This is a genomic window from Bradyrhizobium sp. CCBAU 11357, from assembly GCF_028128865.1.
Lineage (GTDB): Bacteria > Pseudomonadota > Alphaproteobacteria > Rhizobiales > Xanthobacteraceae > Bradyrhizobium.
In genome coordinates, this window is the sequence record NZ_LBJW01000100.1 from 56,468 (window position 1) to 114,138 (window position 57,671).

The 57,671-nt window shown below is 63.5% G+C and carries 52 protein-coding genes and 2 tRNA genes (2 of these 54 running past the window's edge); 22 read left to right on the forward strand and 32 right to left on the reverse strand.

Annotated features, from left to right (window positions below; genetic code table 11):
* From XI05_RS18145 to XI05_RS18195, 11 genes are all read right to left on the reverse strand, one after another.
* Window positions 1-214, reverse strand: partial view of a CaiB/BaiF CoA transferase family protein gene (locus XI05_RS18145; protein WP_271504078.1) — the 5' end (the start) only. 1,028 nt of this gene lie to the left of the window's left edge; the window shows 214 of its 1,242 coding nt (coding positions 1-214); its start codon is at window positions 212-214; its stop codon lies off the left edge, out of view.
* A 41-nt stretch (window positions 215-255) separates the two neighbouring features.
* Window positions 256-1,062 carry an enoyl-CoA hydratase-related protein gene (locus tag XI05_RS18150; protein ID WP_271504080.1) on the reverse strand — a complete coding sequence of 269 codons (807 nt, stop codon included), beginning with the start codon at window positions 1,060-1,062 and terminating at the stop codon, window positions 256-258.
* 58 nt (window positions 1,063-1,120) lie between these two features.
* Complete coding sequence (locus XI05_RS18155) at window positions 1,121-2,341, reverse strand: acyl-CoA dehydrogenase family protein (protein ID WP_271504081.1); 1,221 nt, start codon at window positions 2,339-2,341, stop codon at window positions 1,121-1,123.
* A gap of 437 nt (window positions 2,342-2,778) precedes the next feature.
* The gene (locus XI05_RS18160; RefSeq protein WP_442869287.1) at window positions 2,779-3,765 is read right to left on the reverse strand and encodes a hypothetical protein; all 987 of its coding nucleotides are present in this window, start codon (window positions 3,763-3,765) and stop codon (window positions 2,779-2,781) included.
* Between the two features lie 20 nt (window positions 3,766-3,785).
* The gene (locus tag XI05_RS18165; protein WP_271504083.1) at window positions 3,786-4,058 is read right to left on the reverse strand and encodes a hypothetical protein; all 273 of its coding nucleotides are present in this window, start codon (window positions 4,056-4,058) and stop codon (window positions 3,786-3,788) included.
* Between the two features lie 223 nt (window positions 4,059-4,281).
* Window positions 4,282-5,283 (reverse strand): helix-turn-helix domain-containing protein, encoded by a 1,002-nt coding sequence (locus XI05_RS18170; RefSeq protein ID WP_271504085.1) that lies wholly within the window; start codon window positions 5,281-5,283, stop codon window positions 4,282-4,284.
* Between the two features lie 101 nt (window positions 5,284-5,384).
* The gene (locus XI05_RS18175; RefSeq protein WP_271504087.1) at window positions 5,385-8,189 is read right to left on the reverse strand and encodes a helix-turn-helix transcriptional regulator; all 2,805 of its coding nucleotides are present in this window, start codon (window positions 8,187-8,189) and stop codon (window positions 5,385-5,387) included.
* A gap of 103 nt (window positions 8,190-8,292) precedes the next feature.
* Entirely contained in the window at window positions 8,293-8,778 is a 486-nt protein-coding gene (locus XI05_RS18180) for a hypothetical protein (protein ID WP_271504089.1), read from the reverse strand.
* Between the two features lie 52 nt (window positions 8,779-8,830).
* Entirely contained in the window at window positions 8,831-9,208 is a 378-nt protein-coding gene (locus XI05_RS18185) for a hypothetical protein (RefSeq protein ID WP_271504091.1), read from the reverse strand.
* The gene (locus tag XI05_RS18190) at window positions 9,205-9,387 is read right to left on the reverse strand and encodes a hypothetical protein (RefSeq protein WP_271504113.1); all 183 of its coding nucleotides are present in this window, start codon (window positions 9,385-9,387) and stop codon (window positions 9,205-9,207) included. The genes XI05_RS18185 and XI05_RS18190 overlap by 4 nt, the downstream gene beginning before the upstream one ends.
* Before the next feature lie 142 nt (window positions 9,388-9,529).
* Window positions 9,530-10,426 carry a LysR family transcriptional regulator gene (locus XI05_RS18195; protein ID WP_271504115.1) on the reverse strand — a complete coding sequence of 299 codons (897 nt, stop codon included), beginning with the start codon at window positions 10,424-10,426 and terminating at the stop codon, window positions 9,530-9,532.
* Window positions 10,427-10,646: 220 nt separating this feature from the next.
* Here XI05_RS18195 and XI05_RS18200 point away from each other — a divergent pair, with 220 nt between their 5' ends.
* The 8 genes from XI05_RS18200 (at window position 10,647) to XI05_RS18235 (ending at window position 17,677) form a co-directional block, all read left to right on the forward strand.
* A complete protein-coding gene (locus XI05_RS18200) occupies window positions 10,647-10,787 on the forward strand; it encodes a hypothetical protein (RefSeq protein WP_271504117.1) in 141 nt (46 codons plus the stop codon).
* Between the two features lie 243 nt (window positions 10,788-11,030).
* Window positions 11,031-11,342: a hypothetical protein gene (locus XI05_RS18205; RefSeq protein WP_271504119.1), complete on the forward strand. Its 312-nt coding sequence runs from the start codon at window positions 11,031-11,033 to the stop codon at window positions 11,340-11,342.
* A complete protein-coding gene (locus XI05_RS18210) occupies window positions 11,333-12,091 on the forward strand; it encodes a sulfite exporter TauE/SafE family protein (RefSeq protein WP_271504121.1) in 759 nt (252 codons plus the stop codon). Before XI05_RS18205 ends, XI05_RS18210 begins: the two co-directional genes overlap by 10 nt.
* Window positions 12,092-12,856: 765 nt before the next feature.
* On the forward strand, window positions 12,857-13,213 hold the full coding sequence (locus XI05_RS18215) for a helix-turn-helix domain-containing protein (RefSeq protein WP_271504123.1): 357 nt from the start codon (window positions 12,857-12,859) through the stop codon (window positions 13,211-13,213).
* Between the two features lie 687 nt (window positions 13,214-13,900).
* Window positions 13,901-16,066, forward strand: a complete 2,166-nt coding sequence (locus XI05_RS18220) for an FUSC family protein (RefSeq protein WP_271504127.1) — start codon at window positions 13,901-13,903, stop codon at window positions 16,064-16,066.
* Complete coding sequence (locus XI05_RS18225; protein ID WP_271504129.1) at window positions 16,063-16,272, forward strand: DUF1656 domain-containing protein; 210 nt, start codon at window positions 16,063-16,065, stop codon at window positions 16,270-16,272. Before XI05_RS18220 ends, XI05_RS18225 begins: the two co-directional genes overlap by 4 nt.
* On the forward strand, window positions 16,269-16,712 hold the full coding sequence (locus XI05_RS18230) for a DUF983 domain-containing protein (RefSeq protein WP_271504131.1): 444 nt from the start codon (window positions 16,269-16,271) through the stop codon (window positions 16,710-16,712). Before XI05_RS18225 ends, XI05_RS18230 begins: the two co-directional genes overlap by 4 nt.
* Window positions 16,709-17,677 carry an efflux RND transporter periplasmic adaptor subunit gene (locus tag XI05_RS18235; protein ID WP_271504132.1) on the forward strand — a complete coding sequence of 323 codons (969 nt, stop codon included), beginning with the start codon at window positions 16,709-16,711 and terminating at the stop codon, window positions 17,675-17,677. Before XI05_RS18230 ends, XI05_RS18235 begins: the two co-directional genes overlap by 4 nt.
* A 232-nt stretch (window positions 17,678-17,909) precedes the next feature.
* On the opposite strand, the gene XI05_RS18240 is transcribed toward XI05_RS18235, so the two are convergent.
* The 3 genes from XI05_RS18240 to XI05_RS18250 form a co-directional block, all read right to left on the reverse strand.
* A complete protein-coding gene (locus tag XI05_RS18240) occupies window positions 17,910-18,299 on the reverse strand; it encodes a cupin domain-containing protein (RefSeq protein ID WP_271504134.1) in 390 nt (129 codons plus the stop codon).
* A 64-nt stretch (window positions 18,300-18,363) separates the two neighbouring features.
* Window positions 18,364-19,116: an SDR family oxidoreductase gene (locus XI05_RS18245; RefSeq protein ID WP_271504136.1), complete on the reverse strand. Its 753-nt coding sequence runs from the start codon at window positions 19,114-19,116 to the stop codon at window positions 18,364-18,366.
* 207 nt (window positions 19,117-19,323) lie between these two features.
* Window positions 19,324-19,902 (reverse strand): hypothetical protein, encoded by a 579-nt coding sequence (locus XI05_RS18250; RefSeq protein WP_271504138.1) that lies wholly within the window; start codon window positions 19,900-19,902, stop codon window positions 19,324-19,326.
* Window positions 19,903-20,359: 457 nt separating this feature from the next.
* On the opposite strand from XI05_RS18250, the gene XI05_RS18255 reads away from it, so the two are divergent.
* Entirely contained in the window at window positions 20,360-21,214 is an 855-nt protein-coding gene (locus XI05_RS18255) for a catalase (RefSeq protein WP_271504140.1), read from the forward strand.
* A 2-nt stretch (window positions 21,215-21,216) separates the two neighbouring features.
* Here XI05_RS18255 and XI05_RS18260 read toward each other — a convergent pair whose 3' ends face one another.
* Window positions 21,217-22,158 carry a helix-turn-helix domain-containing protein gene (locus XI05_RS18260; protein ID WP_271504142.1) on the reverse strand — a complete coding sequence of 314 codons (942 nt, stop codon included), beginning with the start codon at window positions 22,156-22,158 and terminating at the stop codon, window positions 21,217-21,219.
* A 348-nt stretch (window positions 22,159-22,506) separates the two neighbouring features.
* Between XI05_RS18260 and XI05_RS18265 the strand changes: the two genes are divergently transcribed.
* From XI05_RS18265 to XI05_RS18315, 11 genes are all read left to right on the forward strand, one after another.
* Entirely contained in the window at window positions 22,507-23,460 is a 954-nt protein-coding gene (locus XI05_RS18265) for a helix-turn-helix transcriptional regulator (protein ID WP_442869288.1), read from the forward strand.
* A gap of 58 nt (window positions 23,461-23,518) precedes the next feature.
* Window positions 23,519-24,193: an SDR family NAD(P)-dependent oxidoreductase gene (locus XI05_RS18270; RefSeq protein WP_271504144.1), complete on the forward strand. Its 675-nt coding sequence runs from the start codon at window positions 23,519-23,521 to the stop codon at window positions 24,191-24,193.
* A gap of 208 nt (window positions 24,194-24,401) precedes the next feature.
* Window positions 24,402-24,662 (forward strand): hypothetical protein, encoded by a 261-nt coding sequence (locus tag XI05_RS18275; protein WP_271504145.1) that lies wholly within the window; start codon window positions 24,402-24,404, stop codon window positions 24,660-24,662.
* Between the two features lie 513 nt (window positions 24,663-25,175).
* A complete protein-coding gene (locus XI05_RS18280) occupies window positions 25,176-26,393 on the forward strand; it encodes an NAD(P)/FAD-dependent oxidoreductase (RefSeq protein ID WP_271504147.1) in 1,218 nt (405 codons plus the stop codon).
* 93 nt (window positions 26,394-26,486) lie between these two features.
* Window positions 26,487-27,407, forward strand: a complete 921-nt coding sequence (locus XI05_RS18285; protein ID WP_271504149.1) for an MBL fold metallo-hydrolase — start codon at window positions 26,487-26,489, stop codon at window positions 27,405-27,407.
* Window positions 27,408-27,485: 78 nt separating this feature from the next.
* Complete coding sequence (locus XI05_RS18290) at window positions 27,486-28,286, forward strand: acetoacetate decarboxylase (protein ID WP_271504151.1); 801 nt, start codon at window positions 27,486-27,488, stop codon at window positions 28,284-28,286.
* Window positions 28,287-28,318: 32 nt separating this feature from the next.
* Complete coding sequence (locus XI05_RS18295; RefSeq protein WP_442869289.1) at window positions 28,319-29,491, forward strand: DUF3734 domain-containing protein; 1,173 nt, start codon at window positions 28,319-28,321, stop codon at window positions 29,489-29,491.
* 33 nt (window positions 29,492-29,524) lie between these two features.
* Entirely contained in the window at window positions 29,525-29,929 is a 405-nt protein-coding gene (locus tag XI05_RS18300) for a hypothetical protein (RefSeq protein WP_333939938.1), read from the forward strand.
* 12 nt (window positions 29,930-29,941) lie between these two features.
* Window positions 29,942-30,724 carry a 3-hydroxybutyrate dehydrogenase gene (locus XI05_RS18305; protein WP_271504152.1) on the forward strand — a complete coding sequence of 261 codons (783 nt, stop codon included), beginning with the start codon at window positions 29,942-29,944 and terminating at the stop codon, window positions 30,722-30,724.
* Window positions 30,725-30,773: 49 nt separating this feature from the next.
* A complete protein-coding gene (locus XI05_RS18310; protein WP_271504154.1) occupies window positions 30,774-31,976 on the forward strand; it encodes an HlyD family secretion protein in 1,203 nt (400 codons plus the stop codon).
* Window positions 31,973-33,556 (forward strand): MFS transporter, encoded by a 1,584-nt coding sequence (locus XI05_RS18315; RefSeq protein WP_271504156.1) that lies wholly within the window; start codon window positions 31,973-31,975, stop codon window positions 33,554-33,556. The genes XI05_RS18310 and XI05_RS18315 overlap by 4 nt, the downstream gene beginning before the upstream one ends.
* 642 nt (window positions 33,557-34,198) lie before the next feature.
* Here XI05_RS18315 and XI05_RS18320 read toward each other — a convergent pair.
* From XI05_RS18320 to XI05_RS18350, 8 genes are all read right to left on the reverse strand, one after another.
* Window positions 34,199-34,366 carry a hypothetical protein gene (locus XI05_RS18320; RefSeq protein ID WP_271504158.1) on the reverse strand — a complete coding sequence of 56 codons (168 nt, stop codon included), beginning with the start codon at window positions 34,364-34,366 and terminating at the stop codon, window positions 34,199-34,201.
* 1,049 nt (window positions 34,367-35,415) lie between these two features.
* Window positions 35,416-35,577 (reverse strand): Arm DNA-binding domain-containing protein, encoded by a 162-nt coding sequence (locus XI05_RS39800; protein WP_442869290.1) that lies wholly within the window; start codon window positions 35,575-35,577, stop codon window positions 35,416-35,418.
* Window positions 35,578-35,795: 218 nt separating this feature from the next.
* Window positions 35,796-35,870, reverse strand: a tRNA-Asn gene (locus tag XI05_RS18325).
* Between the two features lie 136 nt (window positions 35,871-36,006).
* On the reverse strand, window positions 36,007-36,375 hold the full coding sequence (locus XI05_RS18330; protein WP_271504160.1) for a hypothetical protein: 369 nt from the start codon (window positions 36,373-36,375) through the stop codon (window positions 36,007-36,009).
* 206 nt (window positions 36,376-36,581) lie between these two features.
* Window positions 36,582-38,276 carry a flotillin family protein gene (locus XI05_RS18335; RefSeq protein ID WP_172789087.1) on the reverse strand — a complete coding sequence of 565 codons (1,695 nt, stop codon included), beginning with the start codon at window positions 38,274-38,276 and terminating at the stop codon, window positions 36,582-36,584.
* 24 nt (window positions 38,277-38,300) lie between these two features.
* Window positions 38,301-38,960, reverse strand: coding sequence for an OB-fold-containig protein (locus XI05_RS18340; RefSeq protein ID WP_271504162.1), 660 nt, complete (start codon window positions 38,958-38,960; stop codon window positions 38,301-38,303).
* Between the two features lie 10 nt (window positions 38,961-38,970).
* Window positions 38,971-40,134, reverse strand: coding sequence for a PspA/IM30 family protein (locus tag XI05_RS18345; protein WP_271504164.1), 1,164 nt, complete (start codon window positions 40,132-40,134; stop codon window positions 38,971-38,973).
* Window positions 40,135-40,583: 449 nt separating this feature from the next.
* Window positions 40,584-40,844 (reverse strand): hypothetical protein, encoded by a 261-nt coding sequence (locus XI05_RS18350; protein WP_212257044.1) that lies wholly within the window; start codon window positions 40,842-40,844, stop codon window positions 40,584-40,586.
* A 262-nt stretch (window positions 40,845-41,106) separates the two neighbouring features.
* Between XI05_RS18350 and XI05_RS18355 the strand changes: the two genes are divergently transcribed.
* Complete coding sequence (locus XI05_RS18355; RefSeq protein ID WP_172789091.1) at window positions 41,107-41,301, forward strand: hypothetical protein; 195 nt, start codon at window positions 41,107-41,109, stop codon at window positions 41,299-41,301.
* An 81-nt stretch (window positions 41,302-41,382) separates the two neighbouring features.
* Here XI05_RS18355 and XI05_RS18360 read toward each other — a convergent pair whose 3' ends face one another.
* The 7 genes from XI05_RS18360 to XI05_RS18390 form a co-directional block, all read right to left on the reverse strand.
* Window positions 41,383-41,529 carry a hypothetical protein gene (locus XI05_RS18360; protein ID WP_271504166.1) on the reverse strand — a complete coding sequence of 49 codons (147 nt, stop codon included), beginning with the start codon at window positions 41,527-41,529 and terminating at the stop codon, window positions 41,383-41,385.
* Between the two features lie 191 nt (window positions 41,530-41,720).
* A tRNA-Cys gene (locus tag XI05_RS18365) sits at window positions 41,721-41,794 on the reverse strand.
* 94 nt (window positions 41,795-41,888) lie between these two features.
* Window positions 41,889-42,629, reverse strand: coding sequence for a tRNA-uridine aminocarboxypropyltransferase (locus tag XI05_RS18370; protein WP_271504168.1), 741 nt, complete (start codon window positions 42,627-42,629; stop codon window positions 41,889-41,891).
* Between the two features lie 36 nt (window positions 42,630-42,665).
* Window positions 42,666-45,773, reverse strand: a complete 3,108-nt coding sequence (locus XI05_RS18375) for an efflux RND transporter permease subunit (RefSeq protein ID WP_271504170.1) — start codon at window positions 45,771-45,773, stop codon at window positions 42,666-42,668.
* The gene (locus tag XI05_RS18380; RefSeq protein WP_271504172.1) at window positions 45,773-48,922 is read right to left on the reverse strand and encodes an efflux RND transporter permease subunit; all 3,150 of its coding nucleotides are present in this window, start codon (window positions 48,920-48,922) and stop codon (window positions 45,773-45,775) included. Before XI05_RS18380 ends, XI05_RS18375 begins: the two co-directional genes overlap by 1 nt.
* A gap of 36 nt (window positions 48,923-48,958) precedes the next feature.
* Window positions 48,959-50,350: an efflux RND transporter periplasmic adaptor subunit gene (locus tag XI05_RS18385; protein ID WP_271504174.1), complete on the reverse strand. Its 1,392-nt coding sequence runs from the start codon at window positions 50,348-50,350 to the stop codon at window positions 48,959-48,961.
* Complete coding sequence (locus XI05_RS18390) at window positions 50,340-51,824, reverse strand: efflux transporter outer membrane subunit (RefSeq protein WP_271504176.1); 1,485 nt, start codon at window positions 51,822-51,824, stop codon at window positions 50,340-50,342. The genes XI05_RS18385 and XI05_RS18390 overlap by 11 nt, the downstream gene beginning before the upstream one ends.
* A 725-nt stretch (window positions 51,825-52,549) precedes the next feature.
* On the opposite strand from XI05_RS18390, the gene XI05_RS18395 reads away from it, so the two are divergent.
* Window positions 52,550-53,584 carry a cysteine synthase A gene (locus XI05_RS18395; RefSeq protein WP_271504178.1) on the forward strand — a complete coding sequence of 345 codons (1,035 nt, stop codon included), beginning with the start codon at window positions 52,550-52,552 and terminating at the stop codon, window positions 53,582-53,584.
* A 58-nt stretch (window positions 53,585-53,642) separates the two neighbouring features.
* On the opposite strand, the gene XI05_RS18400 is transcribed toward XI05_RS18395, so the two are convergent.
* Together XI05_RS18400 and XI05_RS18405 are read right to left on the reverse strand one after the other, a co-directional pair.
* The gene (locus tag XI05_RS18400) at window positions 53,643-55,880 is read right to left on the reverse strand and encodes a tetratricopeptide repeat protein (protein WP_271504180.1); all 2,238 of its coding nucleotides are present in this window, start codon (window positions 55,878-55,880) and stop codon (window positions 53,643-53,645) included.
* 118 nt (window positions 55,881-55,998) lie between these two features.
* Window positions 55,999-57,671: the 3' portion of an O-linked N-acetylglucosamine transferase, SPINDLY family protein gene (locus tag XI05_RS18405; protein WP_271504182.1), read on the reverse strand. The gene runs 601 nt beyond the window's last position; the window shows 1,673 of its 2,274 coding nt (coding positions 602-2,274); its start codon lies off the right edge, out of view; it ends in the stop codon at window positions 55,999-56,001.

The following is a 57,671-nucleotide window of genomic DNA, read 5'->3' on the forward strand; positions in this document are numbered from 1 at the left end:
GCTTGTTGCGGTTGGCGAGATGCCACTGATAAGGATCGTGGGCGTTCGGCTGGAATGGCACCTTGTGCCCATTGCGCCAGGGATCGCCGTGCGGCGGCTCGACCTTGATGACATCGGCGCCGAAGTCGGAGAGGATTACGGCAGCGCCCGGTGCGGCGACGAAGCTCGAGAAGTCAACGACCTTCAAGCCGGAAAAGATGTTGTCGTTTGCCATGGGAGGCTCCTGAGTTCGATTTGGTTTGTTGGTTTGCAATCTCAGCGGCCGTGAAATTGCGGCGCGCGTTTCTCGAGGAAAGCCGACGTGCCTTCCTTCTTGTCTTCCGTGCCCGCGCATAGCCCGAAATAGGAGGCTTCGAGGACCAGGCCTTCGCTCTGGCTCGTCTCCATTCCCTTGTTGGTCGCATCGAGCGCGAACTTGACGGCGAGCGGGGCATTGGCGGCGATCTCGCTCAGGAGCGCTTCGGCGCGCGGGATCAGCTCAGATGCGGGGACGATCTCGTTGACGAGCCCGATGCGGTGCGCCTCCTGCGCACTGATCAGTCCGCCTGTCAGAATGAGCTGGAGAGCCCGGCCCTTGCCAACGAGACGCGGCAGCCGCTGCGTGCCGCCACCACCCGGAAGCAATCCGAGCTTCACCTCCGGCTGGCCAAACTTCGCGTGCTCCACCGCGATGCGGATGGTGCAAGCCATCGCGGTCTCGCAGCCGCCGCCGAGTGCAAAGCCGTTAATCGCCGCGACTACTGGTTTGCCGAGATTCTCGATCAGATCGAGAACCTGCTGTCCGAAGCGGCTGGACCGCTCGGCCTCGATCGCGCTCGCTTGTGCCAAACCGCCGATATCAGCGCCGGCGATGAAGGCCTTGTCGCCCGCTCCCGTCAGGATGACGCCGCGCACGGTCGGGTCGCTTTTGGCATTCTCGAATGCGGTCGACAGGTCCTGCCAGGTTGCTACGTTAAGAGCGTTGAGCACCTTGGGCCGATTGACCGTTACATAGGCGATCGCACCTCGTGTCTCGTAAAGGACATTCGCGAGCGGCGGCGCGGCAACTGCTGATGTTGACATGTTGATCGATCCTGACTGAGGGATGGGCCGGCAGCCGAGTGCCGGCCCGTTCGTGACATCAGACGAAAGCACTGAACCCGGTGATCGCCTTGCCGACGATCAGGTTCTGCATCTGGTAGGTGCCTTCGTAGGAGTAGATCGCTTCGGTGTCGGCGAAGAAGCGCGCGACGTTGTAGTCGACCACGATCCCGTTGCCGCCCAGCACCTCGCGGGCCCAGGCGACGGTTTCCCGCGCCTTGCTCGTGCAGAACGCCTTGACGATCGCTGCCTGCGCGTCCGTAAGCTTGCCCTGGCTTTCCAACTGCACCGCGCGGGCCAGCATGGATTGACAGGCCACGATGTTGCCCAGCATCTTAGCCAGCAGTTCCTGGATGAGCTGGAACGAGGCGATCGGCTTGCCGAACTGCAGGCGTTCCTGGGCGTATTTGAGGGCGTTCTCGTAGGCGCCCATCTGCGCCCCGGTGATCTCCCAGCCGACGCCATGCCGGGTGCCGCGCAGCACCAGCGCGGGATCGCGGAACGTCCCCTTGCCGCCCTGCAGACGGTTCGCATCGGGCACCCGGCAGTCGGTGAGCGTGATCTGGCCGTTCTGCACGACCTTCAGCGCAATCTTGTTCTCGATCTTCTCGACGCTGAACCCGGGCGTCGTCTTGTTCTCGACGATGAACCCCTTGACCTGGTTGTCGGCCACGTCGCGCGCCCAGACGATCGAGATATCGCACCAAGGCGCATTGCCGATCCAGCGCTTCTGGCCGTTGAGGATCCAGGTGTCGCCGTCACGCTTCGCCGTGGTCAGGAGACCGGCACCGGCGCCTGAGCCCACCAGCGGCTCGGTCAGCGCGAAGCAGCCGACCTTTTCCATGCGCGCCATCGGCGGCAGCCATTTCTGCTTCTGCTCCTCGGTGCCCGCGAGGTAAATGGATTCCATGGCGAGCCCGGTGTGGACACCATGGAAGGTGCAGAACGAAACGTCGGTGCGCGCGATCTCCAGGGCGACCAGGGCGACCAGCAGCGGGCTTCCGCCCGGGCAGCCGTAGCCGTTGATGCCGATGCCAGCGATGTTCAGCTCCTTGTAAGATGGGAGCAGCTCGAACGGGAATGAATCATCGACCCAGTGCTTGTTGATGATGGGTTGGACCTTCGTCTCCATGTAGGCGCGCACCTTCTTGACGATCGCCCTCTCCTCCTCGCCCAGCGTGTCAGCAAATTGAAAGAAGTCGGCGTTCGGCGGAGGAAGCTGTTTCGGTCCCGAAGGCTTCAGTGCAGCAGCGGCGGCCATTTAGATCTCCATTTCGATGTGGGGCCTGCGACTGCAGCAGGCGTCTCGTCCAACGCATCGAACCTAGTGAAGCAACTGGCTGACGGCTTTGCATCGCGTGCTGTCATTTTGTCATTTGTTGCTGGCGAGCGAGACGGCAGATGCAATGCGGGATAATGGCCGCGCACTACTCAAGACTGTCTGACGTATGGGGGTTACAAATGCCAAAGTCGCGCGTGCTGCCCAGAGCAAGAAGCGCAAGTGTTCAAGCCCCCGTCGGGTGACGAAGCTCTTGCACCAGATGACGAGGCTGACGGAGGCAAGCACGCTTCAGCGCCCAGCGCAGGTCGAACCGCTAGCAAGTGGGATTATAAGGTCTCCCGAACAACGCGACCAACGACGCGCGTATGGCGCGGAACAGGAAGCCTTTGGCAGTTCCTCAGATGGGGTGCTACCTGCTACTCTTGCCGACGCGGAGTCATCTCCTTGCGGCTCATAGCTTCGGCCGACTTGACAGGTTTTGCCGGCTCCGGGGAAGTCGCATCCGCGCTGCTTACGATGCGACCCTGCACCTGTTTGGGCATCAGTTCGGCCATCGCTGCATCGGGACTGCCCGCTCGAGCTACCTTATCGGTGGTGACGAGATTGGTGAGTCGCAATTCATCCCGAGACAGTTCATGCAGATCTTCCCACGGCGGCACGTTAAGCGAAAGCGACAACAGGTCGCCCGCGCCGCCCATATCGAAGGTGTACTTTGCGAGACGCCCGATATCGCGTTCCACGATCATCAGATCATCTGCGCTGTAGGTTGCGGCCTTGGCGTCATCGGCGCGGTCGCCGAGCCAGATCTGATGCACCCGAACATGGGCAGTCTCGGGAACGTAGCGCGTCTTGCCCGCCAGCAGAAGGAACACGCACATCGATTCGCAATAGGCTACGGGTGCCATACCTGCAGGAGCACTCTGGGCGGTATTGGTCTGAACGCTGACGCCGACGGTGGTCAGTGCCTCAAGCTCGCGGAAACGCCTTCCAAGGGCGATCGCGGCGTTGACCGAACCGCCGCTGGAATCCAGCACGATGGTAGCGCCGCCGAGCTGTCGTCCACGAGCAAATTCATCAAAATCGCCCGGGCTGTCGTCGGTCACGATACCGGTCGCGCTGACCCAGCCCCGGCAATTCGGCTGGCAGTCGACCCAACTGAACTTCATCGGCAGTTTGCGTTCTTCGAGGGCGACGCCGGCATAGACCGAACCGCTCAGCACAGCCATCAATGCTATGCAAAGGAAGGCGCCAACGAGCAGCATCCAACCCCGAATTTCCGTCCAGCGAGTGCGATTATTGGCTCCACCGGAGATGCGGATGCGCTCCGAGGATTCGACTCTCGAAATTGTCGCCAGGTTGAGGAGGAGCGAAACCGCAAGCAGGTACACGGCTATCACGAACATGATTGCATGACCTCGACCGGCTATCGGGTGGGGTTGGCCGTCCCGAGGCGGTGCACATACACTGGCGACAGCTGATGGTGTCCGGCCGACGGTGCCGCTTCAGAACCGGAGCTTTGCCAGGGTTGATGCTTGGCCCGCCATTTTGGGCCGGGACCGCGCATGTAGTGCAGTTCGGGCCGGTAGCTGTCGCGCACGTCCATGATCAAATTTTGAACGACCCTGGTGAAGTCGGATGCCGACTCAGCCGTCTTGCGAACAAAACCTGACAATGCGCTTGCATCTATGATGCTCATCACAGAACTCCTCAGTTCGTGTTGCCGTTCGATGTCGGCGCTAGGTAATCTCTGGACGTTTCGTGTGCCTTGCTTCGTCGCGATCGAACATAGTTAAGGGACCGAGCGAATCTTTGCGTCACGTGCTTTCGTTTTGTCATTTGTTGCTGGCCAAGGAAGACAGATGCAGATGCTGGATGATGGCCGCGCGAATTTGAGAGTGGTGATGACGCGGCCTCCGGATTCACGCCAGCACCGGAAGAGCCTGTCTGATATCAGCCGGCGAAGAATCGTGTTGTCGCGATCCAAACTCGCGGCGATATTGGCCGGGCGCCCGACCTGTTGCCTGGCTGAATGCGCGTGTGAAACTGGCTTGGTCGGAAAAGCTGAGCGCCAGCGCAATATCCACCAACGATCGATCACCTTGCATCAACAAGGCTTTCGCGCGATCAAGGCGCCTGATGCTGACATAGCGATGAGGAGAATGTCCGACGGCCTGCTTGAAGGCGCGGGCAAAATGGTATCGGCTCAGACAGGCGATCGAAGCCATGCCATCAAGGGTAAGATCGCCTTCCAGGTTTGCCTCGACGTAATCCAGCACACGGGCCAGCCTGCGACGATCTAGGCCTTCCTTTGAAGCAGAGACGGTGGGCTGGCTTGTCGGTGCACCGGAGTGCGTTTGAACGAGCCTGGCCGCCATGCTGTTGGCCAAGGAGTCAACCAGCAGCCTGCCGGCCGAGGTCTCATCCTGCATTTCCGACGCAAGGGCGCGGGCGATCTCGCCCAGCAGCGGATCCCGGAATGCGTTGTCATATCTCAGCGCTCCGATCACGGATTTGTCGACGTGGAGGCCCAGCCTGCCCGGGGTGAATTGGCTTGGGGGAAGATGAATATGCATGATCTCGGGCAGATCGCCGGCGATCGCGATGGAACCCTCATTCCAGCTCGGAGGAGTGAGCCAAACAGTATTCCGGAGGGCGACAGTCGAGTCCTGGATCGCGGAGGCGCACCGTGTGACCAGCGACCCATTTCCGCACACATCGATGCAAACTTCGATGTCGGACGACGCACCGCGCCAGGGAATCACGCCCTTTCCAACGTACCGCATTTCCGCCGACAAGCACGACCAGCCACGATTTTTCGAAGACAATACCGGTTTGGTCTGGCCACCAGCCGTCCAGGAGTGACAACAAGGCTGCGGTTCATTTCGGTTCACCGCGGGCGGCTGTTCCAATCTGACGTCCAAGGCGGCCTCCTACCATTCGTCGCAGGTTTGCACGCATGGAAGGTAGATGCCGGAGGGCGCGGGCGGCATCCGTCAAATGACCAGTCCGATGACAGACCCGCTCACTGGGCCGTACTACCGGCTGTCGCCAGAACGGAGGACAGGCCGGACCGCGAAGTGATCCCGATCTTCGTAAAGACCCGCTGCAGATGGTAGCCGACGGTCCGATGAGACAGATAGAGTCTGGCTCCGATAATCTTGTTCGAATGCCCTTGGGCCGCGAGCTGTGCGATGTGCAGTTCCTGTGGGGTCAGGCTTTCCCAAACCTGTGCTGTCCGGCGAAGGCTTGCCTCGCCGGCTGCGCGCAACTCCTCCCGCGCGCGATCGCTCCAGGGTGAAGCGCCGAGCGCGTCGAAGATATCGCGGGCCTGACGCAGCGGCGCCCGCGCATCGGAAGAGCGGCGCTGTCGGCGAAGCCACGCGCCGTAACCGAGCAGCAGGCGCCCTCGCAGGAAGGGCCAATTCTTTGCAGCCGGCCCAAGCCCCTTCAGGAAGTATTGCTCTGCATCCTCATTTGTCGCGATCAGCGCCTTGCCGTAGCACAACATCGTTGCGACCCACGGCACCGGATCCGGAGCGGATACGCGCTCCACCTCATCGATCAGCTTGCGCGCATCCTGCGAATGATCGGAATAGACGGCCGCTTCGACAAAGTCGGCCAGCGCAAAGAATTGCAGGCCGGAGTTGAAAGCTGGATCGGCCGGCGCAAACAGCCGCTGCAGGTGCTCGAAGGCCTCCGAATGCCGACCGGCACCGATGGCCGTTATGCCGCGCCCCAATTGCAGCATCGCTAGCAGAAAGCTGGCGCCAGTCGACAGCACCAGGCGCTCCGCTTCCGTCGCGCATGTCTCAGCCTGCTCAAGCCTCCCCTGCATGCCCGCAAGCTGCGCTTTCACGATCGTGGCCGCTGCCGTCCATACCGCAGATCCCGTCTCCTCGGCAAAACGGGCGGCTTCCTCGGCTTCTCGCCTCGCCCCGATCCAATCGCCGACTTCCATTTCAGCCCACGCCTGAGCGAACAACGCACGCGCCAAATTGCCGATTCGCCCCTGTTTTCGCAGCCCCGCGGTGGACTCAGCCAGGAAACTTACACCAAGATCAAACGCGCCAATGACGTTTGCAGTGCTTCCCAGGATTCGCGCAACATGCGGATCGTTGCTGCCCTTTTGCGAAAGCAACATCAGCCCCGCGTATACCTCGCTGCTTCGTCGAAGCGGCTCGGAATAGGCGGATATGGCGATGCCGCGCGGGTCGAGCTCCGACAACTCGAGTGATCTTGCCGCGGTAAGGACGCTCGCGCGAAGCTCGCTACCCGCGTTGCTCCACCAGCAGCGTTGCGCCGCTCGCCAGAGAAGATTGCTCGCCAAGTCCTTCGCGCCAGCCGCGCGCGCCTGGTCAGCAAGATTTACGAGGGCGGAAATCTTGCCGAGATCATTGACCATGAGCGGTTGACTCATCTCGCGGCACCAGCCGACCCGGGCGACGCCCAGCCTATCCGACGGCTCCACGTCGGCTTCCCGCAACAAATGCGCCAGCAACCCCGGTCGACCAAGGTCGGTTGCAATTTCGGCGGCCTGCAAAAATCGTTCTCTCCTGGCCTTCGCCTTGCTGCTCAGCTTTGCCGCGATCTGCAGAACCTCCATGGCCATGATGTTGGCGCCCCGGCTCTGCGCACGATTCGCCATGAGATCGAGTTCGGCGGCCAGGTCGTCGTCGGGCCCCAACGTCGCCGCAGCACGATGCCAAAGCCGGCGGTCTTGATCCTCGATGACCGCCGCAAGCGCGGAATGAACCCTTTGGCGCGTTGCTACGTCGGCGGTTTGATGGATCGCGGATCGCACGAGCGGGTGTCGAAACCGAACCTGCATTGCATCGAGATCGATCAGCTGGGCGGAGGCGGCGGGCGCAAGGGCGTCGACCCCGACATTCTGGGTCAGCAGCACTTCGCCGGCGCGCAGGATTTCGTGGAGAGACGTTCCGTCGTTTTCAGCGGCAACGTTCAACAGCATCTGAGTGGCGCCCGGAAGGCCGGACAAGCGGCTGGAGAAGGTGCGTTCAAGTCGCTCCGTCAAGGGAAGCCATCGAGCCTCCCCATCGTCCTCAGTTCGCAAGCTGTGCGGCAACTCTACCAGCGCCAATGGATTGCCGGCGGCTTCCTTGAGAAAGCGGTCGCGCAGCTTCCCGGAGAGGCCGGGGGCCCGGATGTCGAGCAGGCGGGCCGCATCGACGTCGCCGAGCGCAGAAACGACATGCCGCAACGTGTCGGCGTCACCAAATGGAAGGGAAAAACCCTCTCGTAGAGCGAGCAGCAGGACGATCGAATCCGAACTCAGACGCCGGGAGACAAACGACAGCACGTCACGCGTCGCTTCATCCAGCCATTGCGCATCGTCGACGACCAGGAGGATCGGTTTGTGAGTTGCGCTTTCAGTGAGCAGCGTCAGCGTTGCAAGCGCGACCAGCCAGACATCGGGTGGTTCAGCAGCTTCCTCGCCCAGCCCGAACGCATTCAGCAAGGCAGACTGCTGGCGGGGCGGCAAAGCCTTTGCCAGCTTCATGAGTGGACGCAACGCCTGCTGAAGTCCGGCAAACGCCAGATTAACTTCAGCGAGCACGCCGGTCATGCCCAATACGACGATGTCCCGTTCACGGGCCCTGTCTTTGGCCTTCTCGAGCAGCGCTGATTTTCCAATCCCCGGTGCCCCGCTGATAAAGAGAGTTGCCCCGCCGTCATGGATCCTGTCGAGAAGCTGATCGATGAGAGCAATTTCAGTTTCTCGCCCAAGCAGTGAAAGTTCTCCCGAGCGCGGGGCGCGCGCGCGCTGATTTTCCTGCGGTGGCGCAGTTTTTTTCAGCCGTTTCGCCATTGCCCGTTCCGGAGCAATCCGTTCGGGTGATCTCTCAACCAGAACTCTGGGCAACATCCTAGCATGCGCCGGCGACGAGGGCATCGGGGTGCTATCCAACTGCTTAGGCGGCGAGGTCGGAAATGCCTGGGTCTGGGCGTCCAGCGTTGCTGTTCCGGGCTTCGATGGCCCTGACGGAGTTTTCAAACGCCTTGTCCAGAACCCGCCCGCCGATCGTCCCGAGCACGAAGCCGAGCAGCCGCCCCGTCAGATTCTTGCCGTCCCGCGTGACGACCACATCGATGTCTGTCGTGCCGTCGGACTGACGCGTGAAGGTGTAGATGTGACCCGACGCACCACCCCACACGTTGGAGTCGATCGTCGTGAGGACGACGCGGGCGGGATCAGACCAGTCGTAGTGCAGGCGCTCCCAGATCCCGCCCGAGCCTTCCGTGACATCGGCGTGCGAGCCGCTTCTACGATGCACCTTGAGATACGCATCGCTGCTGTTGTCAAACAGCTTCGAGCGGCCGGGCCCGAAATCGGTCAGGCCGGCCACGTACTGCTCGGGCGTCGCCGTGGTGGTTCGATGAAGGTGGATGGTCGACATATGCAGTTTCCTTGGCCGTGCTCTTTGGTGAGCGCAGCCGTTAAAGTTGGGTTCAGTTCGAGGCTGTGTTCGGTTTGCGAACTAGCACGCTGTCCCCTTCCCGGCTGATCTCGATCACACCCGCTGGCTGCGGTGTCGAGAGCAGCAGGCGCTGACCAGGTGTGAGAAGAGATACGACGCGGAACGGTGTTCCTGTCTCGCCTTGCGCCAGAGTGGCGACCACGCGAAATCCATCCCGCTCGACGGTGTAGTAGGCGACCCCCGATATCCGGCCGAGGTTAATGCTCTTGGCCTCAATGGGGCGCAGCCTTTCTGCGTGGGCCGCCGTCAGAGAAGCGATACCGAATGCGGCGGCGAACAGCGTGTTGCGGATTGACATGACGATTGCTCCTAATGATTGACGATCGAGCACGGCGAAGTCGTTGATCACGACAGCGGTTCGCCGCCCCGATGAATCCAGGTTCCGTTGATGGCGATCGGTGTGCTGTCGGGCTGTCCGTTGACCGGATCGGCCGGCGGGAAGACGCTGTCGTAGATCGCGCGGGCTTCTCGTATCAGGCGGAGCCGTTCGCGCTCGGCCTTCGGGATAAATTGGATGACTTCACCCATGTTTCGCCTCCAGTTCGTGACGCCGTTTCCGGCAGGTCGTGACTGGGAGGTGGGGCGAAAGGCCCGGGTCAACAGGCGGGGAAACCGGGAGTCATCCTTCCGGATTTTGGAAGCTCGACAGCGGAGTTCACACTGTCGGGATCTACTCGGCGAAAATTCGCTTCAGCCGCGGTGCTGCAAAGTCCAGGAACACTCTCACCTTGATCGGCAGAAACCGGTTGGCCGTGTAGACGAGATTGACCGGCATTGACGGTGGCTGGAATTCATCCAGCACGGTTCTCAATGCTCCTGCTTCGGGAGCAGCTTCGAGTTGGTAAGCGAAGGCGATGCAAATTCCCACGCCAGCGCGGGCTGCCGTACAAGCTGCTTCCGCGCTGCCCACAATGAGCCGCGTATGCACCGGCGCTGCGATGGTCGCCTTGCCTTTGACGAATGTCCAGACGTCGGGGGGCGAGAAGCCGGGATAGCTGATGCAATCATGTCCGGCCAAATCTTCAGGCGTGCGCGGCGTTCCGCGAGCCGCCAGATAGGCGGGACTGGCGCACACCACCCGGCGCGTCCTGCCGAGCCGCAGCGCGACCAGGCTCGAATCCGGCAACTCGCCGATGCGCACCGCGACATCGATTTGCTCCTGGGCCAGGCTCAGCTTCTGATCGGTGGGGATCATCCTCACCTTGATGTCCGGATAGGTCTTGAGGAAGTCCGCGATGATCGGCATCAGAATGATGCGCCCAAGGCCCAGCGGAGTGGTCACGGCCAGCTCGCCCGTCGGCGTGGTATACTCACCGGAGGCGGTACGCTCCGCTTCGATCACATCGGTGAGGATGCGCTTGCAAGCCGCAACGTAGGAAGTGCCCGCATCCGTTAGCACCAACTGCCGGCTCGATCGGTTGAAGAGCTTCGTCCGCAGGTGTGCCTCGAGCTCGGATACGTTGCGACTGACTGTTGTGAGCGGCGTTTTCAATCGCCGCGCGGCCGCGGACAAGCTGCCCTGCTCGACCACGGTCAGAAAGGTCGACATCGCTTCCAGGCGATCCATCGGATCCCTTCCACAATCTGGGAGGATACCTCCCGATTTTGCCATATCGCCCCGGACTGCGGAAGACGGCATCGCCTGGTATGATCCGGTTAGCCATTCGAGCGAGCCTTCCGCTGCCTGGAAGGACCCTTTCCATCTATGGCCCTTTCTGAGGCGGGCTTTCCAATCGATGTTTTGGATGATGACGCGAGAAGCGCCGTTCTCAACACAGGAGAGTTCAATGACAAGGCATCTCGAATCTTATCGGTACGAAATCCAGTACAGCGACGACGCCGACTTCGTCGCGTATCAGCGCAAGTCGAGCGACGGCGTCTGGCAGACGGTTTCGACGTGGATGATTCCGGCATCCGCGGATTGCTGAGTGCTGGCTGGCCATTGCATAGCCGACCGGGTCTTCCGTATCGGCCGGCTTCGACAATCCGACCTGAACGAAGCTTCGACATATTGTACTCGGTGCAATTTTTTAATTGCACCGAGATAGGCATCGGATCATTCTGCCCGAGGATCTGTATCGAGAACCAGCGGCACTACCATTTCGGCGGCGACCATGGATGTTCGCCCCTCGGAGCATTGAAATCCAAACTCGGAGCATTGGAGACCCAAAATGCCTGCGATAGTCTCGACGATCATCCTTCCTGCTGCCATCAAGGGGTCCGGGATCGCATCTCGGCTGCTTGCCGGCGCTTGCGAGAGACTCGCGGGCTATCTCGGCCGGCAGACCGCCATTGCCTGCCTTCACGATCTCGACGACCGCGCACTGCGGGACATCGGCAGCCGCCGTTTTCAGATCGAGGCGGCAATTGACGGTCTCATCACATTCTCTGGTCAACCGGATCAAGAGATGATGACCCCCGCCGTCACGATCTCACGCGAGCGCCGGCGCGCGCCAACCTTGGAGTCGGCGCCGTGGAGCTGACCGTCGCCACGATCCTGGTCGCCTTTGCCGGCGTCTTCCTGATCTGCTTCATGAAGGGCGCGTTTGGCGGCGGATTCTCAATCGTGGGCATTCCGCTATTGTCGCTCGTGATGGATCCGGTCACCGCCGGCGGCCTTCTCGCGCCATTGTTCATCGCGATGGACTTGTTCGCCCTTCGCTACTGGAAGCCGTCGACCTGGTCGAAGCCAGATCTTCTGGTGCTGTTACCGGGTCTCGTGGCTGGCATTGGATTTGGATATCTGCTGTTCCGCTTCCTTGATCACCGCGCCATCGCGATCGCGATGGCCGCGACCACGTTGATCTTCGTGGCACTGTGGCTTGCCGCAGGCGCGGAGGTGATAACTCGTCCGCGTTCGACGCAGAAGGCAATCACGGCTGGCCTCGCCTCGGGGGTAACGACCATGGTAGCGCATTCGGGCGGACCGCCGCTTGCGATGTATCTGTTGCCCCTCGGCCTCAGCAAGGAGATCTACGCAGGCACGACCAGCCTGTTCTTCACCGTCGGCAACGCGACCAAGGCCGTGCCATGGCTCCTGCTGGTCAAGCCGACCGGAAACGTCTGGACATTGATGGCGATCTGCCTGCTCGCCGTTCCCGCCGGCGTGTGGGCCGGTTGGCGGCTTCACGGAAGCCTGGACCAACGTCAGATCTATCGGGTCTGCTACGGATTGCTGGTCGTGACGGCGCTGAAACTACTGTGGGACGGGGTCTCCGGCTACCTCGTGTGAGCCGATTGTTGGCGATGTGTGAGACTCGCAAACACTAACGGCCTCTAACAACCGATACCGAGCAAATTGCGCCGCCTATACCAAGTTAGTTTCGCAACAATGATGGATGCGCCCCCGGAGCAAGCATGGAGATGCAATCAGAACTGCCGATCGCCGCAGGCCACTATGAGCCATGGCCACACTGCGGCGCTGGTGCAACCGATTGTCCCGGGAAGCTGCTACTATCTTCAGCCGGTCGGGGCTGGTCTGGCTTGTCGGCCGAATTGTGCACAGCTAGAAGAGGCTTGGTCCCATGGAGGACCCCACGATCCGATGTCAGGATTTGCGTCGCTCTCCGTAGCAGCGGTGAATCGACTGTAACGCGCCGGGCGCCTGGCATCGAAAGCCGGATAGTCGCGAGGCGTGGTGCGGTTTGGTTCTCTCCTCCTGGTTTGCAGGATGGTTCGGTTGATTTTGCTCAAGATACGCCGGAATTCCTGCATCTCCATCTTCCACTGAGCTATTTCTCGTCGGCCCATCTGAATACGGATATCCATCAATCCGTAGTCGGCGCGCTAAGCTACGAGAGCGCTTTCGAAGATCCGCTACTAGCCGAGATCGGCTTTGCGGTCGCATCGGAGCTAAAGACGGAAACCTGCACCGGCAATCTGCTTGTCGATGCCCTCGCGGCCAGCCTGGCCGCGAGGCTGGTTCAGAGATACGCCAGCGCATCATCCGCGCGATCCTTTTACAAACCACGGGCTCGATCGGCGCAGGCTCTCCCGTGTGCTGGACTACATTGAAGCAAACCTCGAGGGAGATCTCAGCATTGATCGCATGGCATCGATTGCGTGCCTCAGTCGATTTCATTTCGCACGAGCCTTCAGGCAAGCCGTTGGTCAAGCGCCGCATCGCTACGTCAGTGGGAGGCGTCTTGAGCGGGCAAAAACGCTTTTGACACGCGGTGATCTCCCGCTGGTCGACATCGCGCTCTCGCTGGGCTTCTCAGGCCAAGCCAACTTTACGCGGGCCTTCAAGCAGGCGACGGGTCAGGCGCCAGGTCAATATCGTCAGACGGCTGGATCACGACTATCCAAATCCTCTCCGACGGATGTCAGGCGGTCGCTTTCGGTTTTTGCCTGAATCTGCATGTCGTTTGTGAGCCTGCGGGCAGCAACAAATGACAAGACGAGAGCACGCGATGCAAAGCCCGCGAGCCGTCATACGACTATCTTCGCCATGGTAGGTCACTGAGAGACCGCCTGCCATGCCGATACGTCAGTACTTTGTGTGGGTGGGAAGCGTCCTGCTCCTGTCGCTGTTTGCAGCCGATTGGTTGCTTCCAGCGCCCCGTGCTCATTCGCATTCCGCAATCGCTCCGAGCGAACGGGCCAATTTGCGCATCCGCTCGGATCACAAATGGCCGGAACGGGTGGTGTTCGACACTGCGCGCGCGCCAGTGACGCACGCTGCTGCGTCCGGGCCCGCGCCGAACGTCGTTCGCGAAGACGAACCTCTGACCGCGCGGCGCAGCCCACTCGATGCGTTCGCGGCGGTGGAAGAGGCTCCGGCCGCCGCTCCGACAGCAAGAAATGAAAATGCATCGGCAATCCCAGCAAAGCCGCGGCAGTCCAGAACCCGTATGACGAGCGCAGTCAAAACCCATTGATCGGGGACCGACATGAAAGACGTTCTGTGCCTCGCCGTGCTCGCTGGCAAAATCCTGTGCCTCATGGTGTTCGTAACGGTTCTGAAACCGGACGTCATCGGCGTCGCCCAGACGTCGCCGACTCCCGTCGACTGCAGGATGGAACGTTCAGGACTGCAGCAATGCGTTTCGAACGCATTTGCAACAGCTTCGCTGGCCGACGCGAAGTCATGTATCGCACACAGAAACGTCGCTCACTGCTGAAGCAACCGTCCGCCGACGCCACGATCGCCATGACCCAGACCGCCTCATTCCGGGATCGACACGCCGCCCTCATCTTCGCGCTGCGGACCTTTGCGGCGGCGATACTGGCGTTCTCGATCGCGCTGCTGCTGGACATGCCGCGTCCCTATTGGGCCATGGCGTCGGTCTACATCACCTCGAACCTGTTCACGGGCGCGACCAACTCCAAGGCCGTCTACCGCATTCTGGGCACACTGATTGGCGGGGCAGGAACGATCGCGCTGGTCCCGAACCTCGTCAATGCGCCGGAATTGCTCAGCCTCTGCATCGCGCTGTGGGTTGGCATCTGCCTGTATCTTTCGCTGATCGACGGCACGCCGCGCAGCTACGTCTTCATGCTGGCCGGCTACACCGTGGCGCTGCTCGGATTTCCCATCGTCTCGACGCCCCAGTCGGCCTTCGACATCGTGGTTTCCCGCGTGCAGGAGATCACGCTCGGGATCGTCTGCGCGAGCGTCGTCGCGATGCTCGTGATGCCGCGCAGCGTCGCCTCCGCAGTCACCGCACAAACCGATGCATGGCTTGCCGGCGCGCGCCGGCTCGCTGCGGACGTCCTGACGGGCCGTCGCAGCGATCAGGAGCGTGACGGCGAGCGCATGCGCCTTGCCGCTGCGGCCTCCGAAATCGACCAGCTTGGGCGGCATCTCGGCTATGAGGCGACCGCTTCTGCAAATACCGGGCGAGCGCTGCAGCGCCTCCGGCAGCACATGCTATCGCTGCTTCCGCTGCTCGGATCGATCGAAGACCGCAAGCTGCCTCTCGACTGGCATGAGGAGGCGGCCGCACGCGTTGCCTGCTTGTGCACGAGGACAGCGGCATGGCTCGACGCGGGCGGGCGCGATGGACAGGAAGCCAGCGCGCTGCGCGCAGCGCTCGATGAAATACGACCGGTGCTGGACGTAGATGCCGACTGGGCCGACATTGCGATCTCTGGTCTCGTTGTCCGGCTTCGCAACCTTGTCGATGTCACGCAGGATTGCCAGCTCCTGCGCGACGCCATCTCAGAGGGGCGCAATCCCGAATCTCTTCCTCTCGTCTTCTCTCATGGCGCCGCGGCTGTTGCCGTCCCGCATCGCGACCACTGGTCTGCGCTCCTGGCGGCCGGGTCCGTAGCCCTCGCGGTGCTCTGCTGCAGTTGCTTCTCCATTGCGACCGGCTGGTCGGACGGGGTTGCCGCTCCACTCTTCGCCGCGGTCGTCGGCAGCTTTCTGGCCGGCGTCGACGATCCGCTTCCGGCGTTCCGCAATTTCTACGGCGTGTTCCTCGTCGTTATCGCCGTGCATGGCATCTACCTGTTTGGCGTGTTGCCGCGGATTACGACTCTCGAGGTGCTCATCGTCGCATTGATGCCGACTTTCCTTTTATTCGGCTGGATGGCTGCACGGCCCGCGACCGCACGACTCGGCGCCATACTTGCGATCTATCTCTCGGTGCAACTGGCGCTGACCGAGACCTATTCGGCCGACTTTACCTCCTATGCCAACTCCAGCATCGCGCTGATGCTGGGCGTGGCGATGACCGGCTTGACCTGCGGTATCGTTCGCCTGGTCGGGGCTGACTGGATCGCTAACCGATTGCTCCGAAGCAACTGGACCACGCTTGCATCGGTCGCCGAGCGTACGTCGGATCAGGATCCCTTTGCGCTTGCCGGTCTCATGCAGCATCGCCTCGCCCTGCTTGCTGCGCGTATCACCGTCGTTCCTGCCGACGCCAGGAGCGGCGCCGCCAATCTCCGCCAGCTGCGGACGGCGCTCAACATTGTCGGCGTGAGGCGCGCAAGCCCGGGCCTCTCACGCTGCACAAGAGCGGCAATCGAAGCCTTTTTCGCTCGTCTTGCCCCGATTTGCAGGACCCATACGGCGGGGCCGCTTCCAGATGGCCTGGTCGGACAGCTCGATAGCAGCATCGCATTGACGTTGCAGGAACCGTCGGGCGAAGCCCGCGATCACGTGCTGATCGGTCTTACCGGCGTTCGTTCCGGGCTCTTTCCGGAGTCGCCGGCTTATCAACCACAGCAAATCGAACCTGGGACGATCGCCGCATGAATTACCAACTTGACCTTCTCGGCGTGCTCGTTCCGACGCTCCTGCTGTGGAGCGTGGTGGCCTACGTGCTTGCGCGCCTCGTCAGCAAGCTGATTGCTCGTATCGGCCTCTATCGATGGATCTGGCATCCCGCACTCTTCGATTTCGCGCTTTTCATCTGCCTGGTCACCGGCCTCGTCTTAGGCTCCACGGAGTTATTCTCATGACAGCCCCCGTTTCGTTCCAGAAAGCCTTATGGCGCGGGTTCACGATGAAGTGCCCGAACTGCGGTCAAGGCCGTCTGTTCGGCCGCTTTCTCAAGGTGGTCGGCAACTGCGAGGTTTGCGGCGAAGATTACACGCCGCAACGCGCCGACGACCTTCCGGCCTATCTTGTGATCGCGATCGTCGGCCACCTCGTCGTCCCTGCCCTTCTTGCCGTCGAGATGGCCTATTCACCTCCGGCCTGGCTTCAATTGCTGATCTGGCTCCCTGCCACCGGATTTTCGGCGCTCTTTCTGCTGCAGCCCGTGAAAGGGACAATTGTTGGCCTGCAATGGCAGACCGGCATGCACGGCTTCGAGGCCGCCAGACGCCGCCGGGATCGAGAAGCCCCCGATGGCGTCACGCCCGTTCCTCACCTCGCCTCCAAGGAGTTGGTGTCATGAAAGCCGTCGTGAATTCGCTGCGTCCTTTCGCGTTGACCGGTCTCATCGTGCTGGTCGCGCTTTGGTCCGGTTACAAGCTGTGGGATTACTACTTTGATGCGCCCTGGACCCGTGACGGACACGTACGGGCCGACGTGGTGCCCGTGGCTCCCGATGTTTCCGGCTTTGTGAGCGAGGTTCTGGTTCGGGACAATCAGCAAGTCCAAAAGGGCGACGTGCTCTTCCGGATCGACCGGGCGCGCTATGATATCGCGCTCAAGCAGGCAGAGGCGGTACAGGAAGGCAAGCGCGCCACGCTCGACAATGCCAATGCCGATCTGAAGCGGTACAGTGCGCTGACGCCCGGCGTCGTGGTTTCCACGCAGCGGATGGACCAGGTCGTCGCCATCCAAGGCTCGGCCCAGGCGGCCTATGACCAGGCCGTCGCGGACGTTGCACTTGCGAAGCTCAACATCGAACGCAGCGAGGTGCGAGCCTCGGTCAGCGGCATTGTCACCAACAATGAGCTGCGGCCGGGCGCCTACCTCACCCCCGGAAAGGGCGTGATGGCGCTGCTCGACACCGGCACGCTGCATGTCCAGGGCTACTTCGAGGAAACCAAGCTGCAGCGCATCCACGTCGGCGATCCCGTCAACGTGCGCCTGATGGGAAGCAGCCGTGCTTTGCCTGGAAAAGTGGAGAGCGTTGCAGCCGGTATCGAAGATCGCGACCGCAGCAACGGTTCGACCCTGCTTGCCAACGTAGATCCGACCTTCAACTGGGTGCGGCTGGCGCAACGTGTCCCGGTCCGGATCGCGCTAGAAGGCACCGAGCGAAATGAACTCGTTGCGGGAGCTACTGCGACCGTCGAAGTCCTCGGCCCCGGATCACGCAATTATGCGACCGCAGTCAAAACTGAACGCAGGACAGCACAGCCCTGCCACATGGTGCAAACTGCGATCGTGGTCGCCCCCTCATGCGGCTGAAAGCTGAACAGATAAAGGCTCTATCAAGATGTTGGTTGCGTTTCTGGCAATGCTGAGTACCGGTATTTTCGCGGCCCATATTTTCGAAGCGCTGCACGCGAGGCTGATGTCGGTACGCATTCGCGAACGTAGCATGGCCGATCGTAGGCGATGGCCGGATGCCGCTTCCGCTTCGCGAATGCCGCGTCAATCAGGGCCTTTGCCGTAGCCAGTTTAGTGCATTTGGCTACGATCATTGTGCTGGTACCAGCGCCGGGGCGCCCTTGTCCTTGATCAGGAGCACCAGGAATTTCGCCGGCTGGGTAGCGCTTGCGTTCCGGTCGACGACATGAACGTCAGAAGGGCCTTCATAGAAGGATTGTCCCGGCGTCAGCGTCACCTCTTGTCCGCCCTTCAGCTGCATCACGACAGAGCCCTCCAGCACGTAAACAAACGCATGGGCATTGTGCCGATGCATTGCGCTCGAGCCGCCGGGCGCGTGCTCGACCGTGATCATCAGAGCTTCCCTGCCGGGGCTCTCCGCAAGATCTTTGGACATCAGTGGCGTGACCTTGGGCTCCTGAGCCAGCGCGGTGCCAGCCGTGAGGCACACAAGAGCCAACACAGCGCGTTTGATCGTCATGGTCGCCTCCTTAGCTCGTCGGCCGAAATCCGCTCTTGAGAGACCGGCGTAGCTCCCGTGGAGATCAGGCCGCTGCCTTCGAGCGGCGGATCCATTCGTCCAAACCGATGCGGCCGAGGCGCGCTTCGCCGAGCGGCACGAGCGAGTGCTCGCTGACCCGGCCGCCCCAGTATCCCGCCTCGGGATCGCTCACGACCTCGCGCGGATCGCCAACCGCCTTGAGATAGCGGGCGATGATTTCGTCGAACGAGCCTCGCTCCGGTCCGGCGATCTCCACGATGCCGCCTCGCGGCGGCGCGAGTGCCACATCGGCGACGATGGTGGCAACGTCGTCCGATGCGATGGGCTGGAACAGGATGGGTGGGAGCCTGACTTTGTTGCCATCCGCGCTGGAGTCGGCGATGCCGCCGAGGAATTCCATGAACTGGGTCGCGCGGACGATGGTGTATGGGATGCCGGAGGTCTCGATCAGTTTCTCCTGGGCGAGCTTGGCGCGGAAATAGCCGTTGTCGGTCCGGTCGGTCGCGACGATCGACAGCGCGACATGATACCGGACGTTCGCTGCGGCCTCCGCCGCGAGAAGGTTGCGGCCGGAGGTCTCGAAGAATTCCAGCACCGCCTTGTCTTCGAATGAGGGCGAATTGGCGAGGTCGATCACCACCTGCGTGCCCGCCATGGCCTCCTTGAGCCCCTCGCCGGTGATGGTGTTGATACCGCTTCGGGGCGAGGCGGCCACGACCTCGTGCCCGCCCTGGCGCAGAATGGCGACGGTCTTCGAACCGATCAGGCCGGTACCGCCGATCACAACGATCTTCATGGAGATCCTCCGTTATCGTTAGACGTGCTCAGGTTCTAGCTCCAAGGGATCATGAGCATATCGCTCCGCGGACTTTCGAGCGCTGCTGGGCCGGGCAAGAAGCGAGAGAAATTCACCCGGCCGCATTCAACGATAACATACGCGAAGCTTTGCCGGCGGTCCGCAATCGGTCAACAAGGCTGATCGATCTGCACCCGCCCGAACGACTCATTTGCGCGTCGAGAGGGAGCGCGTGCCCCAAGCCGCCGGGGTTAGGTCTCTTTGGGGGCGCATGTCGGCGGCAGCCAATTCCGGGCGGTAGCGCCGGATCGCGCCAATGATCACGACCACGAAGGATACCAGCACGATGCCCTGGACGATGGCGAACGGCGGCTCGGCCGGCGGCACGCTTGGCGCCAGCGCATGCAATGCCGGCACCTTCAGGAATGACTGGATCACCAGTACGAAGACGTTGAGATAAAGCGAGAGGAGCGCGGTGAGCACGTAGATCCAGCGCCAAGAACCAGCGAGCCTCATGCCGTAAAGCGCAAAACAGGCCATTCCCAGCAGAACCAGCGAGAGGATGGCTATCATATGGGACGGCAATGGCTTCTCGAACAGCAGCGGCGGAATCAGAAGCCCCGAAGCGTTGGTCAGGATGGTGGATGCAAGGAAAATGGCAGTGAGGCTCGGAATCCGCTTCGAGCCGAGCATTCCGAACATCACGACGAGGCCCGCCACGATTGCAATCAGGCTGATGATCACATGGACCATCGTGAACGTCGCCAAGCTCATACCCAGTATCATGATGCGCCTCCGAATTCGATCCAAGCCATTGTCGTCTCCATCTGTTGGGTAGGATCATCGTTTAGCGGATCGAGCATATGCCTGCCCCAGAGCGATTGAGGCGGTTGTAGAGCGATTGCTGTTAAGATGTACGCCCTCGACATTTGCGGCCGCTGGCGAAGCGACCGGATGCGATCGAATCCCCGCACCAAGGCCGGGGGCCACCTACCGACGCAGCCGATGGGCGGCCCCAGAAGAAAGGCAGCAATCGCTCTACAGCCAAGGGCAATCGCTCTGGCGCAGCGGCACTTTCGGTCCGCTAGATCATATCCGTGCCCATTCCGACGTACGGATGAAAGATGATCCGAGAAGCATCATCGTACCCTGCGCCCTTCGCCACGAACGCGATAGCTGCCGGCCCGAGTTGGACTACACGCGCGCGGGCGCGGCTCCATCCCAGGTCTAGGTCGAGACTGCCGTGACCACGCGTTCACCAAAACGGCGGGCCGGTCTAACGAAGGGCCGATGCGTCCGCGGGACGTATATCCCCTCGGATCGGGCGGCGGAGATCACCAGATCGCTGAGCTTCACGAGACCATCGCGCGTGCTGGGACAATTCTCGGCGGACGATGGCTATCCCGGCACGGCGGATGCCGAGAACGGAGTGCTGCGACGCTTCGCTTTCAGGCTCGCAGACGCCGACGGGCCCTCCGACATTCTCACCCAGAGCGCCCCGATTCACGATGCCAGAACGCTCGAACGTATGCTGCCTTTCGAGCACGCCGGCGTGTCCAGATCGAACGGCAATCCGGACACGAAGATCAACGCGTTAACCTCCACTAATCGCGAAAAGCCGCGTCGGGCGCAATTTCGGGCCCAGCGAGGCAGCTTTGCCCGCACCACCTTCTGGGGCGTGCACGCCTTTCCTGCGACGAATGCCAGAGGCGACACTCGGTTCATCAAATTCAAGGTCGAGCCGGTCGGCGGGGAAATAACGCTGTCCTCGGATGAAGCCAGGAGAAAGTCCGCCAACGTCCGGAACGATGATCTCGAGGTGCGGATCGCGGCACGCGATGTCCGCTTCAGCGTGCTGGCGGTGCTCGATCGTCCGGGCGATCCGATCATGAACGTCGCCATCCGCTGGCCGGACGAGGACAAGCGCGAAGCGGTGCGGCTGGGCACGATCGTCATCACCGGTTTGGAGACGAACGAGGTGTGGAACGGGTTGGCCTTCGATCCGGCAAATCTCGCCGAAGGAATCGGGCAACCGCCGGACGAGGTATTTGCGGCCCGCTGCGCGGCCTACGCCGCCTCACGGACCCGGGGGCGCTGACCTCACGAAGCTTCCCATGCTTCCGCGTCCGTCGAACCGAGTTTTTCGCGGCGCCAGGTGCCGGGGCTCACACCGACAGCGGACGAAAACACCCGCGTGAAATGACTCTGGTTCGCGAAGCCTGCGGATATCGCGATCTCCGACAGCGGCAGCTCTCGAATGGCCATCAACTGCTTGGCTGCCTTGACGCGCTGCCGAAGCAGCCACTGGTGTGGCGGCAGGCCAGTGGAGGCACGGAACGCGCGGGAGAAATAGCTGACCGAGAGGTCGAACTCGGCAGCGATCTGTTGCAGCGAAACCGTTCCTGCGAGGTTGGCTTCGAGTTTTTCGCAAGCTCGCCGGAGCTGCCATGGGGCAAGGGCGCCTCGCGCCGGCTTGCTGACGTGCAGTCCGCCATATGCCTGAGCAACGTGGGCAGTGAGCGCAAGCATCATGTGATCGACGAAAAGCTGGTTCGCCTCGGATGGCCGGCGCAACGCCCGCATCAGTGATCCGCCGATATGACGCACGATCTCGTCGCGAAAGCCGGTCGCGAACTGACATTCGAGCTGGCCGACTCGGCGCGCGCCGGCCTGTTCCGCGACGCCGTCCAGCGCCGAGGCCGGAACATAGAAATGAAGGGAGTGGAACGGCTTTTCGATCACGAAGCGCGGATTGTACTTCATGTCGTATAAATATGTCGTGCCGGCCCGGATGTTGGGCTTGGCTACGCACTTGCCACGCTCCCAATATTCGCAGTCCGGGTAATCGCGAAGCTTCAGGCTAACGATATATGCACCCTCGCGTGTAAATTCGCCGCAGAGGCCATGAGTGGGATCGTCATCCCGCGTTTCGGTGACGGCGACATCGACACCACGCATGGACCGCGTGATCAGCGATGACGGTGTATAACGAAGGTGCAGAAGGTCCCTGTACTTCTGACTGTGGAAGTCGCTCTGCGCCATGGGCCGGTCCTGTTGGCAGTGCTGGGCGGCTGTTTGTCGTCATCCCCGCGTGGTGTCTTGGGATTATCGTATGGCAGAAAGCGGTCGTCCAGCTTTCGTCGGAGCGGCACGGCGTTCTCTGGCCACAAGAAGGGTCAGCGGTGCCGACCCTCTAATGTACCGCCTTGTGCGACAGCGACCGATGCAGCCTCTGCGGGACCGGAAGGTGACTTTTCGGCGCATGCGGGCACGACGACGCTTCAGAATTGGAAAATCCAAGGCGGATTTAGGCAAGACGCCGCACCAGACAGCGGCTAGAACAGACGTCGAAAGCTCGATCAGGGTTTGCCTCAACGACGAGGACGGTCCATGAGCAGTTCACGCCTGAGAGCAATTCCGCAGAGCCAGCGGGACGCGACTCCGGCACACCTGCGCGATTTGCCAATGGGCGAGCAGCGCCCTCACGCCGATGAGGAAATGACGCGCGTGCTCAAGATGGCGCCGCTGCGCATGGCTTCGGATCCGTCCAACGGCGTGATCACCTTCTGGAGGCATGATCCCCTGCACGACGTGGTCAAGCCCATGGTCGATCATGTCATCATGGCTTTCCCCGCCGAGCCGGTTCGGTTCGAGCGGCGCGACGGGAAAGCGTTCGTGAGCGGAATGACGCGTTCCGGGACCCTGACGGTCATTCCGGCCGGTTCGTCCTCACGATGGGACATCTATCAGCCTTTGAGTGTGCTTCAGCTCTACCTTCCGCAGACAACCCTTGAGCGCGTAGCCCAGGAAGCCGGAACATCCGGTCCGAGTGACCTTGTGGAGCGCACTGCACATCCCGACCCCGTTACGGCCAGATTGCTGCTGAGTGCGGCGGACGCACTGGAAGGCAGCGCGGCGCTGGACACGCTGTTCAGGCACCAACTGACGGATCTTCTGGCTACGCGCCTCCTCGCGGCGCACGCCGGCCTACCCGCCACGGTTCGGCCGGTCATGGGTGGGCTTTCGCCCAAGGTGCTGGGTCGCGGTATCGAGCGCCTGCGTTCGGACAGTGATGCGGACGTATCGCTGGCCGCGCTCGCCGCGGATGCCGGCTTGTCGCGCTTCCACTTCTGCCGCGCCTTCAAGGAAAGCACCGGGCTGTCCCCGCACGCTTGGCTGCGCCAGCACCGGCTGGAGCAAGCCATGAACATGCTGCGCGATACCGACGTCTCGGTCGTCTCTGTCGCCGCCGCGCTCGGCTATTCCTCCCAGACCGCTTTCGCCGCGGCGTTCAGGAAGCTGACCGGCGAGACTCCCAGCGATTGGCGGAGACGCATACGATGATGGTTTCGGCAACCGTGGTCTCACCCGTTTCAAGTGCAGCGTCGAAAGGAGACAGGCGATGAAGACATTTCTCAGCATCGGCGCGGGCCCGGGGATGGGTTTCGCGACCGCCGAACGGTTCGCCAAGGAGGGTTTCCAGGTGGTTCTGGCCGCCCGCAACGTCGCCAGGACGCAAGAGCTGGCCGAGAGATTGACAAGAAAAGGGTACAAGGCGGACGCACGCCAGGTGGACTCGAGCGATCCGAAGGGCATGGCGGATCTGGTCGCTGGAATCGAGAAGCAGCACGGCTCGATCGATGTCCTGCATTACAACGCCGCCTCCGCGCGCAAGGCGACTCTGGCTGAACAGCCTCGCGATAGCTTCAACGAGGATCTCGCCGTGAACATCGGAGGAGCGCTCGTGGCGGCACAGGCTGTCGCTCCGAAGATGGTAGAGCAAGGATCGGGTGCGATCCTGTTGACGGGAGGCGGCTTCGCACTCGCTCCCAGCGCGGATTTTCTCTCGATCAGCATCGGCAAGGCGGGCATTCGCGCCTTGGCCCACGCGCTTTTCGAACCGTTCCGAGACAAGGGAATTCACGTCGCGACGGTGACCGTCTGCACCCTTGTGTCTCCGGAGTCGAAGGAGGCCTCGGCGGTGGCCGAGCAGTTCTGGCATCTCTACAGCCAGCCCAAGGACTCCTGGACCGTCGAAACCAGCTACGCCCCTGCGGCACATGAACATGCTGCGTGATACGGACGAGACGATCGTCGCAATCGCAGCCACACTCGGCCGTTCCTCGACGTCAAGTTCAGGAGGTGACCGGCCAGCCCGAGCGATTGCCGCAGGCGCATGAGTTGGCAGCAATCGCTCTACAGGTACGGCAATCGCTCTGGGGCGGACGCAGCTCAGATACGCTAGATCATCGCAATGCCCACATCCAACCGGATGGAGAAGAAAGATGATCCGCAAGAGCACCGTCGATTCCCGCGCGATCGCATTGAATTTCTCGCACTGGTCCGCAATTTCCGATTTCGCCAGCAGGACGGCTGAGACCGTCTCCGACTTCGCCGGCGTCGTCCGCAACCTGGTCATGGACATTCGCGACAGCTACCGGCCCGAACTGCACTACATGCGCGGCCCCGGCCCGAAGTGGCGCGCCAAGCATCAGCCTTGGCTGGTTGACCCTGTCCCGAGCGACCGGCGCAAACGTATTCACTAGCAGCAATCGCTCGACAGGTACGGCAATCCCTATGGGGCAGCGGTACGCGGGATGGACTAGACCATCACCGTCCAACGAACTCCGATGGAGATCGACGATGATCCGGAAACCCTTGGTCAACCAGCTTGCAATCACATCGCGCCGGCGCGGCCTTGCTACAGCGGTCGTGTACGGACTTTCGCTGGCCGTGCGCTTCACCTCAGCAACGGGCGAAGAGGTGGAGATCCCGGTGCAATCCCTGCAGAGGACCTATCCCGGAATCTCCATCATGACCACGGACCGCCCTCCGCTGACCTATCAGGATTGGGGTCTGGGTTCAGCTCAGCCCGTCGTTCTCCGACAAGGCTGGTCGCCCAAGACTCCGATGTCAGCGCGCTCGCCGGAGTGCCTCCCCCCATGACGGGCTGACGCCTTCGTTTTCACGCCTTCGCCTCGTCGTCGATCGCCACCCTTAGCGAAGGGCGGCGGCGGTAGCGCGCGGACTTTTGGAAGTCCAAACCAAGGAGCAAAGACATGAGACTAGTCATCATCGGGGCCGGCTTCGCCGGCATGTATGCCGCCCTCTCCGCCGCCCGCCTGCGCGACATCCAGGGCGTTTCACCGGAAGAACTCGAGATCGCGCTGGTTGCGCCGGAGCCGACGCTCGTCGTCCGTCCGCGGCTGTACGAGCCAAAGCCCGAGACCTTGACGGCGCCGCTGCTCGACGTCCTCAACGCGGTCGACGTCAACTACGTGCAAGGCAGCGCCGAGACGATCGATACCAGGTCCCGCACGGTGCAAATCGCAACCGACAAGGGGCTGCGGAAGACGCTGTCCTACGACCGCCTGGTCGTGGCGACCGGAAGCAAACTGTTCCGGCCAAATATTCCGGGCCTCGCCGAGCACGGCTTTGCCGTCGATTCGCTCGATGATGCGGTAGCTCTCGACAAGCATCTGCACGGCCTCGCCAAGCGGCCGGCAATCAACGGCCGCGACACCGTCGTCGTGGCGGGCGGCGGTTTCACCGGCATCGAGGCGGCGACCGAAATGCCGGCGCGGCTGCGCGAGATCTTCGGCAAGGACGCCAAGCCGCGCGTCATCATCGTCGAGCGCAATCCTGCGATCGCCCCCGACATGGGCGAAGGGCCCCGCCCCGTCATCGAGGACGCCCTGCGCAAGCTCGGCGTAGAGACCCGGCTCGGCGCCGGCGTCGCCTCTCTCGACGAGTCCGGCGTCACGCTCTCCAGCGGCGAGCATATCGAAAGCGAGACCGTGATCTGGGCGGCCGGCATTCGCGCCGCGCCCTTGACCCAGCAAATCCCCGCTGAACGCGACAATTTCGGCCGGCTGCTGGTCGACCGCGATCTGCGCGTGCCAGGGATAGACGGCGTCTTCGCCACCGGCGATGCCGCACGCGCCGCCTGCGACAATGACGGCAACTACGCGCTGATGTCCTGCCAGCATGCCACGCGGATGGGCGCGTTCGCCGGCAACAACGCTGCCGCGGAGCTGCTGGGCGTCCCGACCAAACGCTACCACCAGAAGGGTTACGTGACCTGCCTGGACCTTGGCGAGGCCGGTGCCCTCTTCACCACCGGCTGGGAGCGCAAGGTGGCCATGGTCGGCGACGTTGCCAAGAAGACCAAGCAGGAGATCAACACCGTCTGGATCTATCCGCCCAAGGCACAGCGCGCCGCTGCGCTCGCCTCGGCCGATCCGGAGCGTGTGACCGACGTGACTGGCTTCCTCTAGACCCTCACGCGAAACGGGCCGCGCTCCTTGCTGGCTGCGCGGCCTGCTCAACCAAGACCAGCCAGCGGCTTTACCATCAAAGAGGAGACAAGCATGAGCCTAGACTACACATCCGACGCCTCACGCCTTGGCAGACCGATGCATGACGAGCTGGTCCCGTCGCGTTACGCGCTGAAGGTCGGCGACATCGACGTGCTCGTGATCAGCGATGGAGTGCTGCATCTGCCAACCAATGTGTTGGTCGCTACCGCTGACCCGGCTGCCCGGCAGGCCGTGATCGACGAGCTGATGCTGCCACCGGAAATGCTCGATTGGCCGCTGAACGTGGTCGTGGTGCGGAGCGGCGGCCGAACCATCCTGGTCGACACCGGGGCGGGAGTGAACTCGAACCTGCCGAAGGCCGGACAGTTGACCCATCGGCTGGAGGCCGCCGGCATCGATCTTGCGGACCTGACCGACGTGGTGCTGACCCACTTGCACATGGACCACGTCGGCGGGCTGCTCGTCGACGGGGTGAAGGAGCAGCTTCGTCCGGACCTGCGGATCCACGTGGCCGCAGCCGAGGTCAAGTTCTGGGCGAAGCCCGATTTCTCCCTCGTCTCCATGCCGGAGGATTTCCCGGAGATGCTTGAATCGACCGCGCAGAAGTTCCTGCGCGAATACCGCACTTATCTGCGGACGTTCGACGACCGGGCTGAAATCGCGCCGGGCGTAGTCGCCCAGCGCACCGGTGGCCACACCCCCGGCCACTGTGTGGTCCGCCTCAACTCCGGCGGCGATCGGCTGACGTTCGCCGGCGATGCCGTATTCCAAGTCGGGTTCGACCACCCAGACGTGCACAACGGCTTCGAGCACGATCCGACGGAGGCGGCCCGTGTCCGGGTCCGTCTGTTGCGGGAGATGGCGGAGAGCGGCGAACTGCTGCTGGCCACCCACCTGTCGTTCCCGTGCATTTGCCACGTGAAGGTCGACGGCGACGTGTTTCGCTGTCTGCCGGTCACCTGGGACTACTGATCGCCCGCGACACGGGCCGCGTTTGAAAAAGATCGAGCGCGGCTCGCTCACGTCAAATCAACCTGGAGCTCGACGACGATGAAACACGAGACCGTGCGCACGAGCGCGTTCGCCATGCCGCTGACGAATCCGGCCTTTCCTGCCGGTCCCTACCGCTTCGTCAACCGCGAATACTTCATAATCCAGTACCGCACCGATGCCGATGCGCTGCGGCGGATCCTGCCCGAGCCGCTCGAAGTGACCGAGCCGGTGGTGAATTACGAATTCATCCGGATGCCCGACTCCACCGGCTTCGGCGATTACACCGAAAGCGGTCAGGTCATCCCGGTCTCGTTTCGCGGCCAGGCCGGCAGCTTCGTCCACCAGATGTTTCTCAACGACCATCCGCCGATCGCCGGCGGACGCGAGCTGTGGGGTTTTCCCAAGAAGCTGGCTCAGCCCAAGCTCGCCGTCGAGATCGACACGCTGGTCGGCACGCTGAACTACGGCTCGGTGCGGATCGCAACGGGCACGATGGGCTACAAGCATCGCGCCCTCGATATTGACGCCGAATCGAAGAAACTCGCTGCGCCGAATTTCCTGCTCAAGATCATCCCGCATGTCGACGGCACGGCACGCATCTGCGAGCTGGTGCGCTACCATTGCGAGGATATCGCCGTGAAGGGCGCGTGGACGGGGCCGGCTGCGCTCGACCTCTACTCGCATGCGCTTGCGCCCGTTGCGGAGCTGCCGGTGCTGCAGGTGCTGTCGGCCAAGCACGTCGTTGCCGATCTCACCCTCGGGCTCGGCACCGTGGTCCACGACTATCTGTCGGCCGGCGCGGCCGTGCGGCGACGCGCAGCGACCTCCGGAACCCTGATCGAAGCCAACGCCGGTTGATCTGATCGACGGCAATGAAGGGAGTATCGGCCATGTTGAACGTGACGCGCGAGCAAATCAGTTCTGCACACCGCATCAATCCGCTGCCCTACGATGTCGTCGCCTTGGTGCTGCAGGGCGGCGGCGCGCTTGGCGCCTACCAAGCCGGTGTCTACGAGGGTCTGCACGAAGCGGGCATCCGGCCGAACTGGCTGGCCGGCATTTCGATCGGCGCGCTCAACGCCGCCATCATCGCCGGCTCTCCGGAAGAACAGCGCGTCGAACGGCTGCGCGAGTTCTGGGAGACCATCTGCGCTCAGTCGATCGAGTGGCCCGCCGGCGAGGGCTTGGCCGACGCCCTGCCGTTTGCTTTCGACATCCACTCGATCCGCAACGCTCTGGCGGCGATGCGGGCGCTGGTGCAGGGTCAGCCCGGTTTCTTCAGGCCACGCTTCCCTGCGCCGCTCTTCTCGCCGTTCTCAGGCGATGCCGCGACCAGCTTCTACGACACCGCACCCCTGCACCGGACGCTGGAGAAGCTCGTCGATTTCGACCGGCTGAACTCCGGCGAGGTGCGCGTCAGCGTCGGCGCGGTCAACGTCCGCACCGGTAACCTGACCTATTTCGACACGGCTGAACGCCGGCTTTGCCCGAAGCACTTCATGGCCTCGGGCGCCCTGCCGCCGGGATTCCCCGCCGTCGAGATCGAAGGCGAACACTATTGGGATGGCGGCGTAGTCTCGAACACGCCTCTTTCCCGCGTGCTGTCTGGCGAGCCGCGCGACACGCTGACATTCCAGATCGACCTCTGGTCGGCCAGGGGCCGCGTTCCCTACGACATGATGGAGGTGTCGAGCCGGCAAAAGGACATTCAATATTCGAGTCGCACGCGCGCTGTAACCGACCAGGCGCTGCGCATGCAGAAAATGCGTCAGGCGCTGCAGCGGATACTCGAGAAACTGCCAGAAGCCGCCAGGAAGGATCCGGAGATCCGCGCCATCGCGGATATGGCCCGCCATCGCTCCCACAATATCATCCACCTGATCTACCAGACCAAGCTCCACGAAGGCCATTCGAGGGACTACGAGTTCGGACTGAGCGCGATGCGCGCGCACTGGCAAAGCGGACTGGAAGACATCCGCCGCACGCTCGCGGACGGACGGCGCCTCGATCCGCCGCCGCCCGAGCTCGGCATCGTCACCCACGACATCCATCGCCGCGATTGAGCTTTCGCGTCGCCCTTAGATCAGGAGAACACCATGCCGACCCTTTCCGATGCTCCCGACCAGAACGCCACGACGGAACTTCGTGCGCCGCCCCGGCGATCTGCTCCGGCACGTTCCGGCGCCGCCTCATGGACGATCATCCTGGTGCTCGTCCTGCTCCTGGTGGCAACCGATTTCGTCGCCTACGTCGGCTGGACGCTTGCTGACGGGGTCGAGGTTTCGGCAGCCGGCTACGTCGCCATGGCTGCCGGCGTGCTCTTCTCGCTCGTCGTCGGATGCGGGCTCATGGCCCTCATCTTCTACAGCAGTCGCAACGGGTACGACGAACCTCCCGTGCTGATCGGGTCGGACGCGAGTCAGAAGCGAACAATTCCTCCGACGATTGAGACGCAGGCCATGCGGACGGACCGCAAGCTTCCACTGCAAGATCGACGTTGAAAGGAATCTGCCATGTTGAAGGGCAAAGTAGCCGTCGTCACCGGATCGACCAGCGGCATCGGACTTGGAATCGCCAGAGAGCTCGCCAGGCTCCGTGCCAACATCGTGCTCAACGGTTTCGGCGAGACGAATGAGATCGAAGCCATCCGCAGCGGCATAGAGCGCGATCATGGCGTGCGCTGCGTCTATGATGGCGCCGACATGTCGAAGGGCGAGGCCGTGCGCGGATTGATCCTTGCGACGGTCGAAAAATTCGGCCGCCTTGACATCCTCGTCAACAATGCCGGCATCCAGTTCACTGCACCGGTGGATGAATTCCCGGCCGCCAGGTGGCAGGCCATCCTCGACATCAATCTGTCGGCGGCATTCCATGGAATCGCGGCGGCCGTGCCTCAGATGAAGCAGCAGCGTTGGGGGCGGATCGTCAACATCGCCTCTGCGCACGGCCTCGTCGCCTCGACCCACAAAGCGGCCTACGTGGCTGCCAAGCATGGCCTCGTCGGCCTCACCAAGGTGGTCGGCCTCGAGACCGCCGGAAGCGGCGTGACCTGCAACGCGGTCTGCCCCGGCTGGGTGCGAACGCCCCTGGTCGAGAAGCAGATCAGCGACATCGCTGCGGAGCGAGGCATCAGTCAAAAGAAAGCCACCGAGGAGCTTCTCGCGGAGAAGCAACCATCCCTTGATTTCGCATCTCCCGAGCAACTCGGCGGCACGGTCGCCTTCCTGTGCTCGGCCGCAGCAGACCAGATCACCGGCACGGCAATCTCCGTCGATGGCGGTTGGACCGCGCGATAACCATCAGTGAACGGGCACGGGCGTCAGACACAACAGGGAGGGAAGCGACATGAATGCCGTCACAAAGATCTCCGAAGCCGTCCGTGCCGCGACCCCGGCGGAAGCCAAGGCAGCCGAGAACGAAGTCCCCGCCGCTGAGTCCGGGCCGGCGCAGGCCAGGGTTCAGACCGCCCCGAAAGGATCCGATCCGGCCACCCCGTCGGGCGGCCTAAGACGCCTGATGATACCGCTGGCGGCTGTCGGTGCAGCGGCCGCACTCGTTCTCGTGACCTCGGCCCGCTGGGACGCCTGGGTCGGGGCGAGTGCGGTCCAGACGACCGACAACGCGACGGTTCATGCCGAGATGTCGCGCTTGAGCGCTCGGGTAAGCGGCAATATCAGGCAGGTTCTGGTGAGGGATTTCCAGCGTGTCAGAGCCGGCGAACTGCTGATGGAGATCGAGCCGGCGGATTACGACGCAGTCGTCGCGCAGGCCGAGGCGAGCGTCGCCGCAGCCCAGGCCCATCTCGACAAGCTGGAGAGTCAGAAGGCCCATCAAAGAGCCGTCATCATTCAGGCCGAGGCGCAGCGCCGGTCCGCCCTCGCCCGCGAGCTGGAAACGCGGCAAGAACTGGAACGACAGGACCAGCTTCTTCGCGGGGGCGTCGCCGGCACCAAGCAGCGGCTGGAGCAGGCTACGGCCGCACACGACACGGCCGGCGCCGCTGTTGCGGCGACCGAAGCAACAATCGAGGCGCAGCGCAGCCAGCTCGAGGTTCTCAACGGCGAGGAGCATCTGCTGCGTGCAAGGCTCCGTGCCAGCCAGGCGGACCTCACCACGTCGCAACTGCGCCTGGGGTATACACGGATCGTGGCACCATTCGACGGGGTCGTCGGCGAGCGCATGGTCCAGGACGGCAACTACGTCAATATCGGCACCAATCTGATTGCCGTCGTGCCGCTGCCGGACGTCTACGTGGTGGCGAACTACAAGGAAACCCAACTGACGCACGTGGCGCCAGGCCAGCCGGTCGACGTCACCGTCGACACGTTCGCGGGCGTGGTGCTGCGCGGTCGTGTGGAGCGAATCTCGCCGGCCAGCGGATCGACCTTTGCCCTGCTGCCGCCGGACAACGCGACGGGCAACTTCACCAAGGTGGTGCAGCGCATCCCGGTGCGAATCTCGTTCGATCCCGGCCAGGTGCTGGTCGACCGGCTACGCCCGGGGATGTCGGTCGTCACGCATATCCGGGTCGCCGGGGGCGCGTCGTGACGACCGCGACCATCAGCAGCGACTCCGTCGGCCGTCCCTCCCATCACCCTTGGATGGCGGTCGCAGCCGTGCTGCTTGGCGCCTTCATCGCGAGCTTCGATGTGCGGCTGTTCGCGCTGGGCCTACCGGACCTGAGAGGCCAGTTCGGCCTTAGCTTCGACGAGGGGGCATGGCTGGCAACCGCTTCGACATCGTCGCAGATCCTCATCGCCCCCGCCATCGCCTGGCTTGCCACGGTCTTCGGCTTACGCCGCGTAATGGTCTGGCCAAGCCTGCTTTATGTCGCCACAACGCTGGCCATTCCCTTCGTCCGTGACTACCAGGTATTGCTGGCGCTCCATTTCATTCGCGGGCTTCTGCTCGGCGTCTTCGTCCCCGCGACGATCATGATCGTGCTGCACCATCTGCCGAAGCATTGGTGGATCGTCGGCCTGGCGGCGTACTCCTTCCGGCTGTCCTTCACCGGCAACGCCGGCGTGTCGCTGGTGGGCTTCTACGTAGATCAGGTTGGCTGGCAATGGCTCTATTGGCAGGACGCTGTGATCGCCGTGCTGATGGCGCTACTGACCTGGCTGGGCACGCCCCGGGAAGGGGTCAATCGCCAGCTCCTGGCTCAGGCCGATTGGGGCGGCATGCTGTTGCTGGGTACCGGCCTGACCCTGATCTACGCCGGCTGCGATCAGGGCAACAGGCTGGATTGGTTCGAATCGGGCACCGTGACGGGGCTGATCGTCGGTGGCGGCGCGCTCGTGTTCGCCTTTCTCGTTAATGAAGCGATCGTGCCAGAGCCATGGGCGAGCCCCACGGTCCTGATGTCTCGAAATATCGCCTTGGTGCTGTTGACGATGATGACCTACATGGTCACGAGTCTGTCCAACACCATGCTGATCCCCAACTTCCTGACCGTCGTCGCCGGGCTCCGGCCCGAGCAAGCCGGCGGCGTGCTCCTTCTCTACACGGCGTTGCCGCTAGTCGTTGCGGTGCCCGCCGCCGTCTGGCTGCTTCGCCGAGTAGACGCCCGTCTCGTGGCCCTGTTCGGGTTGACGAGTTTCGCGACCGCAGCCTGGATGGGCACCGGCATCACGCATGAGTGGGCGCCCGATGATTTCATTCCCATGGCGCTGGTGCAGGCCATGGGTCAAGGCCTCACCTTCACCGCACTCCTGATCTTCGTGGTGTCGAACTTGAACCCGGCTCGGGCCATTGCTTTCGTCGCCTACATCCAGGTGTTGCGCCTCGACGTGATCGAGGTTGCGACGACAGCGATGACCACGTGGCTGCGCGTGCGCGAGCAAGTCCATTCGCATCTGATTGGCCTGCACGTTGCTGCCGGCGACAGCGAGGTGATGCAGGCGCTCGGTCGAATGTCCGGCCGGGTCGCTCAGCATAGCGCCGCCGCGGAGACGACGCTGGCGCGCGCAACGACGATGCTGGGGTCGCTGGTACGGCGTGAAGCCCACGTACTCTCCATTATCGACGGCTTCCAGGTCGCGTTCTGGGCTGCAATCTTCGGGCTGCTGCTGATCAGCCTGATGCGAGCGGCGCCGCCAGGCCCGCTGACGCCAGCAGGGGCTAAATGATGAAGACAGTCCGTCCCGATGCGCAAAATTTGGCGCTGCGCGGTCACTGCGGACCGGATGCATTGCGCCCATATCGACGGCCAAACCGCTTACGGCCGACCTAAATGAGCAACCGCTCACAAAAGGGAGATCTGTTATGAAGACGCCTTCGCTCTGGATGATTGCAACCGGTTGCCTAATCGCCCTGACATCGCCGGCGCAGGCGCGATCTGCCTATGCTGGATCCTGGGGCTCGTCTTTGTGACGCAGAAGGTCGCCTGCGACCCCAGCTACAGCTTCACCGTCGATGTTTCGGACGGAATCGTATCGCACCCCAATCTGCTGAAGTTCAGGGGATCGGTGGCCAAATCGGGCGCGGTTCGCGCGTCAGTCTCCGTTCACGACAGAATCACCCCGCGGCATTGGTCGGCTCACGTCTCGAAAGCGGTCACCGGGGCGACTTTGAGAAGGCAGTAACGCGCCATACGCGGACACACCCGCTGTGAATGAAAGAGGGCCGCCAGCTGAAATGTCCCGGAGCAATCTCCCCGTCCATCTGGTGGTCTAGGCCGAGGCATGGACGGGGAGACGCGCGCCGGGCCCCCGTCGCATGACGAAGCTAAAAACGTGCCATGAAAGTTATGTGAAAACTCTCCGCCGACTTCAATGGACCTTGATTTTATCCAGAGGAAGGCGAAGCTCCGCTGCACGCTCTCGGCGGTCCTTTTTGCGGAACTCCATTTCTCGCCTTTCAAACTCCATCAGCTCTTTCTGGGCTGCTTCTAACTGGCGATCTTTCGAGGTCGTGCTTACGTCGGTCTGTTCCGTCATCGCTCACCCTCCCGTCTCTTAGCCGCTGATCCAATAGACAAGATTCAGAACATCGGGAAGGTTCGGTGCCGAAAGATTACGGATTTATGACGGCGGGACGACAGGAAAAAAGCGCGGCCAGGCTCGAAATATGCGTCCCGACGGCGCTCTATTTTCTAACTGGGCGCTGAAATCCCAGTTGATCCCAATATCCATGAAACGTGGCACAGGTTTGTGACGCGATCACCCTTGGCCAAGCAGCAATAGAATCCCGGCCAGCAACACCGCCACGAAAACAGCAGGCACAACGATCCAAGCAGTCTCATTTCTCATGGAGTGTGCAGGGTCTCATACCCCCCAACGAGCCGCTACCTATACGTGGGGATATTGGGACACTGGACAGCGCCTGCTCGCGCTCGGGATCAGACCAGGAATACGGATCACTTCCTGAACATGGCCGAAGCAAATCGTCTTCGCCTCTCGGCAGCTGAGCTTACTTGGTTCACCGCCTTGAGAGGGCGAGCATCTTGGGCGCAATGGTCATTCAGGCAGCCCTGCTCGCCGCAATCCTTCTTCATATCGCGCGACGTCCTCGGCGCGTCGATAAGGGCCAAGGACGTCTTTGAGATTGGAAAGGCGTAGCGTGGGGCTGAGTTCTCGCAGCCGAGCCACTGCCCTGTGTGCCTGCTCCTAGCGGCCGGCCATTGCGTTGCTTGCCGCGGTGATACGTAGTCCAGGTCGATAGTCCGGGCTGCACTGCAATGCCATTTCTGCCAACGATACCGCTTCGGCATAACGGTCCGAAAAAATGTGCAAACGCGGTCCCGGCCCGCATGCCCATCAGCCACGGATCGAGTGGGCTCAGACGAATGGCGCGTGCGAAGCGCTCGATTGCCGCATCCGGCCCGCCGAGCCAGAGCTTTACCCAGCCGCCGAAATTCCATCCCTCCGCCGGGTTGGAATTGAGCGTCAGCGCGCGGTCGACCAAGCCGGCACCTACCCCGAGATCCCCAACGACAAACGCCAAGGCATTCCCGGGAGGCTAATGGCGGGGTAGCTGCCGAGCGACATCAGCCGCTCGCCCCATTCAGCCGGAATTTGTACCTCCAGAGCTTGGCCCCCTTGGTCGTGATTAGGAGGAACAGGCCGCCACCATCGGACAGTTTCCTGTCCTTCGAATCGGCCTTGGCACTGAGGACAACCCGATGAGAAAGCGCTTTCCGGAATTTCATTCGGACCCCCGTGGCTGGAATTTGGGGGTATTCTGAGGGCCAATTTGGGGGGACAAGGTCCCTACCCCCTCCGCTACCCCCAACCGGCCCGGACTGCTGCGAACAGCGGCGGAGGCCATAGAACAAAGCAGAACAGCAAAAACCTCAGATTTTTCTTGAGGTTATCCACACATTCTATCCAATTTCGGTGATTTTCGAGAGGCTTGGAAACAGCCTGATGGCTCCCCGGGCTGGATTCGAACCAGCGACCATCCGATTAACAGTCGGATGCTCTACCGCTGAGCTACCGAGGAAAAGGCGAACCATTCGTTCGCGCGCGGCTGCGTATAACAAAGCCGCTTGCGCTTGCAAAGGACGAATTCGTCATCATCCGCAACGCGCTCGGGAGGGGCCTGGAATGGCCTCTCCTCCGGCCCTGCCGGGCAAAGACTATTCGGCGAGGAACGAGGTGGTCTTGATGCCGGGGTCGTAACGCAAGCGGAGCGCGGTGAACTTGCAGAGATTGACGTTCTTCCACAGCACCGATTCGTCGTAGTTCTGCCAATCGACGCGAATGTTCCAGACGCAGCCCTCGTCGTCGTCGTCGAACTCGACATAGGTGCTGGCCTGGTTCTGCAACACCTTGTCGAGTTCGTTCTCCCATTCGTCCAGCCCGTCATCCGGCGCGTTGAAGCCCAGGAACTTGATGGCATAGCCGGTCTCGTTGACGACCGTCACGTTGCGGGCATCGGCCGCAAGCGACGGCGCGGCGGCGATCGAAAGACCGATGGCGATCAGTCCAGACAGAAATTGCTTCATGTGAAATTCTCCGATCGAAACAGGTCTCAGCGCCCGACGTCGATCGACGCAGGCGCTGTGGCAAACAAAACGTTGCCTCAAGACAAGTCCGGAGCGAGATCGAACGATTCAAGAGACGATCGATCTGCGTTCCCGAACGTTTGCGCGGCGCGAGACGCGCCCAGCCTGTTTATCGGTTGGAATTCTCCGCAGCAATGAACGGGCATTCATAGTTCGGCAGGGCTTGTTTTCTCCGGCACCGGCGCCGGCACGGCCGCGCCGTTACTCTTTCCCGTCACGGCGCCGACCAGCGCCTTGACGGGATCGTCGCCCGGCGCAAAGCCACTCTGGCGCAGGATCTCGTCGATCATCGGGCGCAGCGCATGCACCTTGAGCAGCTCGCCGGCGAGACCCTCGCCGAAGCCCACATTGCCTCCGCCGGCGCCGTTGCCGCCAAACGCGCCGCCAGTGTGCAGGATGCGGACGTCCTTGAGGTTCGCGATCGGCTTCACCATCTCGGCCAGGGCCGAGGGCATGGTCTCGATCCGCTTCTTGGCGATCTCGAAATCGATCACGTTGCTGCCGAGCTTGTTCTGCGCCTCATTCTTCATGGTGATGACGGCAGCTTCCGCCTCGCCGATATTGCGCACGCCGACTGCCTTGATCTTGTTGGATTCGGCTTCCGCCGTGGCCAGCGTCTTGACGGCCTCGGCGCGGTCGAGCGAGGCCTTCTTCTCGGCTTCGGCCGCAACGATCAATTCTGTCGACTTGCGCTCGGCCTCGGTCCGCGCGGCGAGCACCTGGGTGAGACGGGCGCGATCGGCGACCTCGACCGCGCGTGCAGTCACGACCTTTTCTTCGGCCGAGACGGCGAGCGCTTCGGCGGCCTTGGCCTCGGCAACGGCTTCCGAGGTCTGCTTGCTCTTCGCTGCGATCTGGATCTCGTTTTCCTGCGTCGCGATCTGGATCTCGCGCTGGGCGTCGGTCTTGCGCTTGTTGATCGCGAGGTCCGACTCGATCACCGCGGTTTCCTTGACCTGCTTGGCGCCGGCCTCCTTCTCGGCAACCGCCCTGTCGGTGTCGATGCGGGCATTCTCCTCGGTCAGGCGCGCGGTCTGCGTCGCGGTTGCGACCTCGGCGCGGGTGCTCGCGGTCTTGTTGGCGATGTCGCGCTCCTGGGAGAGCTCGGCTTCCTTCTTGGTCCGCTCGATCCCGAGGGTCTGCTGCCGCGCCTCGAGGTCCTTTTGCGCGATCGCCACCTCGTTGTCGCGCACGATGGCGTTGCGATCGCGGCGGCGGGTCTCGGTGACCGTCTTCAACTGGGTGAGACCTTCGGCGTCGAAGAAATTCTCCGGGTTGAAGAACTTGACGTCGGTCTGGTCGAGCTTGGTCAGCGACACCGATTCCAGCTCGAGCCCGTTCGATTTCACATCGGACTCGACCGTCGACTGCACGTGCTTGACGAAGTCCGAGCGCTTCTCCTGAAGCTCCAGGATGCTCATGGTCGCCGCGACCGAGCGCAGGCCGTCGACGAATTTCGCTTCGACCTGATTGCGTAACGCTTCGGCGTCGTTGGTCAACGCGCCCAGCGTCTGGCTCGCGAGCGCGATGCTTTCCTCGTCCGGGCGGACGCGCACATAGAACTCGGCGACGATGTCGACGCGCAGGCGGTCCTTGGTGATGAGGGATTCCCGCTCCTTGCGCTCGACGGTGAGCCGCAGCGTCTTCAGGTTGACGCTGGCGTAGGAGTGGAAGATCGGCAGGATCATGGCGCCGCCGTCGAGCACCACCTTCTTGCCGCCGAGCCCGGTGCGCACGAAGGCCTCGTCGCGGGTGGCGCGCTTGTAGAGAATGGTGAAGACGATCCCCAGGACGACGATCAGCGCGACGCCAATCACGGCCGGGACTGCGATGTCGAACATGGCTTTCTCCGCTGTGGGACTTTGCTAACTGCTTAGAGTGGGCTTGGACGGCTTGAGTTCATCGTCGGCCTTCACCGCGACGAAACGGGTGCCATCGCGGTCGACCAGGAGGACCATGGTTCCCTGCGGCAGAGGCCCCGATGACGGCGCGGCGACCGCCGAGACGAAATGGCGGTTGCCGTGGACGTCGGCAACGCTGACGCGGCCCGGCGGCCCCTGGTCGAGCGGGCCGACGACGACCTCCCCGATGCGGCCGACGAGATCGCCCAAGCCGACGACGTAGCTTTCGTCCTTGGGAATGACCCGCGCGATGGCCCTGCTGGCGGCGCGGACCAGCGGAACCGACACCACGACGGCCCCGACCGAGGCGACCGTCGCCGGCAAGGGACCTGCAACCATCCGCGCGAGGTCCTGGATCAGGAAGCCGGTGATGGAGAAGGCGCCGAGCAGCAGCAGCAGGAAGATCAAGAGCGGCACGCCGCCGACATTGACCCAGGAGATGGCGTTGAGCACCCCGTTGTCGCTGGGATGGGCGAAATCGATGTTGGTGCCGAGCATCTCGCTGAGCGAGGCCCCCACCAGCATGGAGACCACCTCGATCGAGCCGACGATGACGATCATGGCCGCTGCAATCGCGAACGGCCTGACCTCAGGCGACATGACGTGTTCGAGCACAGCGCTCATGACACGGCACTCAGGAGCCCGACTTCAACCGGGCCAGCCGCGCTGCAATTTCCTTGTCGCGATGCAACGTGCTGAGCTCGTCGATGTCGCTCGAATAAGGGATGCCCGGAGGCACGCCCGTGGCCCGCGCCACAGCCCTGCCCGCGCGCAACGCCTTTGCCGCTGCAGAGCTGCCGCCCTGTTTCCGGGGCGATGTCGAGGCCTGCTGGCTTGCAATGGCCTCGCTCTTTTCGAGATCGGCGCGGCGCTGCGCGGCATCCTGGAGCGCCGACAGCACGGCGCGCAGCGAGGTCACGCATTGCTCGATCTTCTCATTGTTCTCGTCGATGGCTCGCGAGAGCACCTCGAACTGCGCCTCCAGATCCATCTGCCGCGCGATGCCGGCGCGGGCGAGATCGTCGCGGCCATCGGCGATCGCGCCCTCGATCTTGGCGGTCAGATCGGTCATCGCCCGTTCGATCTCGCTGCGGCGCGCGTTGAGGCGGTATTCCTCGGCCCGCGCGGCCGCGAGCGCATCGCGCGCTTCGCTCTCAGCACGCTCGATCTCACGGATGGCCTGTCCGACCACCTTGAGCTTGTTCTTGCCTTCCGCCTGCTCGATCGCATCGTACGCGATCCCGGCGATCAGGCGCCCGACACGGGACAGGAAGTTGTCGGGAGCGGCAGCGATGGTATCCATGGCGTTCTCCTCCTCTGGCAGGCTGTTCGGCGTGACGCCGTAGTGAACTTCGAAACCGTCGTCGGTGCGGATGAGGCGCGCCGGCACGCTCTGCCCCCAGCCCTCGGCATAGCCGGCGTAGTCGAAGGGCACGCTGAAGCGCCCCTGCACGGTCGCGATCGAAATGGTGGCGGGCCCTTTGATCTTGGCGAGCTTGTCGTCGAGCGGCAGGCGGCGCCCCTGGGCGGCGCGATACTCCGTGCGGTCGCGCAGGCCGAGCGTCACCAGCCGCGAGGGCAGCGCGGTCTGTTTGCGGATCGGTTCGTAGGCGTGGGCGTGGAGCAGGACCACGTTGGAACCCACATTGTGAGCCCGCGCCACCTCGTCGAGGATCTCCATCATGCGGTCATAAGCCTGAAACGTCGCCTCGATGGCGGCCTTGGCGGCCGGGTCAGGGGCAAGCCTGTAACGCAGCGCAGACGGCGCGTTTCGGGGCGATTGGCTCATGAAAAGCACTAAAGCACCATTTTGGTGCTTTCGGAAGAGGAAGCTCGATCACGTTCCGCTGATCCCTATGCACTCTGTCGGTTAGTCGCGGCGATCCGGGCCCGCGTTCAAGGCGGCCTGATCACCCCTAGCTCACGGCCGATCAAGACTTCTTGCACGCGTCGGTTGCAATTTGAGGCGAAATGCGGGGACGGTTCGGCAGGCCGTGGTTCATCAATGGACTTCGAACGCTGGAAACCAACTGATATCGGCCGGCGCCGCAACTTCTTCGCGTTTACGAATCAGTCGATAATCTCATTGACAGAGATATGACGATTGCCGACGAGGATGCGACGAGAGAGCGAAGCATCCACGTCCGGTATCCGCAGCAAATCCACAGCATATCCACAGGGTGACTGTGGCGGATTCGCGAGCCCGCGCGATGCACTTGCTGCGCACCAACCCACAAGCGGGGCCGTTCAGCCACCCGCCTGGTCGAACACGGATCGGCAGGCCTCGCTGAGGCTGGCGCGGTTGCGGCGCAGGCAGGTCGTGATGGCGCGGACGTTGGGGATCTCGCCGGCGCACAGCCGGTAGACGTCGGGAGTACAGGCCCGGCGCTGCTCCGCTGTTCCCTGTGCATGGGCGGCGGAGGCAAATAACGTCAGGAACAGCCCGACCGTCGAGGCCCCCCGCGCCCGGCTTTTCACGCCCGCAAACCGCAAGAATCTCGCCTTCATGACCGGTCTCCCGCTCTGCCCTGCCCGCTCCGGCCTGCATTGGCCGGCATGGTGCAAAGGGGTAGGAGAAATAAACCGCTGAGAATGTGATCTCATTCACACCCGCTGCGCGGCGGCGGCACCTAAGGTTCGCGCGGGGATTTTCAGGAATCGCTAACCATTCGGATCCCGATCGCCGCATCGTTAAAATGCGAACGATCGGGTCAATCCGGAAACAAGCCGGCTTTGCGACATTGCGCCATCCACGTTCTGCGAGGGTGCGATGAGCGAAGCCGAATTCAATTTGCTGCTGGATGCTGTCCGGGACGCCATGGTCTTCGAAGATTTCGCGCCCGTGCCGGTGGAGGAATTCGTGCCCCGCTCGTGGAGTTTCGACGCGACGCCCAAGGCAGCCAATGACAACGAGGGCGCCTGGCCCCTCTTGCCCTTTCCCGACGGCTGGTACGCGGCCTGCTGAGGCCGACTTCACGTCAGCGGATGCGGCTCGCCTTGCGGGCGGCCCGGCACCACCGAGCCCCCACGCCCAGCGTCACGACGATCAATTCTTGGCGCGCTCCTCGCCGTCCTGCGGCGCCCGCTCGGGGACGGCCGGCGGGAAGATGCTGTCGTAGATCGCGCGCGCCTCACGAATGAGACGGGCCCTCTCCAGCTCGGATTTCGAGACAAATCGGACGATTTCGCCCACGTGCTCTCCAGCGCTCGGTTGATGGGACATGCCTCGCTTCGCAGATGCGAAGTCTGTGCCATCGGACCTGAATCGCGGATTTCCGCCAAGCCCCGGACAAACCCGGTGGGCGCGGCTCGTCAGGCCTTGCAGGCACTGCCGTGAAAGCCGAGGCGAGTTCGCATTTTTGCTGGAAAATCAGAAGCTTGTAGTGGAGGCCACGACCAGAATTGAACTGGTGTACACGGTTTTGCAGACCGTTGCGTAACCACTCCGCCACGTGGCCCCGTAGGGGCGGAGCAATATAGGGGATCAATGGCTTAGGCAACCGCCTTCGTCCGACTTTGGCGGCGACAGCCTCTTTCCGATGTGGACCAAGCTCAGGCGCGCTTGCCGCGCCGGAAGTCGCGCCGGCGGCCCTTCGGGGCCGGCTTTGGTGCGAGTTCCGGCATCTCGGCCTGGACCTCGCGGTAGCGGGTCAGCATCCGTTCGAAACCGGCATGCAGTGTCTCGGCGATGTCGGGGCGCCGCTCGAGGCTGGACAGGATCGACGCGGCCGCCTCGATGGTCGAGAGACCGTCCTTGCGCGGCTCCTTGCGGAGGCGCCCGTAGCGCGAGGGATGCGCTGGATTGAGGATCACGCGCTGGCATTTCAGCATCCAGGGATTGCGCCACCAGAGCGCCTTGGCCTGGCTCCAGGTGCCGTCGAGCAGCACCACGCCTTCGAGCTTGCCGAGGATCGCGCGCTGGTTCTCCGCGACCTCGCCCTTGCGGTTGAGCGCCACGATCTCGCCTTCGGCATCGAGATCGGCCGCGTGTGCCGAGCCGAGATAGAGCACGGCCCAGTGCGAGGCATTCTCGACCGGCCGTCCCAGCGCCTTGGACAGGCTTGGCCAGGACAGGCCGACCCGCACGGTGGCATCGGCGAAGTGCCTGGCCAGCAGCCGCGCCGTGCCCAGCGCTCTGTCCTGCTCCTGCGGATGCTGGAGGATCAGGAGCGAGAGCCGGTTCTCGATCGGCGTGACGCTGTCGCAAATGCAGAGCGGCATCGGCTTCTGGCAATGCGGGCATTCAGGGATCGGTTCGGCCGGCGCGGCGACGGTGTCGGGCGGGTTGGACATGGCGCCGCTATACGCTTGAAGCGGCGCGTCAACAACCTATTCCGCCGGTGCCGCCAACGGCCGCGGCCCGGAGCGTCGCCGGATGCGGTCGATCAGCAGGTAGATCACGGGCGTCGTGTACAGCGTCAGGATCTGCGAGACGAACAGGCCGCCGATGATTGTGATTCCGAGCGGGCGGCGCAGCTCCGTGCCGGGGCCGGTCGCGATCACCAGCGGAATGCCGGCAAACAGCGCCGCCATGGTCGTCATCAGGATCGGGCGGAAACGCGCCTGGCAGGCCTCGAAGATCGCCTCGGCCGAGGACAGGCCGCGCTGGCGCTCGGCGTCGAGCGCGAAGTCCACCATCATGATCCCGTTCTTCTTGACGATGCCGATCAAGAGGATGATGCCGACGAAGGCAATCACCGTCAGCGGCGTGTTGGTGAGCTGCAAGGCGAGCAGCGCACCTAAGCCGGCCGAGGGCAGCGTCGAGATGATCGTGAGCGGATGGGCGAGGCTCTCATAGAGCACCCCGAGCACGATATACATCGCAACCAACGCGCCGAGGATCAAGAGCGGCTGGCGGCCGCTGGTCCTGGCGAAGTCGCCGGCATTGCCGTCGAAGCTGCCGCGAATGCCTTCCGGCATGTGCAACTCATCGACCGCGCGCTGGATGTTCTGCGTCGCCGCCTGAAGCGGCACGTCCGGCACCAGGTTGAAGGACACCGTAGTCGATGGGAACGACTGCGAATGATAGACGGCGAGCGCAGCGAGCCCGCGCGTCGCGCGCACCACGGCCGACAGCGGCACCTGCGCATCTCCCGCGCCGGCGACGTAGATGCGATCGAGATTGGAGGGGTCGACCTGGAACTTCGGGTCGATCTCCAGCACGGTCATGTACTGGTTGCGCTGGGTGTAGATGATGGAGATCTGCCGCTGTGCGAACGCGTTGTTCAGCGCGTTGTCGATGTCCTGAACCCTGACGCCGAGCGCGGACGCCTTCTGGCGGTCGATGGAGAGCGTCAGCTGCAGTCCGCCGGGGTCCCGATCGCTGGAGATGTCGGTGATGCCCTCCACGCTCTCCATGCGCTTGGCCACGATCGGCGCCCATGTCTGCAGCAGGCCAAGATCGGTGCTGGTGAGCGTATATTGGTAATCGGAATCGCTCTGCCGCCCGCCGGCGCGCACGTCCTGGGCGGCGAACATGAAGAGGCGGATGCCGGGCACGGGATACAGCGCCCGCCTGAGCCGGTCGATCACGACCTCCGTCGACACGTGCGCGCGCTCCTCCGGCGGTTTCAGGCTGATGAACATGGTGCCGCGGTTCGAGGTCGCCGGCCCCGGGCCCCCGCCTCCGCTGCCGACGGTCGATCCGATGCCGGCCACGGCCGGATCCTTCATCACGATCTCGGCGAGCCGCTGCTGCAGGCCGAGCATCGACTGGAACGAGATATCGGCCGAGGCGCGCGTCGCCCCGATGATCAAGCCGGAATCGTCCGTCGGGAAGTAGCCTTTGGGGACCTTGACGTAGAGCGTCACCGTGAGCGCGATGGTGGCGAAGAACACCAGCAGCGTCAGCAGCGGGAATTCCAGCACTGTGCGAAGGCTGCGAGCGTAGAACCCGATGGTGCGCGACAGCGTGCCTTCGATGATGCGGTCGAACAGCGTTGCCGTGCCGGAGGTGGTCTGCCGGATGTAATGGGCGCAGATCATCGGCGTGACCGTCAGCGACACCAGCGTCGAGACCAGGATGGCGAAGGTCAGCGTCAGGGAGAATTCGCGTAAGAGCCGGCCGACGACGCCGTCCATGAAGATCAGCGGCGTGAAGGCCGCGATCAGCGACAGGCTGATCGAAACCACGGTGAAGCCGATCTGCTTGGCGCCCTCCTGCGCCGCCCGGAACGGGGGCATGCCGTGCTCGAGATTGCGGAACATGTTCTCGATCATGACGATGGCATCGTCGACGACGAAGCCGACGGAGATGGCGAGCGCCATCAGCGACAGATTGTCGATGGAGAAGCCCGCGACCCACATGCCGGCGCAGGTCCCGGCGAGTGCCAGCGGCACCGAGATGCCGGCCGCGATGGTCGGCGTGATCCGCCGCAGGAACAGGAATACGACGACCATCACCAGGACAGCCGTCGCCAGCAGCGTCCATTGCATATCCAGCACGCTGGCGCGGATCGTGCCGGTCCGATCGACCAGGGTGGAGATTTCGACTCCGGCGGGAATCCACTGCTTCAGCTCGGGGATCAGCGCCTTGACCCGGTCGACAGTGTCGATGACGTTGGCATCGCCCTGCTTGGTGATCTGGATCAGAACCGCCGGTTGCCTGTTGAACCAGGCGATCGAGCGGACGTTGCGGACGGAATCCTCGATGTCGGCGACATCGGACAAACGCACGAAATTGCTGCCCGAGCTCTTGATGACGATGTCGCGGAACTCCTTCGCCGTGCGCATCTGCTTGTTCAGCGACAGCGTCTCGCTTTGACGTTCGCCTTCGAAGATGCCGACGGGGCCGAGCGCGTTGGCGCCGATGATCGCGGTGCGCACGTCGTCGGTCGCTATTCCAGCATTGGACAGTGCGACCGGGTTGAGCTGCACGCGCACGGCCGGCTGGTCGGCGCCGGAGATCGACACGTTGCCGACGCCCGGTACCTGTGAGATGCGTTGCGCCAGCACGCTGTCGGCGACGTCGTAGATCGCCGACGGAGAGATCGTCTTGGAGGTCAGCGCCAGCACGAAGATGGGTGCGCCGGCGGTGTTCGCCTTGCGGAAACGCGGCAACGTCGGCAGGTCGCTCGGCAGGTCGACCATCGCGGCGTTGATGGCCGCCTGCACGTCGCGCGCGGCCTTGTCGATGTTGCGGCCGATATCGAACTGGAGTTGGATGCTGGTCGTGCCGAGGCTCGAGGTCGAGGTGATCTGATTGATTCCGGCGATCTCGCCGAGACGCCGCTCCAAGGGTGAAGCCACCGTCGCCGCCATCACGGATGGATCGGCGCCGGGCCGGCTGGCGGAGACGAAGATGGCGGGGAAGTCGACGTTCGGGACCGAGGCGACGGGCAGGAACTCGTAGGCGACGACACCCAGCAGGAACAGCCCGATCGACAGCAGCGTGGTCGCGACCGGTCGGCGGATGAAGGGCTCCGAGATCGACGCCATCACTGCATCCCCTCGGTCGCGCCGGCGACCGGCGGGCCGCCGGATTCGGTCGGCGGCAACGCCCGCTCGAGACGTCGGTTGATGCGATCGAGCGCCAGATAGATCACGGGCGTCGTGTAAAGTGTCAGTAGCTGACTGAGCAGAAGGCCGCCGATGATGGAGATGCCGAGCGGGAAGCGCAGCTCGGCGCCGGTGCCGCTCTCGATCGCCAGCGGCAACGCCCCAAACAGCGCCGCCAGCGTCGTCATCATGATCGGGCGGAAGCGCAAGAGACACGCCTGCACGATCGCTTCATGGGGCGACATGCCGTGCCCGCGCTCGGCCTCGAGCGCAAAGTCGATCATCATGATCGCGTTCTTCTTGACGATGCCCATCAGGAGGATGATGCCGATCAGGCCGATCACCGAGAGGTCCTGCCCGCACAACATCAGCGCCAGGATGGCGCCGACGCCGGCCGAGGGTAGCGTCGAAAGAATCGTGATCGGGTGGATGTAGCTCTCGTAGAGCACCCCTAACACGATGTAGATCGTGATCACGGCGGCGAGCAGCAGCCAGGGCTGGCCGGCCAGCGCCTTGGCGAACTCGGCGGCATCGCCGGCATAGATGCCGACGATGCTGCCCGGCATTTCGATGCGGGTCTCGATCACCTTCACGGCTTCGACGGCATCGCCGAGCGCCGCGCCCGGCGCGAGGTTGAAGCTGAGCGACACCGACGGGAATTGTGCCTGGTGCGAGATCGCCAGCGGCGCCGTGGTCCGCTTCAGCGTCGCCACGGCGGACAGCGGCACCTGGGCATTGGGCGCGCCGGCGGTGGCGCTCGCCGCGCCCGGCAGATAGAGCTTTGAGAGGATCGAGGGATCGCGCTGGTACATCGGCAGCGCCTCGAGCACCACGCGGTACTGGTTGGCCTGGCCGTAGATCGTCGAGATCTGCCGCTGTGCGAAGGCATCGTTCAGCGTGTCGGTGATTCCTTGCAGGCTCACGCCGAGCTGGCCGGCCCGGGTGCGGTCGACGTCGAGCTGCGCCCGCAGGCCGCCCTCCTGCGCCTCGGACGAGACGTCGCGGAACAGGGGATCGCGCCGCATCTCCGCAACCAGCTTGCGCGCCCATTCCGAGACCAGCGTCGCATCGGTGCCGGTCAACGTGTACTGGTATTGCGAGCGGCTCGACTGGGTCGAGATCTGCACGTCCTGCACCGGCTGGAAATAGACGGTCATGCCGGGGATGCCGGAGACCCTCTCCTTGAGCCGGGTCACGACCACGCTGACATCGTCACGGCGCTCGCCGCGCGGCCGCAAGCTCATGACGAGGCGGCCGACATTGGTGGTCGGGTTGACGGAGCCCGCACCGATCACCGAGACCACGCCGACCACATCAGGATCAGCCCTGATGGCGTCCGCCGCCTCGGCCTGCCGCCTCTTCATCTCCGCAAACGACACGTCGGGCCCCGCCTCCGTCACCGCGGTGATCGAGGCGGTGTCCTGCAGCGGCAGGAAGCCCTTGGGCGCGACGACATAGAGCACCAGGGTCGCGATCAGCGTGGCGAAGGTCACGACCAGTGTGGCGCGCTGCCGCTCCAGCACCCACAACAGCGATCGGTGATAGGCATGGACCGTGCGGTCGATGAAGCGGCTGATCGCGGCCAGTCCCGGCACGGCCAGCTCCTCGTGCGCGTGCTTGAGCAGCCGCGAGCACATCATCGGCGTCAGGGTCAGCGAGACCACCGCCGAGGTCACGACCGCGATGGTCAGGGTCAGCGCGAACTCGCGGAACATGCGCCCAACGAGGCCCGACATGAACAGGAGCGGGATGAACACCGCGATCAGCGAGACCGTCAGCGAGATCACGGTGAAGCCGATCTCGCTGGCGCCCTTGAGCGAGGCTTCCATCGCGCCGTCGCCATTCTCCATGTGGCGCACGATGTTCTCGATCATGACGATGGCGTCGTCGACGACGAATCCGGTGCCGATCGTCAGCGCCATCAGCGACAGATTGTCGAGGCTGAAGCCGGCAAAATACATGATGCCGAAGCTCGTGATCAGCGACAACGGCAGCGCGACGCCGGCGATCACGGTCGCGCGCAACGAACGCAGGAACAACAGCACGACCAGCGTCACCAGCACGACGGCAAGGACCAGCGTGAACTGTACGTCGCGCACCGAGGCGCGGATGGTGACGGTGCGGTCGGACACGATGGTGAGGTTCACGCCGGCCGGGATCGCGCGCTGGACCTTGGGAATTTCGGCGCGGATCTGGCTGACGACGTCGATGACGTTGGCACCGGGCTGGCGCTGGATGTCGATGATGACGGCCGGCGTGCCCTGGTACCAGCCGCCGGTGCGGTCGTTCTCGAGGCCGTCGACGATCTGGGCGACGTCGGCAATGGTCACCGGCGAGCCGTTGCGGTAGGCGATGATGACGGGCTTGTAGGCCTCGGCGACGGCGATCTGGTCGTTGGCGGCGATGATGTAGGATTGCTGTGCGCCGTCGAGCGAGCCCTTCGGGCCCGAGACATTGGCATTGGCGATCGCCGTGCGCAGGTCTTCCATCGCGATGCCATAGGCTGCAAGGCGCGCCAGATCGGCCTGGATGCGCACGGCCGGCTTCAGCCCGCCCAGCACGGAAACGCGCCCGACGCCGGAGATCTGGCTCAAACGTTGCGCCAGAATGGTGTCGGCGATGTCGCTCATTGCGCGCAGCGAGATCGTGTCCGAGCGTAGCGCAAGCGTCATCACCGGCGCGTCCGCCGGATTCACCTTGGCGTAGGTCGGCGGGTAAGGCAGCGTCTTGGGCAGCACGCCGGCCGCGGCATTGATCGCGGCCTGCACGTCCTGCGTTGCCCCGTCGATGTCGCGGTTGAGGTCGAACTGCAGCGAGATCTGGCTGACGCCGAACGAGCTCGTCGAGTTCATCGCCGAGAGCGACGGGATCTGCCCGAGCTGCCGCTCCAGCGGCGCGGTGATCAGCGAGGCGATCACGTCGGGGCTCGCGCCCGGCAGCTGCGTCGTCACCTGCACGGTCGGGAAATCGACTTGCGGCAACGCCGAGACCGGCAGCGCGAAATAGCCCAGCAGTCCGCCGATCAGAAGCGCAATGCCGAGCAGCGAGGTCGCGATCGGCCGGCGGATGAAGGGTTCAGAGACACCCATGGGCTATGCCTGCCGCTTCAAGCGGCCGTTGTCGGATCATGGCTGCTTGGCTCCACTTTCCGATGCCCCCGGCCCCGGTGCCGGTCCTGTCTGCCCCTTCTGGTCGCCTTCGCTGCTCTTGCGCTTGGCGCGCAACTCGCCGTCCTTGCCCTGCCCGTCCTTCTGGCCATCTTTGGCACCGTCCTGCCTCTGAGCGTCCGGTGCGCGCGAGCGCTTGCGCGGGGCGAGATCGGCCGACGGCGTCTGGTCGTCGCGGCCGACGATCACCTTGGAGCCGTCGGACAGATTGGCAAAGCCGGTGGTGACGACCCTGTCGCTCGCCGACAGGCCGCTGGCGATCACGGCATCATGCTCGTTCTGCTGGGTCACCGTCACGGGCTTGGCCGAGACGATGTTGCCTTCGCCGATGACGTAGCTGAACGTGCCGATCGGGCCGCGCTGCACCGCCGAGGTCGGCACCACCAGCGCCTGCGTCAAGGTCTCGACCTTGAGGCGGACATTGACGAACTGGCCCGGCCAGAGCTGGTAATTGGCATTGGGAAATTCGGCCTTGAGCCTGAGCGTGCCGGTGGTCTGGTCGACCTGGTTGTCGATGCCGGTAAGCTTGCCGGTATCGATCACCGTAATGCCGTCATTGCCGAACACGTCGACCGCGAGCGTACCCTTCGCCGCGGCCGCATTGACCCGCATGATCTGTTGCTGCGGCAGGCTGAACCACACCGCGATCGGCTGCAATTGCGTGATCACCACGAGGCCGGTGGTGTCGGAGGCATGAATGATGTTGCCCTGGTCGACCTGGCGCAGGCCGGCACGACCCGAGATCGGCGCCACGATCTTGGTGTAGCTCAGCGTCGCCGCAGCGTTGTCGATCGCGGCCTGATCGGCCTTGACCAGCGCCTCGGTCTGCGCGACCAGCGCGCGCTGGGTGTCGGCCTGCTGCTTGGAGCCGGCGTTGGAGGCGGCGAGCTGCTCGTAGCGTGTCAGGTCGATGCGCTGGTTTGCGAGCTGGGCCTGATCCTGCGCCTTCTTGGCGACCGCCTGGTCGTACTGCGCCTGATAGATGGCCGGATCGATCTCGCCGAGCACGTCGCCCTTCTTGACGTCCTGGCCCTCCGTGAAGTTGACCGCGATCAGCTTGCCGTCGACCTGCGAGCGCACGGTCACGGTGTTGAGCGCGCGGATCGCGCCGACGCCATCGAGATAGACCGGCACGTCCTGGATGCGCGGGCTCGCTGCCAGCACCGGCACAGGCAGATCGGGACGCTGGTTGCGGTTGTTCGTCTGCTGCTGGTGCATGACGATCCAGCCGACATAGCCCAGGCCGCCGAGGATCGCGAGCGTGATCAGGGTCATGACGAAGCCGCGGCCGCGCGATCTCGTCGCCGTCCCCTCTCCCGCGCCCTGCTTGGTGTCGGGCTTAAAGAGCATTGACCGGTTTCTCCATTCGCGGCTCCCAGCCGCCGCCGAGCGCCTGGTACAGGCTGACGATGGCCAGAAGCCGTGCGAGTTGGGCCTGCGACAGCGCGTCTTCCGCCTGGAACAGGGTCAGTTGGGTGTTGAGCACGGTGACGATGTCGGCAGTGCCGGCGCGCAATTGCTGCTCGGAGAGATCGAAAGCGCGACGCGAGGCGGCGACGACGTCGCGCTGCAACTGCAGCTTGATCGTGGTCTGCTTGATCGAGAACAGCGCGTTGTCGACGTCGGCAAAGGCCTGGACGATGGTCTTGCGGTAGGTCTGCAGCAGCTCGTCCTGCCGTGCCTTGGCCAATTCGAAATTGCCGAGGATCCTGCCGCCGTCGAAGATCGGCTGCGTCGCGCTGCCGACGAGCTGGAAGAAGGCCGCGTGCGGCTGGAACAGCGAGACCAGCGCCGCGCTCTGATAGCCGCCATTGCCGGTGAGCTGGATGGTCGGAAAGAACTGCGCACGGGCATTGCCGATGTTGGCGGTGGCCGAGGCGAGCTGCGCCTCCTGCCGGCGGATGTCCGGCCGCTGCGTCAGCAGCTCCGACGGCAGGCCGGGCGTCACGCGCGGGATCGCGATCCGATCCAGGGAGCCGCCGTGCACGCGCACGCTCTCCGGCGGGCGCGAGACCAGCACGGCGAGCGCGTTGACGTTCTGATCGAGCGTCTGGCGCAGCGGCGGCACCAGGGCCTTCTGGTTCGCCAGCACGCTCTCCTGCTGGGCGACGTCGAGATCGGTACCGGTGCCGGCCTTGCGGCGGTCCCTCACCGCATCGAGGATGCGCTGCGCGCTCGCGATGTTGCGCTGAGAGGTCCTGATGCGATCCTGCGAGGCCAGCACCTGGAAATAGGCGTTGGCGACGGCGGCGAGCGTGGTCAGCGCGACCGTGTCGCGATCGAAACGGTTGGCGTTCGCCGTCTCCTCGGCCGTCTGCAGTGCATCGCGGTTCTGGCCCCAGAAGTCGAGCTGGTAGCTCGCGCTGAGCGAAGCCTGATAGTTGACGACCTCACGGCCGCCATTGGTGAGCCCCGAGGCCGAAGAGCCGGAGGTGCGCGAATAGGTCTCCTGGCCGGTGCCAGACAGACTCGGCAGCAACGCCGCGCCAGCCTGCCGCGCCTGGGCGTCAGCCTGGACGATACGCGCCACGGCGGCAGCGATGTCGAGATTGACGGTCTGCGCCTCCTCCATCAGCTGCGTCAGCTCCGCAGAGCGGAAACCGCGCCACCAATCCAGCGACGGCGGCGCATCGCCCTTGCCGGCATATTTGTAATGCACGGGAACGTCGAGCGCGGGATCGGGAAGATCCTGGGTCAGCACGCAGGCCCCCGAGGCGGCGGCGAGGCACAGCACCGCCATCCATCGGGCCGCGGGCCGCATCCGGAATGCAGAACCGAGAGACCGCCGCGAGGCGATCGCTGGAACTTGGTGTGTCACGTCCACCCCCCGCCGGGCAGATCAAGCCGCCGCAACGCCGCTGGATTAACCGATTCGCGGCGGGGCAGTCGGGTGGCCTTGGACAACGCGTTCACAGCGGTGATGCTTTCTGCGGAACCTGCGATGCATACTAGCCGGGCGCGGAACGGCGGGACAGTGCCGCAGTTGCGAGATGCCCGAGCCAATGAGCCGGGCGCGAGCTGAAGAAAATACGAAAAGTGCCTGTCTCGCAGTGACTTCTTTTACTGAGAAACATTGGGAAACGTAAGCAAGCTTACCAAGATTTCATGTGATATCGCGGCCACACCCTTAGCTGCGCCCTTCATTTGGACCGCGCCACGCGCCTTCAGCTCGATCCCATCCTCTGTGCGGCGCGCAACACCGTCAATCCTGCCGAAAACGAAGCTGTCCAACGCGCCGATATCTCCTGGGCGGTCACCGCAGTCAACGCGTCCTGTCGCAACCCGTCTCGCCAGTGGCAAGAATTGGTCGCGACAGCGCTCATCAAGAGCGCAGTCGTTTCTTGCCCTGGCCGGGGTTCGGCTGTTTCTTCCTACCGATATCCGGCCTCATGGCCGCGCGCATCAGCGCCGGTCTCTTCTCGGGCATATCACTGTTTCCGTGGGCGTTTCGCTCGGGTTCGCCGCAGCGCAAAAGCCTTCCCCTTTGGCCTGCCAAGCACTAGGTTCGGGCCAAAGCCGATCAACCCCTTGGTAGTGATTTCCCCTGACATGACCATTCGCAACGACGTTGTCGAGGCCATCGGCAACACCCCCCTCATCAAGCTCAAGCGCGCTTCGGAATTGACCGGCTGCACCATCCTGGGCAAGGCCGAGTTCATGAATCCCGGTCAGTCGGTGAAGGACCGCGCCGGCAAATGGATGATCCTGGAGGCCGAGAAGCGCGGCGAGCTGAAGCCCGGCGGGCTCGTTGTGGAAGCGACCGCCGGCAATACCGGCATCGGCCTTGCCGTTGTTGCCAGCGCGCGCGGTTACCGCACCCTGATCGTGATCCCGGAGACGCAGAGCCAGGAAAAGAAGGACTTCCTGAAGCTGTGCGGTGCCGAGCTGATCGAGGTGCCGGCCCTTCCCTACGCCAACCCCAACAACTACCAGCATGTCGGCCGGCGGCTCGCCGACGAGCTGCGCAAGACCGAGCCCAATGGCGTGCTGTTCGCCGACCAGTGGAACAACCTCGACAACGCCAAGGCACACTACGAATCCACGGGGCCCGAGATCTGGGAGCAGACCGGCGGCAAGGTCGACGGCTTCGTCTGCTCGGTCGGCAGCGGCGGCACGCTGGCCGGCGTCAGCCGCTATCTGAAGGAGAATAACAAGGACATCCGCATCGCCTGCGCCGATCCGCACGGCGCCGGCATGTACGAATATTTCAGGACCGGCGATCCCAAGGCCACCCCTGGCGGCTCGATCACCGAAGGCATCGGCCTCAACCGCGCCACGGCGATCGTCGAGACCGCCAAGGTCGACGAGGCCTATCTCATCCCCGACACTGACGCCGTCAGCGCGATCTACGAGCTGCTCCAGCACGAAGGTCTGTGCCTCGGCGGCTCGACGGGCATCAATGTCGTCGGCGCGATGCGACTTGCGAAGCAGCTCGGGCCCGGCAAGACGGTCGTTACCGTGCTGTGCGATTCCGGCAGCCGCTATCTGTCGAAGCTGTTCAACGCGGACTTCATGCGCGCCAAGAACCTGCCGGTGCCGGAATGGCTGGAGAAGCGCAGCAACATCAAGCCGCCGTTCGTCTGATCGTCACGCGCGTCCTCGGGCCGAGGGCGCACGTCCACAAGCACTGCGCAGTTCGGCTTTAAGCGACCTCCCCGCTTTCCGAGGCTGCGGCGCAATAGTCGCGCCAGAACTTGCGGTAGCCCTCTTCGACCCTGCGGGTGTAGGTTTCGACATTGCCCGCGGCTGAAGCTGCGATCCGGGCCGGCAATTCCGCGCGCAACTTTGCCAGAAGCCCCGGCTGGGCAGCAAATTGGCACGCGATCGCGGCGTAGCCCGCGTCATCCTCGGCCATCCAGTCGTCGAGACCGACGGCCGCCACGATGGAGCCGCCGGCGCGCGAGGATGCGCCGTGGCCGAGCTTGGCGACGACCGGAACGCCCGCATAGAGGGATTCCCAGGTGCTGACGCCACCGTTCTGCGGAAATGGATCGAGCGAAATATCGACCAAGGCGAAGGCTCGCAGATGATCGGCGCGCTCGGACGAGCCGAGGCAAGTGATCCTCTCTTCGGCAATCCCGTGAGCGACAAACCGCGCGAGGAGACCGTCGCGCACCAGGGCATCGTCGAGCAGCGTATGCTTGATGATGATCTTCGATCCGGCCACCTCCCGCATCACGTTCGACCAGACGCGGATGGCCTCGTCCGAAATCTTGTTGACGCGGTTGAACACGCCGAAGGTGACGTAGCCGTTGCGGAGCATGGGAAGCTCCGACGGCGGCACATCCAGGATGGGATCGATCGTGATCAGGCACGGCAGGTCATAGACCTTTTCGGTCAGCAGATGCCGTGCCGATTGCGGAATGAAGACGGGGTCCGCGAGCACGTAGTCCATCGTCCGAAGGCCCGTACCGGTCGCGTGTCCGAAGCCCGTGACCTGGATGGGAGCCGGCTTGCGGGCGAAGACCTGGAGCCTGTTGCCCGACGAATGCCCGGAGACGTCGATCAGGATATCGACCTTGTCGGCCTCGATACGATCGGCCAATTCGTCGTCGAACATCTGCCAGGCATCGACCCAGACGTCTGCCGCCGACCTGAATTCGGCCGTGATCGCATCTTTTGTCGGCGAACACGAATAACAGACGACCTCGAAGCTGGCATGATCATGGTGGCGCAGCACCGGCAGCAGGCCGAACGCCGCCGAGTGGTACCAGAATTCGGCAGAAACATAGCCGATCACGATCCGCCTGTCGGGATCGAGCTGCCGGGAGGCGAGCTTCCTCTGCGGCACGCGGGCACCGATCGCTTCGCCCCACGACCTTCGTGTCGCCTGCTGGATCGTGAAATCTGCGTCGGGAAGAAAGTCCAGAAAATAGATCTTCCGCGCCATCAAGTCCGGATCCGGCGAGATCGCCAGCGCCGCGTCGAGATGTTCGATTGCGGAGGCGATTTCTCCCTGATTTGCAAGACAAGAGCTCAGCAAGGCCAATGCGATCGTGGAACGCGGATTTTGCTCGAGCAAGGTCGTGCAGGCCAGGATCGCCTGTGCGGTGTTCCCCAGGCTGAGCGAGATCTCCGCCTTTCCCCGCAACGCAAGTTCGAACCGCGGCGAAAGCGCAAGCACCGCATCGAAGTCCGCGGCGGCCTGTTCCAGCCGCGACAGGGCCGAGTTGAGGCGTCCGCGCTGCGCCAGAATCTTCGCCGAATCGGGCTTGATCGCGAACGCGGCCGCGAGCGCAGCTTCCGCCTCATCGTAACGCCTGAGCTCGATGCTGACCATGCCCTTGCCGATGAGCGCTTCGACGTGGCGCGGCTGAAACAACAGCGCGCGATCAAAGCTCTCCCTGGCGCGGTCAAAACGGTACAGTGCCAGCTCCGCCACGCCACGATTACAAAGCGCGTCGGCGTAGTCGGGCTTCAGCTTGATGGCGCGATCGTAGATATCGATAGCCTGTCCTGGCAGGTTCATCTGGAGCAAGGTGTTGCCGAGGCCGACAAGGGCCGGCGTAAAATTCGGCTTCAGCGCGATCGCCCTCTCCTGACAGGCGCGGGCCGCCTCCAATTTCTGAAGGACGACGTAGACGGTGGCGAGATTGCTTTGCGCCTCGTGCGAACGCGGATCGATCGCGATCGCGCGCTCCAGCAGCTGTTGCGCCTCCTCCACGCGTCCGCCCTGCTGCACACTCAGCCCGAGCAGGTGCGTGGCGTCGAAATGATCCGGAACGGCTTGCACGATCTGGCGGCAGAGCTCCTCGCACTCCGCATACCTGCCCTGGCCATAGGCGCTCGCCGCGGCGGGAATGATGGCGTCGGCATGCTTCTTCAATTTCTTCTGCAATCGCGCATTCTGGAATGCGCGCGCGCCGGCGCTGCTCTGCAAGGTGTCTCTCCGGAAGATGGCCCAGGGCCGACTCTAACTGATTCGCGTCCCGGCCCGGCCGAACTGCCGGACCACAAATCCGTCCGGGAGATCCCGGGGTTCGCCTGCAGGATGCGGCTCAGGAGCCGCCAGGTGCGTCCGCCCCGCTGACCGCGGCGTCGCCGCGCTCGGCGGCAGCGGCACAATAGTCGCGCCAGAACCTGCGGTACCCCGCTTCGAGCTCACGCGTGTAGATCTCGACATTGCCGGCGGGCGAGGCTGCGATCTGGGCCGGCAAGCCCGCGCGCAACTTCGCCAGATATTCGGGCTGCGAGGCAAACTTGCGGGCGATCTCGACATAGCCGTCGTCGTCCTCCGCAACCCAGTCGCCGAGGCCGACGGCCGCCACGATGGAGGCGCCGGCACGCGAGGAGGCCCCAATGCCGAGCTTGGCCACGACCGGGACGCCCTTGTAGAGGGACTCCCAGGTGCTGATGCCGCCATTCTGCGGGAACGTGTCGAGGGAGATATCGATCTTGTCGAACGCCATCAGGTGATCGTCGCGCGAGGTGGTGCCGAGACAGGTGATGTCCTCCTCCGCAATGCCCTGCGCGATGAAGCGTGCGACCAGGCTATCGCGCAGCAGAGTATCGTCGAGCAGACCGTGCTTGAGGATGATCTTCGATCCCGGCACCTCGCGCATGATGCGCGACCACACACGGATCGCATCATCCGAGATCTTGTAGATGCGGTTGAACACGCCGAAGGTGACGTAGCCGTTGCGGAGCATCGGCAGCTCGGAGGGCTGCAGATTGGTGACCGGCTCCATCGTGATCAGGCACGGCAGATCGTGGATCTTCTCGGGAAACAGATGCCGGGCCGAGGGCGGAATGAAGATGGGATCGGCGAGCACATAATCCATCGTCTGCATGCCCGTGCCCGTCGCGTGTCCGAAGCCCGTGGCCTGGATCGGGGCCGGCTTGCGCGCGAAAACCTGCAGCCTGTTGCCGGTCGTGTGGCCGGACACGTCGATCAGAATGTCGACATTGTCGGCCTGAATGCGGTCGGCGAGCTCGTCGTCGGAAAGCCCCCAGGCGTCCACCCAGACGTCCGCCAATGATTTGAACTTGGCGGTGTACTCGTCCGCGCCCGGCCAGGAATAGTAGCAGATGATCTCGAACTTGGTGTGATCGTGGTTGCGCAGCACCGGCAGCAAGGTGAGGCCCGCCGAGTGCTGCCGGAATTCGGCGGCGACATAGCCGACCACGATCCGCTTTTCCGGATCGAGCGGCCGCTGCGGCAGGGTCCTTTGCGGTATCCTCGACCCGATCGCATCCCACCAGGACTTCCGCACAGCCTGCTGGACCGCGAAATCGGCCTCCGCGAGGTAGTCCAGCAAGAAGATCTTGCCCCTGATCGCATCCCCATAATCCGGCCGGAGAGCAAGCGCGCGATCGAGATATTGGATCGCAGCGTCCATGTCTCCCTGGTTCGAATAAGCGAAGCCCATCAGGGCCTGCCCCATCTCGGAGCGCGGATTTTGCTCGATCAACGCCGCTGCGGCCGCCATCGCCTGCGCGGTCTTTCCCATCACGAGGCAGGCCTGTGCCTTGCCGCGGAGCGCCAGTTCGAGCTTGGGCGAGATCGCGAGCGCCGCTTCGAAATCCGCAAGCGCGGGCTCCAGGCGCTGCAGCTCGTAACTGAGCCGCCCGCGCTGGGCCAGGATCCTGGGCGCGCCGGGCTTGATCGCGAGTGCGGTGGCAAACTTGGCTGCCGCCTCTTCGTGATGCCGCAGCTCCATGCTGACCATGC

Coding starts and splice junctions, on each gene's coding strand:
- XI05_RS18150 (WP_271504080.1), bottom strand. CDS start 1,062: ATGTCAACATCAGCAGTTGCCGCGCCGCCGCTCGCGAATGTCCTTTAC.
- XI05_RS18155 (WP_271504081.1), bottom strand. CDS start 2,341: ATGGCCGCCGCTGCTGCACTGAAGCCTTCGGGACCGAAACAGCTTCCT.
- XI05_RS18160 (WP_442869287.1), bottom strand. CDS start 3,765: ATGTTCGTGATAGCCGTGTACCTGCTTGCGGTTTCGCTCCTCCTCAAC.
- XI05_RS18165 (WP_271504083.1), bottom strand. CDS start 4,058: ATGAGCATCATAGATGCAAGCGCATTGTCAGGTTTTGTTCGCAAGACG.
- XI05_RS18175 (WP_271504087.1), bottom strand. CDS start 8,189: ATGGCGAAACGGCTGAAAAAAACTGCGCCACCGCAGGAAAATCAGCGC.
- XI05_RS18180 (WP_271504089.1), bottom strand. CDS start 8,778: ATGTCGACCATCCACCTTCATCGAACCACCACGGCGACGCCCGAGCAG.
- XI05_RS18190 (WP_271504113.1), bottom strand. CDS start 9,387: ATGGGTGAAGTCATCCAATTTATCCCGAAGGCCGAGCGCGAACGGCTC.
- XI05_RS18195 (WP_271504115.1), bottom strand. CDS start 10,426: ATGGATCGCCTGGAAGCGATGTCGACCTTTCTGACCGTGGTCGAGCAG.
- XI05_RS18200 (WP_271504117.1), top strand. CDS start 10,647: ATGACAAGGCATCTCGAATCTTATCGGTACGAAATCCAGTACAGCGAC.
- XI05_RS18205 (WP_271504119.1), top strand. CDS start 11,031: ATGCCTGCGATAGTCTCGACGATCATCCTTCCTGCTGCCATCAAGGGG.
- XI05_RS18220 (WP_271504127.1), top strand. CDS start 13,901: ATGCGTTTCGAACGCATTTGCAACAGCTTCGCTGGCCGACGCGAAGTC.
- XI05_RS18225 (WP_271504129.1), top strand. CDS start 16,063: ATGAATTACCAACTTGACCTTCTCGGCGTGCTCGTTCCGACGCTCCTG.
- XI05_RS18230 (WP_271504131.1), top strand. CDS start 16,269: ATGACAGCCCCCGTTTCGTTCCAGAAAGCCTTATGGCGCGGGTTCACG.
- XI05_RS18235 (WP_271504132.1), top strand. CDS start 16,709: ATGAAAGCCGTCGTGAATTCGCTGCGTCCTTTCGCGTTGACCGGTCTC.
- XI05_RS18240 (WP_271504134.1), bottom strand. CDS start 18,299: ATGACGATCAAACGCGCTGTGTTGGCTCTTGTGTGCCTCACGGCTGGC.
- XI05_RS18245 (WP_271504136.1), bottom strand. CDS start 19,116: ATGAAGATCGTTGTGATCGGCGGTACCGGCCTGATCGGTTCGAAGACC.
- XI05_RS18250 (WP_271504138.1), bottom strand. CDS start 19,902: ATGATACTGGGTATGAGCTTGGCGACGTTCACGATGGTCCATGTGATC.
- XI05_RS18260 (WP_271504142.1), bottom strand. CDS start 22,158: ATGGCGCAGAGCGACTTCCACAGTCAGAAGTACAGGGACCTTCTGCAC.
- XI05_RS18265 (WP_442869288.1), top strand. CDS start 22,507: ATGAGCAGTTCACGCCTGAGAGCAATTCCGCAGAGCCAGCGGGACGCG.
- XI05_RS18270 (WP_271504144.1), top strand. CDS start 23,519: ATGAAGACATTTCTCAGCATCGGCGCGGGCCCGGGGATGGGTTTCGCG.
- XI05_RS18275 (WP_271504145.1), top strand. CDS start 24,402: ATGATCCGCAAGAGCACCGTCGATTCCCGCGCGATCGCATTGAATTTC.
- XI05_RS18280 (WP_271504147.1), top strand. CDS start 25,176: ATGAGACTAGTCATCATCGGGGCCGGCTTCGCCGGCATGTATGCCGCC.
- XI05_RS18285 (WP_271504149.1), top strand. CDS start 26,487: ATGAGCCTAGACTACACATCCGACGCCTCACGCCTTGGCAGACCGATG.
- XI05_RS18290 (WP_271504151.1), top strand. CDS start 27,486: ATGAAACACGAGACCGTGCGCACGAGCGCGTTCGCCATGCCGCTGACG.
- XI05_RS18295 (WP_442869289.1), top strand. CDS start 28,319: ATGTTGAACGTGACGCGCGAGCAAATCAGTTCTGCACACCGCATCAAT.
- XI05_RS18300 (WP_333939938.1), top strand. CDS start 29,525: ATGCCGACCCTTTCCGATGCTCCCGACCAGAACGCCACGACGGAACTT.
- XI05_RS18305 (WP_271504152.1), top strand. CDS start 29,942: ATGTTGAAGGGCAAAGTAGCCGTCGTCACCGGATCGACCAGCGGCATC.
- XI05_RS18310 (WP_271504154.1), top strand. CDS start 30,774: ATGAATGCCGTCACAAAGATCTCCGAAGCCGTCCGTGCCGCGACCCCG.
- XI05_RS18320 (WP_271504158.1), bottom strand. CDS start 34,366: ATGACGGAACAGACCGACGTAAGCACGACCTCGAAAGATCGCCAGTTA.
- XI05_RS39800 (WP_442869290.1), bottom strand. CDS start 35,577: ATGAAATTCCGGAAAGCGCTTTCTCATCGGGTTGTCCTCAGTGCCAAG.
- XI05_RS18330 (WP_271504160.1), bottom strand. CDS start 36,375: ATGAAGCAATTTCTGTCTGGACTGATCGCCATCGGTCTTTCGATCGCC.
- XI05_RS18335 (WP_172789087.1), bottom strand. CDS start 38,276: ATGTTCGACATCGCAGTCCCGGCCGTGATTGGCGTCGCGCTGATCGTC.
- XI05_RS18340 (WP_271504162.1), bottom strand. CDS start 38,960: ATGAGCGCTGTGCTCGAACACGTCATGTCGCCTGAGGTCAGGCCGTTC.
- XI05_RS18350 (WP_212257044.1), bottom strand. CDS start 40,844: ATGAAGGCGAGATTCTTGCGGTTTGCGGGCGTGAAAAGCCGGGCGCGG.
- XI05_RS18355 (WP_172789091.1), top strand. CDS start 41,107: ATGAGCGAAGCCGAATTCAATTTGCTGCTGGATGCTGTCCGGGACGCC.
- XI05_RS18370 (WP_271504168.1), bottom strand. CDS start 42,629: ATGTCCAACCCGCCCGACACCGTCGCCGCGCCGGCCGAACCGATCCCT.
- XI05_RS18375 (WP_271504170.1), bottom strand. CDS start 45,773: ATGGCGTCGATCTCGGAGCCCTTCATCCGCCGACCGGTCGCGACCACG.
- XI05_RS18380 (WP_271504172.1), bottom strand. CDS start 48,922: ATGGGTGTCTCTGAACCCTTCATCCGCCGGCCGATCGCGACCTCGCTG.
- XI05_RS18385 (WP_271504174.1), bottom strand. CDS start 50,350: ATGCTCTTTAAGCCCGACACCAAGCAGGGCGCGGGAGAGGGGACGGCG.
- XI05_RS18395 (WP_271504178.1), top strand. CDS start 52,550: ATGACCATTCGCAACGACGTTGTCGAGGCCATCGGCAACACCCCCCTC.